The organism is Acinetobacter sp. G18 (assembly GCF_052660225.1).
The window spans coordinates 3229607-3287277 of the sequence record NZ_CP109658.1 but is presented as its reverse complement, the minus strand read 5'-3'; the positions used below and the strand labels follow the sequence as shown (position 1 = coordinate 3287277).

Here is a 57671-nt window from a genome sequence, read left to right as displayed (position 1 = left end):
AATTGCCCAAACTTAAAAGTTTTGTTTATGTTATGTAATAACGTATCTTTTTTCCAGTTTTTATTTCTGACTAAGAAAAAAGCCTAGTTAAAAGGGTGGCTGAAATCAGTGAAATTTAATTACTTGATATTATTCATTTTAAATAATTAATCAGAGCTTAAATTTGAATATTTTGAGCCGACATTTGCGAATATACTCAAAATCTAAGTCTCTGATTTAAAATGCCACATTTTCTTACAATTTAAGGGCGCTGAGCGCGCTTAAACCTGATGCTCTTTTACATATTCTTCAGTACGAATGATGGCAGCTTGCATGTTTCGAATTGCATTCTCTACATCAGCTAAAGTTTTCGCATTTCCACCGCTTAATGCCTGACGCCATTTACGTGCACCTGGTAAGTTTTGAAATAAACCTAAAATATGACGGGTAATGATAGAGAGTGGTGCACCCTCAGCCATACGTTGCTCAATATAAGGCAGCATTTGCTCCATAATATCGAAACGGTCTGGTGCTTCTAAGTTCCAGAGTTGGCCGAGCTCAGCAAGTAGGTAAGGGTTGTGATAGGCTTCACGACCAATCATCACGCCGTCAACATGCTGTAAATGAACTTGAGTTTCAGCAAAAGTTTTAATACCACCATTAATTTCAATAGTTAGATGTGGGCGTTCTTGCTTTAAACGGTAAACATCTTCATAGCGTAGAGGTGGTACTTCGCGGTTTTCTTTCGGAGACAAACCTTTCAATATGGCAATACGGGCATGGACGACAAAGTGTGTGCAGCCCGTTGCCGCAACAGTATCTACAAAGTGCAGCATTTCTTCATAAGACTGCATGTCATCAATACCAATACGGTGCTTTACCGTTACTGGAATATTCACCGCTTTTTGCATGCTATGAATACATTCAGCGACCAAGTCTGGTTCTGCCATTAAACATGCACCGATTTTATTATTCTGTACACGGTCACTTGGGCAGCCTACATTCAGGTTGACTTCGTCATACCCCCAGTCTTCAGCCATTTTTGTACAAGTGGCAAGTTCTTGTGGGTTTGAACCACCGAGTTGCAGTACGATTGGGTGTTCTTGAGCGTTATAGTCCAAGTGGCGTTTTGCATCGCCAAATAAGATCGCGCCTGTCGTTACCATTTCGGTATACAGCACAACGTTTGGGTTAAACAACCTTGCAAAGAATCGGTAATCCTTTGTAGTCCAGTCCATCATTGGAGCAACTGAAATACGAGGTTGTAACGATTGAAGTGATTGCATAATCAATAGACCCAAAAGCCGCTAAATTAAAGAAAGGGCAGCATTATACGGGGTTTAGCCTTGAATCGACAGAGGCTTTTAACCGTATAATTTATAACCGACCTTGAGGTGGGGATAGAAAGATGATTTTTAACAAGTTAGGTTATGACTGAGCCAACTGCTTTTTTTGTAAGAAAGCATCAAATCAGCTAATAGTTAATCGAAAGCCAAACTTATAGTATTAGTATGTAAGTTCAAAGAATAGAAATTATTTCTAAAAAATAGATTTTATATAAATAATCAATCGTTTATCTAAATATATACTCATTAGGATAATTTATATATTCAAAACTGAATCATAGGCTTCTAAAACAGTATTTAGACATTACTAGATGGGATAGGGTTTGTTTATATTTTAGTAATTAATTTCTCTAAACTTTAATTAAAAATCTAAAAAAATCCAAAGTTTTGATAAATGTACGCAGCATAAATTTAAGTAATTGTGTAATATAAAGACCTTTATGTCTATTTTCTAATTTAAATTTAAGAATTATATGGTTGAGATCGAGTTGCAGCATGGGGTTGTTAAGGTAAAAGATTGATTCAATTAATACAAATTTTAATGATTCATTTGGCTTATTGGATTAATAGAATTGAGTTAAACCAGACGAAATTATTTTATTCAATATAAATAAGGCTACTTATCTGCCATATAAATATGCTTGGAAGCGCACCACATTGTGCTAGGTCATGCAAATTATTGAGTAGATTAAAAAGATTCAGCTAAAAATATAAATTAAGACACGGGGAAATTCATGCAACAACTCATTACAGGTGCAAATCTCACTTTGAGCTGCCCGCAATTTGTTTTGAAAGTTAAAATAATATTACCTTCTGATATTGGTTTAGATATGACTGCATATCTATTAAATTCTCAAGGGAAAGTTCGTGGTGATGCAGATATGATCTTTTATGGTCAAAAGCAAACACTAAACAGGAGTATAGAATTAATTGAAACTACAAATGACAGATCTTATGTAAGCCAATTTAATATTAATACACAACTATTAGATCTTGATATTAATAAGTTTGCTGTATGTGCTACGGTCGATAGTCAAGGTGCACTTAATACAATTCAAGATATTGAAATTGAATTATGGGAAAAGGGGCAGCTCACTGCTACAGCGATTGTAAAAAGCGCTGAAAAAAAAGAAAAAGCACTCATTTTAGGCGAAGTTTATCGTTATAAAGATCAATGGAAATTCCGTTTTGTGAATCAAGGATTTAATGGTGGTCTAAAACCATTATCTGAATATTTTGGGGTTGAAATTAGCGATCAACCTATTAGTCCTGTTTTAGACACTCTGCCAAAAACTCCATCAGTCCCTCAGCCCAAAATTAATTTAAATAAAATTACGCTAGATAAGCGTAATAGCCAGATTAGTTTACAAAAACAAGATCAAGACTTTGGTGAAATTAAAATTAATCTCAATTGGAATCAACGTCCTCAGCAGACTCAATCGGGTGGATTCTTTAAAAAGTTACTTAACCAAAATCAGGGAATTGACTTAGATTTAGGCTGTTTATTTGAGATGAAAAATGGCCATAAATCAGTTATTCAAGCCTTGGGTAGTCAATTTGGTGATTTTGATAGTTTTCCATTTATTAAGTTATCTGCTGATGACCGTACTGGCGGATTAAAAGAAGGTGAGTGGCTCAGGATTAATGGTAAACAGTGGCAACAGATTCATCGCGTAGTGTTATTTGCTTTTATTTATGAAGGTGTGCCGAATTGGGCAGAAACAGATGCGGTAGTGACAATTTATGTACCTGATCAGCCTCCTATAGAAGTTCGTTTGTCAGAAGGGCAACCTTTAGGTATGTGCGGGATTGTTGAGTTAGTAAATAAAGGCGGAAGTATTCAAGTTCAGCGTCATGTCCGTTACGTGCGTGGACATCGAGAACTAGACCAAGCATTTGGTTTTGGAATGCGTTGGGTTGCTGGTAGTAAATAAAATTTATCTATTTGTAAGTTTTTAAACTATTGAATTTAAAGTGTTCAAACGAGGAGAAAAAATAAAATGGCAATTAGTTTAAATAAAGGTGGAAATTTATCCCTAAGTAAAACAGATCCTAATTTAGTTAGAGTTTTAATTGGATTGGGTTGGGATGAACGTGCAACTGATGGTGCTGCGTTTGATTTAGATGCGAGTGCATTTTTACTCACAGCTGGTGGTAAGGTTCGTGGTGACCATGATTTTATTTTCTATAATCAGCTTAAATCACAAGATGGTGCAGTAGAACATACAGGTGATAATCGTTCTGGACAGGGCGATGGTGATGATGAAACCTTACTGGTAAATCTTTCAAAAGTTGCACCTGAAGTTGAAAAAATAGCAATTACCGTAACGATTCATGATGCGAAAGCAAGAGGTCAAAATTTTGGTCAGATCGCAAATGCATACATACGAGTAGTAAATCAGGATACAAATGTAGAAGTTGTTCGTTTCGACTTGGCTGAAGATTATTCAACAGAAACCGCAATGGTATTTGGCGAAGTCTATCGTCATAACGGTGAGTGGAAATTTAAAGCGGTCGGTCAAGGTTACGCTGGGGGATTGGCTGCAATGTGTCAACAGTATGGTATTCAGGTTGGCTAAAATTATCATTTCAATAAATAAATGATGAATACCGTTAAATTTTTATAAAAGGTAAAAAATGAAACATTTTCGTTTCTCAATTTTTTTTAGCATGATCTGTTTAGGATTGGCAGCGTGGTGGGGCTTTACTCATGGGCCAAATGCAGGGTTTTCAATGATGCTTAAAGCATTATTGATTACTGGTGTATTGGCCGTTATGGAAGTCTCCTTATCTTTTGATAATGCAGTTGTAAATGCTTCAGTATTACGGAACTGGGATGAATTCTGGAAAAAGATTTTTCTTACAGTAGGGATTCTGGTCGCTGTATTTGGTATGCGTTTAATTTTCCCTTTATTAATTGTTGGCGTAACTGCAGACATGGGAATGATTGAAGTTGCTAAGTTAGCATTAAATGATCCTAAAGCATATTCCGAGAAACTGTTAGCTCACCATGCTGAGATTTCAGCTTTTGGTGGCATGTTCTTGCTTTTGGTATTTTTGAATTTCTTATTTGATGATGGCAAAGATACTCATTGGTTCCACTGGCTGGAGGTACACCTATCTAATCTAGCTAACATTCCTGCAATGTCTGTATTTGTATCGCTCATCGCTCTACTTATTATGGCGGCATTTGTACCTGTAGAACAAAAGTTAATCGTGATTGTGGCGGGTATTTGGGGCATTGTAGTTTACATCGGTGTTCAAGTAATTGGTCACTTACTGGAAAGTAGTGATGATGAAACAAGTGAAGAACAAGCATCAGGGAAGTCTACTAATCTTGTTAAAGCAGGTATTGGTGGTTTCCTTTATCTTGAAGTTTTAGATGCTTCATTCAGTTTTGATGGGGTTATTGGTGCATTCGCGATCACGAATGATGTCGTCATTATTATGCTTGGCTTAGCAATAGGTGCAATGTTTGTTCGTTCAATGACTATTTATTTGGTTGAACAAGGTACGCTAGAAGCCTTTATTTATTTAGAACATGGTGCACATTATGCCATAGGCGCGTTGGCAGCAATTATGTTGTACACAGGGACAGGTGGACATGTTCCTGAGGTTGTAACAGGTTTGATTGGTATCGCATTTATTGCGTGGGCGGTGTTGTCGTCAATTGCTTATAGTAGAAATCAAATACAAACTTCATAAGAATTTTTGAAAAGACCATTTATATGGCTTTTATCAAACAAATGAAACAAATAATCAGTCAAATTTTATAAGGAGTAACTCATATGGCGATTAGCTTAACTAAAGGCGGTAACGTTAGTTTAACAAAAGAAGCACCTGGTATTACCAAAACAACCGTAGGCCTAGGTTGGAACCCACGTGTGACTGATGGGGCTGCTTTTGATCTTGATGCAATTGCTTTTTTAGTCAATGAAAATGGTAGAGTTCGTTCGGATCATGATTTTATATTTTTCAATAACTTAAAGTCTTCTGATGGTTCTGTTGTTCATAATGGTGATAACCGTACAGGAGATGGTGCAGGTGATGATGAAACATTAAGCGTGGACTTAAGTAAGGTTCCTGCTGATGTAGCAAAAGTAATCTTCGCTGTCACAATTTATGAGGGACAGACTCGTAGTCAGAATTTTGGCCAAGTTGCTAATGCGTATATTCGTGTAAGTAACGATGCGGGCGGTAGCGAAATTGCACGCTATGATTTATCTGAAGACAGTAGCACGGAAACGGCTATGATCTTCGGTGAACTTTACAAACATGGCAGTGAATGGAAATTCCGTGCAATTGGTCAAGGTTTTGCTGGTGGTTTAGGACCTTTAGCTGCATCTTATGGCGTTGCGGTTTAATAGACGTCTGGAAGATAGTGCTTAGGCACTATCTTTTTTTTATATTTATAAGTTATGAAAATAGGCTACTCCTTCATATGTTAAGTCTAGTTCGCGGACAAAAAATAAAATTAATTGATCTCTTACAGGGGCAATCCTCTTTTTATATTCAGGTTCAATATCAAGCGGATTTTGATCTGGATATTGCTACTTTTGGACTTGATTCACAGTATCGTTTAAGTGATGAACGATACATGACATTTTATAATCAACCTGAAACACCATGTCGGGCTGTATGTTTGTTAGAAAATCATAATAAATCTAATGAATTTAGAGTTGATCTTCAAAAGATTCCATTATCCATAAATCATCTGGTTTTAACTGCTGCAATTGACGGTCCTGCCGTCATGTCTGAGGTGCAGAAAATAACTGTCAAAATAATGGATTTACAAAATCAGCCTATTGCTGAATTAGAGCTAAATCATCATTTATTTGAGCAGGAACGTGCCACAATGTTAGTTGAAATCTACCGTAAAGATGGATTTTGGCGACTGGCTGCGATTGGACAAGGTTTTAATGATGGTTTAGCTGCATTAATTCGCCATTTTGGTGGGGAGGTCGCAGATGAAGACGTTGTACAGAAAGAGTCTACAGTGCAACAATCGAGTGTTGAGCTAAAGAAAAAACTGTCACTGGAAAAAGCACAGAAAACAGGTAACGCTTCAATTATTGATCTAACTAAAAAATCTCTTGTTGAGTTAGAAAAAAAGAATTTGCTTGGTGTAACAGCAAGAGTTGCACTGGTGCTTGATGCTTCAGGATCAATGGATTGGCAATATCGCCGTGGGGATGTGCAAAAGGTGGTTGATCGTTTGATGCCATTGGCAATCCATTTTGATGATAACGGAAGTTTTGAATGCTGGGCATTCGCTGCAAAAACGACACAACTAGATGATGTTGTTTTAACGAATGTTAATAATTTTATTAATACAACTCATCAAGGCTGGAAAAATTGGTCGGTTGGAGCACGATACAATGAAGAAATTCCAGCAATTGAAGCTGTAATTAATTATTTTCAGAAGTTTAATGATCAAATTCCAACTTATGTTTTGTTTATTTCCGACGGTGGGGTTGGAAGTCGTCGGCAAATGAAAAAAATATTATCTCAAGCGGCTACGCTTCCAATTTTTTGGCAATTTGTTGGAATTGGAGGCCGTGATTACGGTGCACTTGAAAAGCTGGATGACATGTCTGGTCGTATTGTTGATAACTGCAATTTCTTCAATTTAGACCGAATTGATAGTGTGTCGGATGAGCACTTATATGAATTGTTATTGCAAGAATTTCCTCATTGGTTAAATGCTGCTAAGCATCATCGAATTGTTAGAAATTAATAAAGGTTAACAAAATGGCACACTTTAGTTTAGTGGGTTCACCCGAACCATTCTTACATGTTGCAATGCGTCGAGGAGATCGAATTTATTGTGAAAGTAATGCAATGGTTATGATGGAAGATGCTCTGGAGTTAAAGGGAAGATTACAAGGTGGCTTAATGCAATCCTTATTCCGTCGATTTGCTAATGATGAATCTTTATTCCAGCAACATATCGAAGCTGTACGTGGAGATGGGGACTGCTTATTGTCTGCTTCACTAGATGGTGATATGCAGATTCTTGATGTTGGCGCAACTCAATATATCTTAAGTGATGGTGCATTTGTTGCCGCACACGACTCAGTCGATATCAAAGCAAGATTAAATACTAGTCTTGGAGGAGCTTTCTTTGGCAATACTGGTGGTTTCCTTGTTATGGAAACCAGTGGGCAAGGTCAAGTTGTGGTTTCTGGTTGTGGAACCTTGTTTGAACTAGAAGTAGAGCCGAATAAAGAGGTTGTTATTGATAACGGGCACGTCGTCTGCTGGGATTCGCGTTTAAATTATCATTTATCTGTTTCAACTTCACAGAATAGTGGTTTTCTTGGCAACTTGGTGAATAGTGTAACTAGTGGTGAAGGCATGGTATTGCGTTTTTCCGGTGCTGGTAAAGTCGTAATTTGTTCAAGAAACCGGAACAATTTTTTACAGTGGTTGATGTCTAAATTAAACCGTCAACAGTCTCATTAAAAAATAAAAGTAATCATTTTTATAGTCCTCATTGGAAGATCCATAATATGGCAATTAATTTAGAAAAAGGTCAGAAAATCAATTTGCAAAAAGCAGATGGTAGTAGCCTTCAACAAGTTTTCTTAGGCGTTGGCTGGGATGTAGTAAAAAGTAAAGGTTTTTTTGGTTTTGGTGGTGGTGGTAATATTGACCTTGATGCTTCAGTCATTTTATTTGATGAAAATAAAAAAATGCTTGATGTTGTCTATTTTGGACAATTACAAAGTAAAGATGGGAGTATTCGTCATTCTGGAGACAATTTAACAGGCGCTGGAAGTGGTGATGATGAAGTGATTCGTGTCAACCTTAATCAAATTCCAGCGCAAGTAAAATCTTTGGTGTTTACTGTTAATAGCTTCCGCGGTCAAACTTTTGAGAAAGTGGAAAATGCATTCTGTCGTTTGGTTGATCAATCAAACAACCATGAAATTGCAAGTTATAAACTTTCCTCGCAAGGGGCGCATACAGGCCTGATTATTGCAAAAATTTATCGTCATAATGATGCATGGAAAATGCATGCAATTGGTGAAAATGTACATGGACGTACCTTTCAAGATATCGTTCCTTACGTTTTACCTCATATTTAATTTTGTATTTGACTAAGTAGCTTTTCCACCATTGTTCAAAGCAATGGTGGATTATAGAAAGATGATTTTTAACAAGTTAGGTTATGGCTGAGCTAGCTGCTTTTTTTGTAAGAAAGCATCAATCACGCTAAACAAAATGCAAAACACAACGAGTCCCACACCGGCAAGACATGTCATGCTCCACCCACCATGATTCCAAGCAAAAATTCCTAATGCTGAACCGGCTGCACCACCAATAAAGTAAGTGGTCATATAAATGGCATTAATACGAGATTTAGCATCTGGACGTAAACGGAAAATAATACTTTGGTTACTGGTGTGAACAAGTGCGAGTGCTAATTGAATTAAAGCAAATCCGATAACATAAGCGAAGAGTAGAGTTTGTCCGAAGTAGAAGCAGATCCAGCTGACTAAAAATAGCCCGCAGCCCATCCATGTAAGTAATTTTGTATAGCCTTGATCGGCATATTTACCAATATAGCGCGTTGATAATGCACCAAAAATACCAACTAGAGGAACGAGTCCGATAAATAGATCTGGCAAATGGTGTGCCGAGGTGAGTAGTAGTGCGATAGTGGAATACAAAATACTGACTGCTGCAAATGCGAAGGCACCAGTAAGCGCTCTTAATAATAGTCGCTTCTCTTGCTTTAAAAGCTGAGCCATAGAAACAAAGATTTGCCCATAGTTCATTTTCATACGCAATACATAAGGCAGGCGACTTTTTAAAGTAAATGCCAATAGCAGCATTAATATACCGCTTACTACATAAACGACTTTCCAATGAAAAAGATTGGAAAATAAACCAGCCAGACTGGTCGAGAGTAAAATTCCGACCAATAACCCGCTCATTAAAAAGCCAATAATCTCACCCGTTTTTTCAGGTTTGACTGTCATAGTTGCAAGTGGAATAAGAACTTGAGCTGCAACAGAAAACAGGCCTGCTAAAATTGTACCGATCCAGAGCATAGGTAAGTTAACAGCAAACGCAGAAGTAAATAAGCCAACTGCGCAAAGCACCATTAAAAACGGAATAGCCTTAGCTTTATTGACGATGTCACCCATCGGAACAATAAAGAGCAAACCGAGGGCATAAGACACCTGAGCAAATGTTACTGTTAAAGCGGCTTGTGCTTGAGTTACTGCAAACTCTTGCTGAATAGAGTGAATTAGTGGCTGACAGTAATAATTCACACCTGCACATAAGCCACATGCTGCTGCCATCAACCAAAGCAAAGGTTTATTTTGACTGATATCTTCAGGGGTAGACATGATGTTCTCTCAGTTCTATTAGGTATATGCCGTTGCTTCAACTTCAATAAGCATGCGTTCTAATGCAAGGCGTGGCACAGGAATGAGCGTGCAAGCTGGAAAAGGATGATTTTTCCATAGATTTTGCATGATTTTAATTAAAATTTGGTGTTTTTCATCCGAGTGGTCAACAATTAAAACTCTTAAAACCGCAATATCAGAAATTTTTGCATCTGCCGCAGTTAAAGCATGTTGAATGTTATTAAAAACTTGAGTGGCTTGTTCTTGAAAATTTGAGCTGAGCTCATCTTTTGAATCTTCACCACCTTGACCGGCAACATGAATAATATTGTTAAAATTTTGGACTACGGCAACATGACTGTAAGCATTTGGTGTTGGGTTATATAAAGTAGAGGGATTTATGATTTTAAAAGTTTCTTTATTCATTGGAACTCAACCGTTCAGTAAAATTTAGATGAGTATCCAACCTCAACTTAAGTTGAGGTCAAGCAGATTTAGTGTTTTAGTCTTTTCTTTCTAAGCGTAATCATCATGACACCTACAATATTGAGTAGGCAGCCGACCCATTGCCACATATTAAGATGTTCATTTAAGAAAAGAACGGCAAGTAAAATTGTTAAAACCGGTCCAATCGATGCGATCATTGCAGATTGTGATGCGCCCAGACGTTCAATGCTTTGTATGAGCATAACGGTGGGTAATACGGTGACTAAAAAGCCTAAGCCGACCCCATACCAAATGACGCTTGAGGGAAGTTGTAATATAAGCTGAATAGGGTGAGGTGTACTCAAAGCGTAATGCGTTAATGCACCAATACAGGCGATAGTGAGCGCTAAGCCTGTGAAATTCCAAGAACCAAATTTTTTAATTAGTGGTGGGGTTAGCAGTAAATAACCTGCAAAAGCTACAGCACTTGCAAATACAAAACTTGTTCCTAACCAAAAGTTGCCCTGAATTGGTGCATTGTTATGCTCTTGAAGCATCACCAATACGGTTCCACCATAACTAAGAAAAATGGCGAATAAACTTTTTACATCTAATTTTTGTTTATAGAGCAGGCTTGATGCGATCACGGTAAGTGTTGGATATAAAAATAAGATAATCCGCTCTAAAGAGGCGCTAATAAACATGAGACCCATGAAATCGAGCCAACTAGCGAAGTAGTAGCCTAATAGACCAGCAAAAATTAAAATTAGCCAATCCTTCTTTTTTATGCCCTGATTATGATGCCTATTGAACCAGCAAATGAGTAGAAAGAACGGTAAAGCGCTTAACATGCGTAAAGCCATCAGGACTGTACCGTCTACTAATGGAGAAAGGGCATAAGTCTGTTTAATAAAGATTGCTTTTGTGCTGAATAGAAAAGCAGAACAAAGCGCAAAAAAAGACCCAATTTGAAACGAAGATAAAGAAATTTTCATATACAGGACTGTATAAGAGAGACTATTGTCTGAAAAAAAGAAAAATCTTCCTATATTACACTCTAAGTCAAATATCGTGAATCATCAGTTCAAAATATGGGTATTTATTAAATAAATAGTGGGTGGTATTTTCAAAAAGTTCAATTAGAATCCAAATTCTGTACAAAGAATACACATGGGGGAAACATTGCAGTTTGCAATGTTTTTGACAATGAGAAATTAGCTTGAGGAACGCTCATGCAGATCGGAATCCCAACCGAAACTGTCGTCGGTGAAAATCGTGTAGCTGCTACGCCAGAGACAGTAAAGAAGTTGATTAGCGCTGGTCATAGCGTTGTGATTGAACGTGGTGCTGGTGTAAAGGCTGCGTACATTGACAGTGCTTATGAACAGGTCGGTGCAACCATTACGGATGATGCCTATACGGGTAGTCAAATTATTTTGAAAGTTCGTGCGCCACAAGGCGGGGAAATTCAAAAACTTGCAGCAAATACAGCTGTTGTAGCAATGTTTGATCCTTATCGTAATACCGAGCTAGATCAATTTGCCAATCAGCAAGTATCTGCTTTTGCTCTGGAATTGCTTCCTCGTACGCTTTCTCGTGCACAAAACATGGATGTGTTGTCTTCTCAGGCAAACTTGGCTGGTTATAAATCAGTTTTGCTTGCTGCTGCCGAATATCAACGCATGTTCCCAATGCTTATGACTGCTGCTGGTACTGTGAAACCTGCACGTGTTGTGATTATGGGAGTTGGGGTTGCAGGCCTTCAGGCGATTGCTACTGCAAAACGTTTGGGTGCAGTTGTTGAAGCAACAGACTTACGTCCTACAGCCAAAGATCAAGTTGAGTCTTTAGGCGGTAAATGGTTAGACGTACCAATGTCTGAAGAAGAGCAACAACGTGCGGCAGATGCAGCAAAAAATGGTTATGGCTGGATGCCGGGTGAGCAATACATTAAAGACCAAGCTGCGATTGTAGATAAAGCTGTTTCTAATGCCGATATTGTGATTACAACCGCATTGTTGCCAGGTCGTGATGCGCCGCGTCTGATCAAAGCTGAAACTGTTGCCAAGATGAAACCAGGTTCTGTCATTTTGGATATGGCAGTTGAAACTGGCGGTAATGTTGAAGGTTCTAAAGTGGGCGAGACTGTTTTTACAGAAAATGGTGTGAAAATTTTGGGTGTTCCAAATATTCCAGCAACTGTAGCAACAGAAGCTTCTGCTTTATATGCACGTAACGTTTTTAATTTCGTAGAAACTTTATTCGACAAAGAGAAAAACTTTGCGATTAATCAAGAAGACGAAATCCAAAAAGCCCTATTGGTCACTCATGGCGGTCAAGTGCTGCTTAAGCGTGGTTAAGGAGATTTCTCATGGTTGAAACTATTACAATTTTCGTCCTTGCCATCTTCGTAGGTTATTACGTTGTTTGGGGTGTTACACCAGCTTTGCATACGCCACTTATGGCAGTAACTAATGCATTGTCATCAATTATTGTTGTTGGTGCGATGTTGCAAACTGTAGGTCTACCTGTTTTAGGTGTAGATGCGAATGTTGCATTTCAAAGTGTGAATGTGGTGAGTGTACTCGGTGCAATTGCAGTATTTTTAGCAAGCATTAATATTTTCGGTGGTTTCGCAGTAACTGCGCGCATGCTGGAAATGTTCAAGCCTAAGCAAAAGAAATAAGAGGGCTTTGACATGGAATTTATTCAAGCAAATGCAAACTGGTTGTACCTTGTAGGCGCAATCCTCTTTATCTTGACGCTTCGTGGCTTGTCTGGCCCTAAAACAGCAATTCAAGGTAACCGTTACGGTATGATCGCAATGGCGATTGCAGTTGTGACAACCTTCTTTGTTGCCAACAACCCAGTCATCTGGATGATCGTTGGGGCGATGGTGTTAGGTGCAATCGTGGGTATTGCACGTGCACGTACAGTGCCAATGACACAAATGCCTGAAACTGTTGCGCTTATGCATTCTTTGGTTGGTTTAGCTGCTGTCCTTATTGCAATAGCTGCAATTTTACATAACAACCAATTAACTGCACTGTTTGCTCAAAATGAGGCGGCTTTGACTGCAGCTGGTGTACAACATGCACACATGAGCAAGGTTCATCTATTTGAATTGTTTGTGGGTTGTTTCGTTGGTGCGATTACCTTTACTGCATCTGTATTCGCATATGGTAAATTGGCTGCGAAAAAATGGGCTAAAACAATTTCTGGTGCATGGGTTAAACCTGTTCAAGCACTTATCTTTATTGCGATGTTGGCTTGTGGTTTCTACTTCTTCACAACTGGCAACATGACTGCTTTCTGGGCAATGACAGCACTTGCACTTGCATTTGGCTGGGTATGGATTGCACCTGTAGGTGGTGGTGATATGCCTGTAGTTGTATCGCTTCTTAACTCGTTCTCTGGTTGGGCAGCAGCAGGTATTGGTTTTACCCTTGAAAACAACATGTTGATCGTTGCTGGTTCGCTTGTAGGTTCATCTGGTGCGATTCTGTCGTACATCATGTGTAAAGCAATGAATCGTTCAATCATCAACGTATTGTTTGGTGGTGCGATGGGCGGTGCGGCAGTTTCTACAGCTGCTAAAGGTGAGCAAGTTCAGCGTAACTACCGTTCGGGTTCTGCTGATGATGCTGGCTTCTTGATGTCAAATGCAGACAGTGTTGTGATTGTACCGGGTTATGGTATGGCGCAAGGCCGTGCACAAAATGCTGTAAAAGAGTTGTGTGAAATTCTGAAAGAGCAGGGTGTTCGTGTTCGTTTCGCAATTCACCCGGTTGCAGGCCGTATGCCTGGTCATATGAACGTATTGCTTGCTGAGGCAGACGTAGCATATGAAGACATCTTGGAAATGGATGAGATCAACTCGGATTTCCCCGCAACTGACGTAGTACTTGTCATTGGTGCAAACGACGTTGTGAACCCTGCTGCAAAAGATGACCCTAGCTCACCAATTTATGGTATGCCGATTCTTGAAGCGCATAAAGCACGTACAATCATGGTGATTAAGCGCTCTATGGCAACAGGTTATGCTGGTCTAGACAACGATTTGTTCTATAACGAAAAAACAATGATGATCTTTGGTGATGCTAAGAAAGTTGTTGAAGATATGACTAAATCAATTAATGGTACAGGTCACTAAACTGGCCTAATCAGGATTTTAAAAGCCACCCTAGGGTGGCTTTTTTTATTAAAGGTATTGTAGTGCTGTAACGTTGAAACTATCAACGAATAAAATGAATTGATTTTGGTGACTAGAAGCAAGATTGGCGCTATTTGAAAAAATGAAAATATCTTATAGACTAAAAATACTGATAATAATGCACTCATGCATATCTTTAAATTATGATTGAAGTCACAGTTCAAGAAGCACATGAAGACTATCCAATAAAAAAGATTATATTAAATGATTTAGATGTTAGTATGGGGCGATCTATTTGGGTATCTTCCAAAATTACCTGTTTAGATAAAGATAATAATTTTATCTATGAAGAAATAACCATAATTAATCGTTTAAATCGTATAAGTATAATTGAAATCTATGCAGGAGAAAATTATAAACTGGTTGCCTATCAAGAAATTTTAAATGATAGAACAAAGAATATGTCTAGAGTAGATCATTATATTTTTATGGATGATAAATTCATACTGATGGCGAGTTGTATAACTGACTTTAATGAGGATTTATTAGGATCTAGAACCAATCACTTCGATAGAAATGGGAATTTATATTCTTATGAAATAAGTAATTATGAACTACATCATTCTCAAGAATGTGATAAGAATGGTAGGGAGTTGGGTTTCTGGAATCTGCATTTTATGGAGCATGAAGATATTTATAGAACTACAGCTAGTGTAACTCGTGAGTTAGAACAAGGTGTAATTGAAAAATATAGAATTAATGATTAAAACTCTAAATTAATTAATGGTACAGATCACTAAATTACTTTGAAATAAAAAACCACCTTCGGGTGGTTTTTTTGCTTTTTAGGATTTAAAGAAACTTTTCTATTAAGTCCATTGAGTGTTGATAGAGGTCACGTGCCAGTTGCTGGTTTTTGGCATGTGGCGATTTCCAGTCAGGCATATGTGCGCTGACATATTCGCCGTTGCGGTTTTGCCATGAGTCTCCAATTGCCATTTCCGTAATAAGTTTTGCAGGAACTGAAGTTGGAACTAAGCCTAATTTCATGGCCGCATAAACTGGTTTTGGTAAATCGCGATAAATATCTGAAGCGACACCACCAGGGTGTAATGCATTATTTGTAATTGTACTACCAGTAAGTTGTTCAGCTAGTGCATTGCTGAAGAGTAAGTTTGCAAGCTTGGATTGCCCATAATAGAACAGGGGGTTGTAAAAACCTTCTGCACGAAATTTATTAGGTTTAATTGAACCAGCCCAATGAGCAATAGATGCAAGATGAACAATACGGGCTTGATGGGAATGTTGTAAAACTGGGAGTAACTTTTGAGTAAGTAAGAAATGACCTAAATAATTAACGCCAAATTGTTGCTCAAAACCATCTGCTGTGAGCTGTTTTGTTCTTGCAAATAACCCAGCATTATTAATAAGTACATCAAGATTGCCATATTTATCTGCAATTTCATCTGCAGCTTTCTTGGTTAACTCAAGACTATTCAAATCAAGAGAAACGATATCGACTTGCCCTTGGTCAAGTGAGCGCAGTTTGTTTTGTGCTTCTTGAGCTTTTTGAGGATTTCGACACGCCAAAATGACATGTTGCCCTTGTTTTACAAGTTGTTCTGCTGTGGCAAAGCCAATTCCTGTGTTGGCGCCTGTAATGAGTATCTTCACTTTTTAGTGCTCCAGTTATGCTATTTATTGATGAGACTTTAAGAATGGTTATAGTGCTGTAATTTTGACAATTTGTCATGTCAAATTTAAAAATGGCTGATGACTAGCTCGTAAGTTAGGCTTATAAGAAAATGATAACTCTATTATTCTATAATTTTCTGGAAATATTAAAATCTAACTTTTTAATTTTATTGAATTAAGTTTAATATATTGATCTTTAAAATTTATAAATCAAATAAAATGAACATAGATGAGATTAGGGTAAAAATTAATCAACTTTATCTTTGGGATGGTTACCAGCGCGAAGCTGTACTCCGACAATTATCAGGATGTTTCGAGCCATCTTTATTTCCACATTTGCTACGTAAATTAAGTGATTATGTGCAAGTTAATAGGCATCTCGCAGCTCGTCATTTATTAGAGTGGGCAGAACGGTCAGATTGTGCGGATTTATGTATCACTTATTTTTTAGACATTGAAGCAATTAAGGGAAGAATTCGAATTGTAGGAGAGATTGAAGATATATTGATGGATAAAATTCATCAAAATTTAGATAAAGTAAAATTGGTTTTATTGTCTAGACAGGGGAAATTGAGTAGAGCTTTATTTAATTATATCCAATCTAACCAATTGATTATTGAATCAGAGTTGCTTGAGATTGGTAAAAATGCAAATGATCAGTGGATTAGGTACTATTGGATTAAGTTTGCTGTAAAGCAGAATCTAGACTTTTTAAGGTCGGAATTTCGACAATCAAAATATGTAGATGTAAAAAAAAGTTCTTTTGAATCGTTTGTTGGAATTAGATGCATTAGATAATGAAATTTTGCTGTTTGCTTTAAATAGTAAGTACTTATCTATTGTGGATTTTGCTATCTTTGTATTGAAAAATCGTAATTTTGATTTTAATAACTATTTTATGCAATTTCAAAATAATCAGCTTGAGAATACAAGTGTAAAAAAATGCTTATTACAAATGATAATTTTAGAATGGAATAAACAGGATTTTTATTTATATATAGATAAGTTAAATGATAAGTCTATTTTATTTATGATTTTATATAGAGCGCTTAAAATGAAGTATATTTCATTGGGCGAAGTAATTAATTTGTTCTATCGTAAAAAATTAAAGCTTCCATTTTATTTGCTTCAGAAAATTACTAAGTTGAGTACTGAGCTTAAAGAGGTAGACGAACTTTATTTACTAACTACAACACCAATTAGCTTTGTACAAAGATTAGAATTTTCTGAGAACTTATCTTTTTGGGGTAAAGTGGAGTGGTTGATTCATATCGAAAAATATTGTCAAACAGATGATGAAAAGGATGTGTTGAGGGATTCTATTAAAATGGTACTGAATTTGGCTAAATACCAATACTATGCCCCTTTATGGAAAAAAGAGGACAAGGAAATATATTGGATCTTGTTTCAAAATATGGGGAATATTTTAAATCTCATAGAAATATACCCACAAGAATATGAAAATTTAAAAAAACTAATAACCAAATGATATTAAAAAAGCGGCTCAAAAGAGCCGCTTTTTTTAAAAGCAAAAATTTTATGCGACTGACTCTGGGGCAGTACGCCATAAGCTTTCTAAATCATAGAATTTGCGGGCTGTCGGTAGCATCACGTGTACTACAACAAAGCCAAGATCAATTAAGATCCATTCGGCATCTCGTTCGCCTTCAACGCCAATCGGGCGGAAACCAGCTTTTCGAGCTTCTTCTGCAACATTATCAGCAAGTGCTTTGACGTGACGAGTAGAAGTACCACTCGCAATAACAATAGCATCAGCAACGTTGCTAATAGAGCTAACATCTAACTGTAGAATATCTTTTGCTTTTACATCAACTAAAGCGTCATGGACGACTTTGAGACAAGCTTGTACGTCTTTATTTGAGGTGTTCATTGCGAAATCGTGAGAATTAGACACGCTGGGCGATGGTTCTAAATTCATATAGGGTATATTTTCCTGACAATTACTCACTATCTAATATAGTGGTTTTCACTCAGAATTTCAAACGAAACTAGTAACAGTTTATATATTTACATCATCGGAAAAATATTTGTTTTTCCATGTAAATGACTGATTTGAGCCGTTTTTAGGTTTGTATTCTGCCGCAATGTAGCCCATATAAGCACTTTGTTTGATCCAAGAAAATATTTGTTCGTAAGGAATCTGGGCTGTATCGGGTTCATGGCGTCCCGGACAATCTGCGAACTGAATGTGACCAATTTGGTGAATATTTTCTTGTAACCCTTCAAGTACATCTTCACCCATCATCGCCATGTGGTAACAGTCATATTGCATTTTTAAAGCAGGGTGATTGACTGCTTCTAGCATTTCTTGAGCTTGAGCAATGTTCTGTACTAAAAAACGTGGCATATCTGTGCCATTAATCATCTCAAATACAGGTTCAATATCATGTTCTGTGAGTAAGTCACAGGCCAGCTTTAAGTTGCTTGCAAGAGTTTTAAGGCAAGGAAGTAAATCTGAATCTTGAGGTTGCTTACCTGCCAAAATATTGACACGTGGTACTTTTAAAGCGGTGGCATAACGAATAGCTAATTCTAATGCTTCACGAAATGCTTTTTCTTGGCCTGGTACACCTGCCAAACCATTTCCACCTTGCATAAGGTCTCCAGCAGGAACATTAATTAAGCATAAACTGAGGTTATAGCGTTCAAGTTGGTCTTGAATATCGGAAATGGTAAGTTCATATGGGAATTGGATTTCTACATGTTCAAAGCCCTCTGCATGGGCTAATGCAAAGCGTTCAATTAAAGAAACTTCGGTAAAAATCATGGATAAGTTAACGGCAAGACGACCCATATACAAACTCCGTTTATTATTGCTCTACTACTTGAATCATAGTAGCTAAATCTTTCTCGGCAAAGCCATTTTTTTGGTGAGTTTGTAGCTGTAATAGAGCTTTTTGTGCAACAGGGATGTCTAAATTAACATTCTTAGCTAATGTTACCGCGTTGTTAAGATCTTTAGATAATGTTTGAACTTTCCACTGAATAGGCTCGAATGTATGTGTTGCCATACGTGGCGCAAGTATTTGAAAAGGTTTTGAGTCGGCAAATCCACCAGCTAGCGCGGGAGCGAGTAATGTCGTGTCTACACCTGCGCGGTCTGCTAGTGCTACAGCTTCCGCGATAAGAGCGCTATTCGCTGCCACAATGAGCTGATTGCAAATTTTAGTGGCTTGGCCGGTACCAGTATCCCCCATTCGTGTTACTCGTTGGGAAAGTACATTATAAACCGGGCTTAAAGCTTCAATAGTTTGAGCATCTCCACCTGCAAAAATGACAAGTGTACCTTGTTCAGCACCAGCTGTACCGCCCGAAACAGGAGAGTCAATCCATGTCACGTGTTGTGAAGCAGTAGCTTGAGCGAGTGCTTTTGTTGCAGCAACAGACAGACTTGAGAAGTCCACAATAACTTGACCAGCTTTTAAGTGAGGTTGAATTTGTTTAAATACAGCTTGCACAGCTTTATCATCAGCTAAACAAGTTAAAACTACAGGGTATTGTCCGATGTTTGAAAGATCGAGAGCGTGTGCGCCGATATCGATAAGTTCTTCACAAGCAGATGCTGTTCTGTTCCAGACAGCAACTTGAAAACCTGCTTGAATAAGACGGCTAGCCATACGGCTTCCCATAAGCCCTATGCCTAAAAAGGCAATCGGTGTATTACGATCAAAATTCATCTTCAAAGCTCTTATCTATATTGGCGTGGTAAAAATTTAACTTCCGGATGTTTATCTTTTTTACGAGCGAGTTTGCTATTTTTACCAAGTAATAGTTTAAGTTGCCAGATTTTTTCTAGACGCAATGATTTTTCTGGTTGATGTTCCATTGCATCTAATACGCGTTTTGCAGCAGTCAATGCATCTGGTGAGCGTTGTAGCATTTCTGAGGCAATCGCATTCGATTTTTGTAATGGATTTTCGTTTAAGTGCGTTATAAGGCCAATATCTTTTGCATAATTTCCGTCAAACACACGCGCAGTTAAGGTGAGTTCTTTTGCAAGGTCTACACCAATCAAACCTTTAAGTGAGCGGGTAAGCCCCATGTCGGGTACTAATCCCCAGCGGCTTTCCATAATCGACATTTTGGTTTCTGGATGGGCAATACGGATATCGGCAGCCAACGCAAGTTGCATTCCCGCGCCAAAGCAATAACCTTCAATCGCTGCAATCACAGGTACAGGCAAGTTTTGCCAAATCAAAAATGCTTTTTGGAAAAGGCTTTGTCCTGGTTTTACAAGCTCCCAAATCGCAAATGCAGAATTTTTAGGATTGTTGAGGTCAGATAAATCAATTCCGGCACTAAATACTTGTGCTTCGCCAGTCAAAATTACACAGCGGATCTCTCGGTCTTTTTGTATGGCTTTAGCCGTTGAAACAAGTTCTTTGAGGAGAGCGAAACTCATGGCATTACGTTTATCCGGACGGTTTAGATAAACTGTCGCAATGCCATTATTCTTTTCAATACGTAAAAGTGCCATGAAATTCCCGCTTATTTTTTTATCGATAAGCGGAGCATAACATGGCTTGAAATTGGAAACATGACAGGTCAGTCATGCCTTTTTTATAGGTTCTTTTTAGTCTGGTATCACTAAAATTTGGTGAGCTGCACTCTCTACTTCTTTAATGACAAGTCCTAATTCATTGAAGCGCTGTGTAACTTCTTCAATAAATCCATCGTCAGCTCTACGGCGCTCTTTGCGTAACTTAGAAACAAACTGTTCAAAGTCACCTGTAACTTGTTGAAGTTTTGGTGTGCCAACATAGCGAGTTGCACCATAGAGGCGGTGTAATACATGCTCAAGTTGAGGGAAGTCTTCAAGTTCAATGAGCTGCTGCATTTCATCTAGCTCGGTTGGGAAACTGTCCACCAACATTTTAAGTAAGTCTTGGGCAAGATCTTCTTTGTTTGCTGCCAATTGCAGACTTTGCTGCCAGTTTAATATTTCTGGGTCTAGTGCCTCGGCAACAACATGATGATCTTTATCTAAGGCTTGTGCAGTGAAATTATTTTTAGTCCATTGCGTTAAAATCTGAATGATCTGCTCCATTTGAATTGGCTTGGTGACATAGTCATTCATACCAACTTTCAGAAGCTTTTGTTTTTCATCAGCAAGGGCATGGGCTGTTAATGCAATAATTGGAAGCTGCATTTCACCATCTAGCGTTGATTCTAAAGAGCGGATCGCGCGAGTAGTATCAATGCCTGACATAACCGGCATTTGAATGTCCATAAACACTAAATCAAACGGTTTGAGCTTTTGATCAATGCGTTCTTGGATGATATTCAACGCTTCTTGTCCACTTAAGGCTTTAGTGGTTTTAACATTTAACTCACCTAACAATGCTTCTAAAACAATTAAGTTTGGTAAATGGTCATCGACCGCTAAAATATGTAATCCCTGACCATTAAAGTCTTGTTGTTCTTCTTCAAAAATAGGTTGGTCACTTAATAATTGAATGAGTCCGCTGCGGCTTAATGGTTGATAAAGAGGGCGAGCACGATATTCGGTGAGCATGTTTGGCTCAAGTGTCATTTGGTAGCCGTAAACTGCTAGGTTACCTTGATAACGGCTACGAATTTCTTTAAGTAGAGCTTCTGTGTCACCGCTATGATCAACAACAAGCCATGTATTATCTTTCTGATCGAGGTGTTTTAAGCGGCTAAATAAGTCCAAAATCGATTGAGTTTCGATATGTGGAACTTGATAATTTTCAAGATAGTAACGTAAAACACTTGCCGTGGCTGGATGCGCTAAATAAGACACGACTTGTAAATGTTCGAAGTGAGGATGTTCTATCTCATGTTCTTCATCTACAGCAAACTGTGCAGTAAACCAGAATGTTGAACCTTTTTCTGTTGGCGCACGTTCTTGGTTATCTTCAAAACCAATTTGACCATGCATGAGGTGAACCAGTTGTTTGGAGATCGCGAGACCCAAGCCTGTACCACCAAATTGACGTGTAACAGATGCATCTCCTTGCGAAAACGACTCAAATAATTTTTTCCGGTCTGTGCCGCTTAAACCAATACCACTATCTTGAACGCTAAAATGAAGTAAGCATTGACCAATATCGTCATGTTCCATACGGACACGAACAATAATTTCGCCATCTGGGGTAAACTTAATTGCATTTGAAATTAGGTTGGTCAAAATTTGTTTAAAGCGTAAAGCATCTCCAATGACTTCTTGAGGAATGTTGTCTGCATAATAAAATGCCATGGCAATATGCTTTTGGGCAGCCAAAGGTGACAACATGTCCATGACATCGAAAATAGCTTCTTCTAAATCAAACGGTGCTGTTTCAAGTTCTAGTTTACCTGCATCAATTTTTGAGAAATCTAATACATCATTAATTAATGCTAATAAGTGGGCAGAAGATTTTCGAATAGTTTGTAGATAGAGATTTTGTTCGTTACTCAGGTTTTGTTGGCGAAGCAATAAATGAATAAAGCCATCAATACTGTTAAGCGGCGTACGAAGCTCATGACTAATATTGGCAAGGAAAACGGATTTTGCCTGATTTGATGAAATGGCTTGGTCACGTGCCTGACGGTAAGTAATGTTTTGAACTTCTAAAGTGTCTAATGTTCTGCGTAAGTCTTCTTCGGTTTGTTCTGTATGTTCTTTAAGCTCTAAAAAACTAAAATGTAAACGTTTTACTACGTTTGCAATATCACGTTGGAGTAATCGTAATTCGCCTGTACTGTTAATGATCATGTGCTGATCTAAAGTGTCTGCATTAAGTCGTTGTAATTGCATTCGAATTTCGTACATCGGTGCAACCCAGCGGCGAGAGAAAAAATTTAGGCAGAGCAAAAGCAAGAGTAGCGTCATTAAGCTGGTAATGACTAAAGCGATCAAAATACGATAGCGTGCTAGCTCTAATGGCTGATTGTCCATTTCAATCACAAGCCAAACAGGAGTTTTTCCTGTGGTATTAGTAACTCGAATACCATAGATATTGTTATGGTTGTAAGAGATAGGGCCGAAGAAACTACTGCTTTGGGTAAAGTTGGGCCAGTAACGATTATCTCGGTAACCCACACTTAAGTATGTTTGACCATTACTATCAATTAAAGCAGCACGTTTTAAATCTTTTTCACTGAACATGCTTTGCATAATGTTTTGTGCATGATCATATTCATCAGGTTTTAGCTCTACCAATGTGTAGAGGTCTTTGGCGATTTCATTATAACGAGCCAAAATAGCCGAAGCGTGATGGAGCTGCTGTTGCTTGGCCGAATGAGATGTTTCAGTTAAAACCAGAAATGCGCCAACCCCTGTTAAAATCATCATGGGCACAAAAATAAGAGCAATCAATTGCCCATATGCATGATTCAGACGTAAGCGTTTCGATAAGGTTTTATTGAAATTAGACATGGCTACATCAGATTGATCTCTCTGTAGGGCATATTATCACGCTTTATTTTAAAACAGACGGCATTTTATAACTGACCGTGCTTTAATCACTTTTATTAAAAAGCATAGTGAAATGGGTGCAGTACCGATCATTTTTTCATACAATAGTGCCACCCCGATTTAGGTGTTGATCATGAGTAATACACAACCTGATTTTTTAGCCGACGAATTTTTGTTAGATCACTATGTAGGTAAAACACCTCTAGTCCGTTTGCAGCGCTTGGCTTGTCATACGCAAGCAACGGTTTTAGCAAAATTGGAAGGTAATAATCCAGCAGGTTCTGTAAAAGATCGTCCTGCCTACAACATGATTATGCAGGCAGAAAAGCGTGGTCAAATTAAACCGGGCGATACGTTAATTGAGGCAACTAGCGGTAATACAGGTATTGCGCTGGCTATGGTTGCGGCAATGCGTGGCTATAAAATGAAACTTATTATGCCAAATAACATGAGCCAAGAACGCAAAGATGCGATGTTGGCCTATGGTGCAGAACTGATTGAAGTGACTCCCCAACAAGGTATGGAAGGCGCACGCGATTTAGCTTTGCAAATGGAAAAAGACGGCAAAGGTCATGTTCTAAATCAGTTTGGTAATCCTGATAATGTCGAGGCTCATTACCTTACGACAGGCCCTGAAATCTGGAAACAAACTGGTGGTAAAATTACTCACTTTGTAAGCTCAATGGGTACAACAGGTACCATTATGGGTGTTTCTAAATATTTAAAAGAACAAAATCCAGACATTCAGATTGTGGGTTTACAACCATCAGACGGATCAAGCATTGCGGGTATTCGCCGTTGGCCAAAAGAATATTTACCCACGATTTTTGATAGCAGTCGTGTAGACCGAATTATTGATATTCCTCAAATTGAAGCTGAAAAAACTATGCGTAAATTGGCACGTATGGAAGGTATTAGTGCTGGTACATCTTCAGGTGGTGCGGTTTGGGCATCAATTAAGATTGCAGAAGAAAATCCGGATGCTGTTATTGTTTGCATTATCTGTGACCGTGGCGACCGCTACTTATCTACAGGTTTGTTTTCAGTACAGGACGATAACTCATAATTGAGAGAAAGAATGCGTTTCCCAACTTTAGTTTTTGACATTGAAACTTTAACTGATTTAAAAGCGGGAGCGCATTTATATCATCTTGATTTGCCAGAGGCAGATGTTGAACAGGCACTCACAAAAATCCGCCGTCAAGAATCAGGCATGGATTTTCAGCGTTTACCATTGCACGAAATTGTTTGCATTTCTGGACTATGGATTGATGAATCGGGCTTTCGATTATTTTCATTTAGTCGAGAGCACTATTCAGAAGCTGAAATTTTACAGAAGTTTTTATCTATTTTTGATAAGCGCCACCCGACTTTAGTAAGTTGGAATGGCTCACAATTTGATTTGCCAGTTATTTTGTTCCGTGCCATGTATCATGGTCTTTCTGCGCCGGGCTTGTTTGATCAAGGTGAGCTTGATAGTCAAAAACGTTTTAATAATTACCAAAACCGTTATCACCATCGTCATATTGATTTAATGGATGTTATGGCAATGTTTAATGGTCGTAATTTCCAAAAGCTTGATGATATCGCCTGCATTTTAGGTTTGCCAGGTAAGCGTGGTGAATCGGGTTATCATGTTCCTGAATATGTTCGTAATCAACAGTGGTTAAAATTAACCAGTTATTGTGAAGGTGATGTACTCAATACATGGTTCATTTATTTGCGTTGGCTAGTACTAAAAGGCCAATTAAATGCAGATGAACATAATCACTGGATTAGTTCGAGTATTGAATATTTACAGACTATGCCTCAACAGGCCGATTTTCTTGAAGTGTGGCAACGTACTTCGAAATACACCGAATTTACGTCCCACTATTTTAATCCTTTAGATTTTTAGGTTCATTCTTTGAAACAGCAAGCCAAATCTCGCAAAGCTCAACAACCAGAATATATTTTTCAGGTTGAAACTCTTTCTCATGAGGGGCGAGGAATTGCGCACTATGGTTCTCATCCAGATCATCCGGCAGATAAGCATGGTAAAAAAGTGTTTATTCGTTATGCGTTGCCTGGAGAAATGGTAAAGGCTCAAATCACGCATGAAGCTAAACGTCTTGAAGAAGCTGAGATGATTGAGCTTTTAGCTGAACCTTCACCAAATCGTGTAGAGGCAGTTTGTCCTCATTATGGTATTTGTGGTGGTTGTAGCATGCAGCACATTCATCCAGATGAGCAAATTCGCTTAAAGCAAAATGTACTCCAGTCACATTTACAGCATTTTGCAGGTATTCAACCTGAACAGTGGTTAGAGCCAATTCGTTCTTTACAAAGTGATTATCGTCGTCGAGCGCGTATAGGTGTGCGTTATTTGCCAAAACCGGATCGTTTGATTCTAGGTTTCCGTGAGCATCATAGTAATCGTTTAACTTCTATCCATACTTGTAGTGTTTTGGATAAAAAGTTATCAGATAGTCTGCCAGAGTTGCGTAATTTACTCCAAAGTCTAAAGGGCAAAGCACATATTGGTCATGTAGAATTAGCAAAAGGTGATAATGAAACGTCTTTATTGGTTCGTCATGTAGAAAAATTAAATAATTCTGATGTCAACCAATTAAGACAATTTGCGTTACACAAAGGCTGGCAATTGTATTTACAACCCAAAGGCCCTGAAAGTCTTCGTCGTATTGATGAAGAGCAAGGTGCTATGCGCTTACATTATGCTTTAAATGCATTTGAGGTAAATTTTGCTTTTTCGCCATTGGATTTTACGCAGGTCAATGCGACAGTAAATGAACAAATGGTACAATTGGCATGTGAATTGCTTCAATTACAAGACGGTGAAAGGGTACTTGATCTGTTTTGTGGATTAGGTAATTTTTCGCTTCCACTTGCAAGATGTGTTGGTGCAAATGGTCAGGTTGTTGGTGTGGAAGCTAGTGAAGAAATGGTGCAGCGGGCAGCAGGCAATGCAAAATGCAATAATTTGGTGCAAGCAGCCTTCTTTTCACAAGATTTAACAAAAGATTTTTCGCATCATTCTTGGGCAAATCAAGGATTTGATGCATTATTGATTGATCCTCCTCGTGCCGGTGCATATGAAATTATGCAGTATGTACCAAACTTTGGAGCAAAAAGAATCGTTTATGTATCATGTAATCCAGCAACACTAGCAAGGGATGCCGGTGTTTTGGTTCAACATGGGTACCAGTTAAAAAAAGCAGCGGTTATGGACATGTTTACGCATACAGAACATGTTGAATCAATTGCTTTATTTGAAAAAATTCAAGAGATAAACGATTAAAAACATGAGTTACATATCTAGGAGAATGGTATGGTCACAGTACGTGAACAGTTACCTGAACAACTAACTGAGTTGTCAGAGGAAACGACTGTAGAGCATGCCGCCGAAACACAAGTCGGTTTAGCCTCATGGTTGGATCGGGTTCGTGAAATATTAGATGGGGCAGAGCTTAAACAACTCGAAGAGGTTGCGCATTTAACCCTGCAAAAAGAGTTAGATTCAACGGTTAATCATCGTTCCAATACATTTGCTACTGGTGTTGGAATGGCTGATATTCTGGCGCATTTACATGTAGATGAAGATACTTTATCTGCTGCGATGCTTTATCGTAGTGTTCGTGAGGACATTACTGATATAGAAGAAGTGAGGCGCAAATTTGGTGAGCAAGTCTATAACCTTGTCAAAGGCACTTTGGCAATGGGTAAGCTTTCAGAGCTCATTGAAAAAAATAAACGATTAGAAGACCATTTTAATAATAACCAGCGGGAACATTTAAGCGGCATTTATAAAATGCTGATTTCTGTGACCGAAGATGTTCGTGTTGTTTTAATTAAGTTAGCCGAGCGTACTTATTCTTTACGAGAGCTCGCAAACTCATCACGTGAGCGTCAAGAGCGGGTCGCACGTGAAATTCTAACTATTTATTCTCCATTAGCGCATCGTTTAGGTATTGCACAGCTTAAGTGGGAACTAGAAGATTTAGCTTTCCGCTATTTGGCACCAGACCGTTATAAAGAGATTGCTTCTTTACTCAATGAAAAGCGTTTGGAGCGTGAACATTATATTCAATTCGTGATTGATCGCTTAAAGAATGAGTTGGCGTCTTACGGTATTGAAGCTGAAATTACAGGTCGAGCAAAGCACATTTATTCGATTTATCGAAAAATGAAAAGTAAAAACCTGAGTTTCGATCAGCTTTATGATATTCGTGCCTTACGTGTGTTAGTGAATAGCGTACCAGAGTGTTATCACTCATTAGGTATTGTTCATCAAATTTGGCGTCATATTCCACACCAGTTTGATGACTATATTACCAACCCGAAAGCAAATGGTTATCGCTCATTACATACTGCTGTAATTGCTGAAAATAAATCTTTAGAAGTACAAATTCGTACTCATGAGATGCATGATGAAGCAGAATTAGGCGTATGTTCGCACTTTAACTATAAAGAAGGCTCAAAGAATACCGACCATTCTTTTAACCATCGTTTGCATTCGCTTCGTGCTGTTTTGGAACATTACCAAGAACGTAATGAAACCACAGTACATCAAAATGAAGACGAGACAGAAGGCTTTGATCAGCTTCAAGACTTTGAGGGTTTTGAAAAGATTTATGTCTTTAGTCGTGATGGTGATATTAAAGAATTACCACGTGGTTCAACTGTTTTAGACTTTGCTTATCATGTACACACAGAGGTAGGGAATAAATGTTATGCAGCGCGTGTTAACCAGCGCTACGTGCCATTAACCTATACGCTAAAAACAGGTGAGCAGGTTGAGATTTTAACCAAGAAAGACCGTGAACCAAACCGTGACTGGTTGGTGAATTCTTTAGGTTATATCAAGACATCTCGTGCACGTGACAAGCTACGTCACTGGTTCAGACAGCAAGATCGTAGTAAGAACCTTGAAGTTGGTCGTGAGTTACTGAACAAAGAATTGTCTCGATTGGCGATTCACCCTAAGAGTATCGATCTTAACGACTACTCATCACATTTTAATGTGAAAACAGGCGATGATATTTTGGTTAATCTGGTTAGCGGCGATATAAGTCTGCATGCCTTGATTAACCAGATTAATCGCCAAATGCATCTGGATCAGGATGAGCCTGAACTGGTACTTAAGCCAACATTAAACCCACGTGCCAGCCATACTTTGTCTGCACATGGTATTTTGATTGATGGTTTAGACAACGTAGAGCTACATATTGCACAGTGTTGCCAACCAGTCCATGGTGAATCAATTGCTGGCTATATCACATTGAACCGTGGCGTAAGTATTCACAAAGTCTTGTGTTCTGATTATCAGCGTATGATTAAGCAAGAGCCAGAACGTGCTGTTGAAGCCGATTGGGAAATGCAGCCAACTCGTGGTCAAAGTGTTCAAATTGTAGTTGAAGCTTATGATCGTCGTGGTTTGCTCAAAGACTTAACTCAAGTGATTTTCTCTGACCAAATTAATATCCGTCAGGTAAATACAATTTCTGAGGCTGATGGTATTGCCAATATGAAGTTGCTCATTGAGGTGAAAGGTTTGGCTCAGCTTTCACGTTTGTTGGCTCGTTTAGAGCAACAACCGGGGATTATCAGCGCACGACGTATGATTCAAGGTGTTTAAATAAACTAAGTAAAAAGGCCGTCAATTGACGGCCTTTTTTATAAGCTACTTTCTCGATAAATAAATATTAGTTAACCGATTTAAAAACTGTGGGCTTATTGTTGAGAGTTGATAAAGTAATTTGGTTTTTATACCAACTGGAGTGTGCGTAGGTGTCCAGAAATGAGCTTTTTTCTCGACAAGTGAAAGCACCTGTTGAGCAATATCGTTGGGTGTTAAATCGACTCCCATGTTTTGAATACTGCCAGCATCCATATTATTGACCATCGCAGTTTGTACAAATAACGGCATCACATCTAAAACACGAATACCGTATTTCTTCCATTCCACATCTAAACCTTCGGTAATTCCTCGAACTGCAAACTTACTGGCTGAATAAGAAATAAGGTCAGCTTGTCCGTAAATTGCAGAAGCTGATGAGAGGTTGATGACTCGTGCAAAAGAAGCTTGCTTTAAATAGGGCAGTGCAGCATGGCAGCCGTTGATTACGCCATTTACATTAATATTGATTGTTCTTTGATGTGAATTGATATCGATGTTTTCAAAGGCCCCAGAATATAAAATTCCTGCGTTATTCACCAAAATATTAAGCTCGCCAGCCCAGTCGGTAAATTGTTTTAATATATGTTGCCACTGGCTGTAATCACTAACATCTAAATAGCCAGCGCATGCATTAGGTCCTAACTCTGTTGCTAAGCTTTGAGCAAGTGATTCGTTAATATCATAAATGCCTACTTTATATCCTTGTTTATAAAATACTCGCGCAATTTCTGCGCCAATACCTTGAGCTGCGCCACTAATCAGAATGCTATGTTTCATCTTTTTTTCTCTTTATCGTTACAATATGACGAATGATTTGCCGCTTTAATTTTGATCATAGCAAATTAAGATTTTAAATTTACTGACCAACTTTTTAAACTTGAGGGTTACCATGGATAAATTGCTTAAAATTATGCAAGAGCTACGTGAAAAATGTCCGTGGGATCAACAACAAACCCCAATGTCACTGACAAAATATGCGATTGAAGAAGCATATGAAGTCGAAGCTGCCATTCGTCAGGGCGATATTGATGAGATTCGAAATGAGTTGGGTGATTTGCTACTACAAGTTGTATTTCAATCACAAATGTTTAGTGAGCAAGGGGCGTTCAATTTTCAAGATGTGGTTGAGGCAATTAGTGAAAAATTAATAAGACGTCATCCACATGTGTTTCAAGCTGATCAATTTAATAACTTAACACCCGAACAAGTCAGTGAGCTATGGAAACAAATTAAACAACAAGAAAAGCAAGGCAAGCCGCAATCAAGATTAGATGAAATTAAACATGGTCCTGCACTGTCTCAAGCACAGGAAATTCAAAAAAATGTTGCAAAAGTCGGTTTTGATTTCGAAACAGTAGAAGATGCTTATGCAAAACTAGAAGAAGAACTCGGTGAGTTCAAAGAGGCGCTCAAAAGTCAAAATATTGATGAAATTCAAGACGAATTTGGAGATTGTCTGTTTTCATTAGTCAATGTAGGACGTAAACTTAATATTTCAAGTGAAACTTCACTTTTATCAACCATACATAAATTTAGAAGTCGTTTTGCTTTTATTGAAGAGCAAGCCATAAAACAGCAAAGAACATTAGAAGACATGACTTTGTCCGAGATGGATGAATTGTGGAATCAAGCAAAACGACAATTACAAACAGGGGAAAAACGACATGCGATACAGCATGAGACATTGGAAAAATAATTGCTTTATTCTAATGATGTTGTACTTAGGGGGAATTTCACCTTCGGTTTTTGCTCAATCTTTTGATCAAAACTTTCAGGAATGGAAGGCTAAACAGCAGATGTATGACCAAAAGTTAAACATCTCTAAGCCTTCTCATTCTTATGGTTCTAAAAATTCTTATACTAAGAGTTCTAATGACTCTACAGGGCAAATTCACTTGAATCAGGCCACTGTAAATGAGTTTCAGCAGTTAAAAGGCGTAGGTGAGAAAAAGGCGCAAGCGATTGTAGAATATAGACAGAAGAACGGAAGTTTTAAAAATATTGACGAAATTAAAAATGTCAAAGGAATCGGGCCTGCTATTTTTGAAAAAAATAAATCGCGTTTAGCCTTATAAAAGTTCTGTTCGTCAATTATCATTTCCTGCGCAATCTAAAGAGAATCAAATTGCCCTTTGTGTGTGTTAGAGCTATGATTAGCGACAACTTGTTATTTACGTCCTGACGTAGGAGACAGCGTCTTTTGCAAACCTTGCGAGCGTCAAAATGTGGTTTGTCCACAGCCCAACTTCCTTCTTCGATTTTAGATGTGATCGATAGTCTGAACAAAGCAGGCTATGAGGCTTATATTGTTGGGGGTGGTGTCCGTGATTTAATGCTAGGACTCAATCCTAAAGATTTCGATGCAGTCACCAATGCAACACCTTCTCAAATTAAAGAAGTTTTTGGTCGTCGATGCCGAATTATTGGTCGTCGATTTGAATTGGCACATGTCTATTCAGGGCGTGAGCTAATCGAAGTTGCTACTTTCCGTGCTCCTCCTAAAAAAGCAGTCACCAATGCTTCAGGCATGATTTTGCGTGACAATAACTGGGGAACAATAGAGCAGGACTTTGCTCGACGCGATTTTTCTATCAATACGCTTTACTACCAACCACGTAAGGGTATTGTGCTCGATTTTTGTAAAGCAATTGATGATGTCAAAAATAAGACTTTACGTTTATTGGGTGATCCTGCACAACGTTTTGAAGAAGATCCGGTGCGTATGCTACGGACATTACGTTTTGCAGCGAAGCTAAATTTCAAGATTGATTCAAATATTCTCGATATTTTTGATGTTGAGATGACACAATTGCTTCGTGATGTTTCTCCGCACCGTTTATACGATGAGTCTCAGAAGCTTTTCACAATGGGTCATTTGGCACGTGTATTACCAATGCTAATTGAATTTGGCGTGTGGAAGCAGCTTTTTGCTGATATTCGTCCAGATCTGACGCCATTTATTCAACGCGCTGCAAAAAATACAGATCAACGTATTCAAATTGGTAAAACCATTAACCCAGCATTTTTCTATGCGGTTTTATTGTGGCAGCCATTTTTAGAACGCTGTGATTTTTATTTAACAAAAGGTGTGGTTCCAGCAGAAGCTCGTGCGCAGGCCGGTTTAGATGTTTTAAAACGTCAAGCCACACGTACAGTCATTCCTCGTTTTGCTGAAACTTTTATTCGTGAAGTTTGGGAAATGCAAACCCGATTGCTTAATCCAAAGCCACAGCAAATTGAAGCATTGGCAAGCCATGCGCGTTTCCGTGCAGGTTTTGACTTCTTATTACTTCGTGAAAAGTCAGGTGATGACACAACGCAAGGAATGGGGAGTTGGTGGGATGCTTACCAAGAAATGTCAAATGACGAAAAAGAAGCTGCGATTAGCCAATATAATCGTCAAAAAGCGAAAAGTCGTCGTAAGGTTGCTGCTGAACCGATTGAAAGCAATAGAGTTGATGTAGAAATTGAGCCTTTGGTAGACGTTCCAGAACCTCGAAGCCGTCGTGGTAAGAAAGAACGCTCACGACAAGAGCAGTCTGTTGATCGCTTTATGGAAAAATCTTCTGCATCACAAGCTAACATGACGAGTGATCACCCCATTTTAAAGCGCAAGCGGGTACAACGTGATTTGAGCCAAGTTATTTTTGGGCCTACACAATGACAGTAACCACGTATATTGGCTTAGGAAGTAACCTAGGTGACTCACGCCAGATTTTGTCTGAAGCAATAGCTAAGCTTAAATCTATTGGTGAAGTGAAGGTCTCCAAACTGTATCAAAGCCCACCCATGGGTCCTCAAGATCAACCTAACTATCTAAATGCAGTCGCTCAGCTAAAAACCGAGTTACTTCCTCTTGACTTACTTGACCAGCTCCAGCGCTTTGAACGGGAAGCTGGGCGTGTGCGACTACGTCATTGGGGTGAGCGAACTTTAGATCTTGATCTACTGATTTATGGCAATGAAAAAATACAAAATGAGCGCTTAACTGTGCCGCACGTAGGAATACTGCAAAGAGATTTTGTTGTGATTCCTTTATTAGATTTAGATGCTGATTTACATATTAATGATCAGCCACTTAAAAATTTAGAACTCTTACAGCAGCCGACGCTGACTGTACTTGCTGATGAGTCTTGGGCTTAAGCCTGACTTATACGTTCTGCAAACTCCTGTAGAGGATACCATCATGATTAGTCTTAGTGACTTAAGAAAATTTAAAGCCGAAGGACGTAAGTTCTCTTGTCTAACTTGTTACGATGCAAGTATGGCAAAAGCAATGGAACTTGCTGAAATTGATACTATCTTAATTGGTGATTCTCTTGGAATGGCAATTCAAGGTCGTGATTCAACGTTACCTGTAACTGTTGAAGACATGGCTTATCATACGGCGGCGGTGCGCCGTGGTAACCAGCATGCATTGATTATGACTGATTTACCATTTATGAGTTATGCCACTTTAAACGATGCTTTGCAGAATGCGAAAACAGTTATGCAAGCTGGTGCCCAGATGATCAAAATCGAAGGCGGTGCATGGCTAAGTGAAACGGTACAAGTGTTAACGCGTAATGGTGTACCTGTATGCGTTCATTTAGGTTTAACACCTCAATCTGTGCATGTATTTGGTGGTTATAAGTTACAAGCTAGAACACGTGAAGCTGCGGATCAACTGATTGCTGACTGTACGGCTGTGGTTGAAGCTGGAGCGGCGGTACTATTGCTTGAATGCGTTCCAGCACAACTAGGCCAAGAAATTGCTGAGCTGTTCCCAAATACTCCAGTGATTGGTATTGGGGCAGGTAATGCGACTGACGGTCAGGTATTGGTTGTACAAGACATGTTAGGTTTGACGTTTGGCAAGGTTGCACGTTTTGTGCGTAACTTCATGAAAGAACAGTCTGGTGAAACAGCTATTTTAGATGCTTTTAAATCTTTTCATGCTGCTGTACAAGATCAGTCGTTCCCTGCCAAAGAACATACTTTCAATGTTGAGCTGTAATTCATGAAAACAGAAACCACTATACAAGGCTTAGCTGCTTCTTTAAATCCTGCTAGAGCTGCACGTAAAATCATTGGTTTTGTCCCAACTATGGGAAATCTACATGAAGGCCATCTCACACTTGTTCGTGAAGCGAAGAAGTTATGTGATGTTGTGGTTGTAAGTATCTTTGTGAATCCGACCCAATTTGGTCCGGGTGAAGATTTTGACAACTATCCACGTACTTTGGAGCAAGATAGCCGTCTACTTGCAGATGTTGGCTGTGACATCGTTTTCGCACCTTCAGTCGAGCAAATGTATGGTACACAGCCTCGTTTAACTAACATTAGTGTTAGTCAAATTACGGATGACTTGTGTGGTAGTTCACGCCCAGGACATTTTGATGGTGTAGCGCTGGTTGTCACAAAACTCTTTAATATTGTGCAGCCAAACTATGCTTTCTTTGGTCAAAAAGATTATCAACAGTTAGCTGTAATTCGCCAGTTTGTTCAAGACTTAAATATTCCGTTGGAAGTTATTGGTGTGCCTATTGTTCGTGCCGCAGATGGTCTGGCATTGAGTTCGCGTAATGGTTATTTGACGCCTGAACAGCGTCAAACGGCACCAGTCATCTATCAAGGTCTAAAGCAAGCTGAAGAACAATTACATCAAGGTAAGGATTTGCAACAAGTCTTGGCAGATTTAAAAACGTTGTTGACAGACAATGGTTTTGTTGTGGATTATGTGGAAGCTCGTCAGTCAAATCTGTTACCTGTTACTCAATTTGATCGTAATATTGTGTTGTTTGTTGCGGCTAAGTTGGGTGGGACACGTTTAATTGATAATTTACAAGTTGCCTTTACACCTCAATAATACATAAAAGGACAGCCATGCCATGAAGCGTATACTTATCGTGACAGGACAGTCTGGTTCAGGAAAATCTTCAGCTCTTCAAGTGTTGGAAGATTTGGGCTATTACTGTATTGATAATTTACCTTTGGCATTGCTGCCTGAAATTGTGGCAAAGCTAGATCATGAAAATAATCTTGAACAACTCGCTTTAGGTGTAGATGTCCGAAGTACACGGGCAGATATGCAAGAGTTCGATCATGTTTTTGAGCAACTACAAAAGCATGGTACGGTTGATGTGATTTACCTGACGACACAAGATCAAGATTTAATTGCTCGATTTAGTGCTTCACGTCGCCCGCATCCGTTGGCGAACCGTTTCAAAAGCCTTTTACAGTGTATTCATGAAGAAAAGCAGTTGCTGATTCCAATTCAGTTCCGTGCCACTGTTCATATTGATACCACAGATAAAAGTGTTCATGATTTAAAACATATCTTGCTGTCAAAATTAGGGCAGTCGGATAACCTGATTGTTATATTGCAGTCATTTGGTTATAAACATGGCATTCCTTTAGATGCTGACTATGTTTTTGACGTACGGCATTTACCAAATCCACATTGGGATTTAGAATTACGCCGTTTTTCTGGTTTAGATGAGCCAGTAAGACAGTTTTTAGAAGCAAGTCCGCAAGCAAATGAAATGTTTGAGGACATACACCACTTCTTAAAAAAATGGTTGCCTGCATTTGCTGAAGGGCATCGTCACTATATGACGATTTCAATAGGTTGCACAGGCGGCCAGCATCGTTCAGTTTATATGGTAGATAGACTAAAACAAGCACTTGAGGCAGAATGGACTGTTCAGGTCTTACACAGAGAAATGAAGCACTGGTCATGATAGACACAACTGTTGATGTAATTAATAAACTCGGTTTACATGCACGTGCATCAGGAAAACTGATAGAGGTCACTACGAAGTTTCGTTCGTCAATTCAGATTGGTAAGGGCGATCATTTGGTAGATGCAAAGAATATTATGTCGTTACTGATGTTAGGTGCAGGTAAAGGGACCACTTTACGTTTGGTCATTGATGGCGCTGACGAAGAACAGGCATTAAATGAAGTACAGGCGTTATTCGCCGCAAAATTTTATGAGGCAGATTAATCGTGGCACGTCGTCCCCAGCGTTATACTGAAGAAGATTTTGATTCTTTAGAAGGACGTGCAAGTAAAACCGAACAGAAAAAAGCAGTTCAACGTATGGCTGCTTTAGGTGAGCAGTTAGCACAACTTTCTATCAAACAGATTCAAAAACTTCCGGTTGATGAGCGTTTAATTGATGCTCTTTTAGAAGTCCAGAATATTAGTTCGTTTGAAGCACGCCGTCGCCAGTTTCAGCGTGTTGGTAAACTCTTGCGTAATGAAGATGAGACAGTCATTTTGTCTTATTTGACACCTCAACAAGGTGCGAAAAAGCAAGCTCAACTTATGCGTTGGGTAGACCGTATGATTGAACAGGGTGATCCTGCAATCAATGAGTTTAGCAAAATTTATAATGCATCAGAGCGTCATACTTTGCGTCAGCATGTGTTAAGAATTAACCGTGATAAAACTCAGCAAGTTGCAGAAGCAGATCTTGAAGCATCTAAAAAGAAGTTTATTAACTACGTGCAACAAATTGCTTTATTGTCAGATCAAGGCTAATACCTTTCAAATAAAAAAGCGACGTTCAATACGTCGCTTTTTTATTTGAAAATATTTAAACGCGCTCCTTTGCCCATTCACGCAAGATAAATTTTTGTAATTTGCCTGTTGATGTCTTTGGAATTTCGGTAATGACCACATCCTTAGGAACTTTAAAGCGAGCAAGCTCTTTTTGGCAGTGTGCAATAATTTCTTCAGGAGTTGCTGTAGCACCTGTTTTTAATTCAATAAATGCACATGGTACTTCTTGCCAACGTTCATCGGGTTTTGCCACAACAGCAGCTGTTAAAACTGCGGGATGCTTATATAAGACATCCTCAACTTCTAAAGATGAAATATTCTCTCCACCGGAAATAATAATATCTTTGGAACGATCCGTAATTTTTGCATAACCATCTGGATGACAAACCGCTAAATCTCCAGTGTGGAACCAACCACCTGCAAATGCCTCTTCAGTTGCTTTTGGATTTTTTAAATATCCCTTCATCACAATATTGCCACGGAACATAATTTCTCCCATGGTTTCACCGTCATTTGGTACAGGTTGCATCGTTTCAGGGTCTAGCACTCGCATACTGTCCTGAAGTGGGTAAGGCACGCCCTGACGTGAATGTAGTTGTGCTTGTTCTGTAATAGAAAGATCGCTCCATCCTGCTTGAGAGGCACAAAGGGCAGATGGTCCATAGGTTTCAGTTAAACCATAAACGTGGTTGACATTGATTCCAATATTTCGCATACCTTCAATTACAGCGACAGGTGGAGCAGCACCTGCCACCATAACTTCAACATGATGTTCTATGCTTGGCTGCTTTTCTTTCGGTAGATTAATAATCATGGACAAGACGATTGGAGCGCCACAGAAGTAATCAACTTTATGTTTAGCAATAAGCTGCATCACCAGTTCGGGGTCAACTTTGCGTAAACAAATATTGGTTCCGCCACTTGCTGCAATACTCCACGCAAAGCACCAGCCATTACAATGGAACAGAGGAAGCGTCCATAAATAAACGGCTCGAGGTTTCATGCCACAGGCTAGAATATTGCTCGCTGCATTTAAGTAAGCCCCACGGTGGTGATAAACCACGCCCTTAGGGTTGCCTGTTGTCCCAGAGGTGTAATTTAAGCTAATCGCATCCCACTCATCTTGCGGCAAATGCCATTCGAAATTGGCATCACCTTGAGCAATCCATTCTTCATATTCAAATGAACCAAGAAATTGATTTTCACCCTCATATTCTTCATCAGCCACATCAATCACAATAATACGTTGGTTAGGAATCAGTGAGAGAGCTTCTCTGGCTAAATTAACAAACTCTGGGTCAACTAAAAGTACTTTAGTTTCAGCATGCTCTAGCATAAAGGCGATGGTTTTAGCATCTAAACGAGTATTTAATGTATTAAGAACAGCACCAGCCATAGGTACAGCAAAATGCGCTTCGATCATTGCGGGTATATTGGGCAATAATACAGAAACAGTATCATTTTTAGTAATACCTAATTGTTGAAGCTGAGAGGCAAATTGCCGACAACGCTGGTAAGTTTCTTTCCACGAAATATAGCGAATGCCATGAATAATCGAAGCCTGATCTGGATATATATAAGCTGCCCGTTCTAAATACCGCAAAGGGGATAACGCAACAAAGTTTGCTTGTGTACGTGGTAATTCATCGTATGCACTAACCATGTGAAACAACTCCATGTTCTATTTTTTAATTCATTCTTTGAAAATATGACTTAATATTAATCAAAGCATTAATGCTTTAGTCTTAAACAGAAATACCCCTCAGTCAGAAAATGAGCACAAATGCTATTTCCATCATGTTAAATCAGTTCTGATGAATAATTATCCTATTTATGTATTTCTTAAAATTTATGAGAAACACTTACGAAAGTCACTTATTGCTGTTTACCGTATAACCAACATCTATTTATGATTTTATGGGCACAAAGGTTTTCACTTGGCGTGAACAAGTGTAAAATCTTTCTGGTTTTTAATTTTGATTTACACCGTTTTTATATTTTGAGGTTCGCCTCGATCATAATCTCGCGGTGAAATGCTCCTTCGTATAGGGCATCACTCCTTAAGGATTTTTTTTATGCCAATTATCACATTGCCAAATGGCGATCAAAAAAGTTTTGATCACCCTGTATCTGTTATGGAAGTCGCTCAAAGTATTGGGCCTGGTTTAGCAAAAAACACCGTTGCTGGACGAGTAAATGATCGCCTAGTTGATGCATGTGACTTAATTACCGAAGACTCGACCTTACAAATTATCACTCCAAAAGATGAAGAAGGTCTTGAGATCATTCGCCATTCTTGTGCACACCTTGTAGGGCATGCTGTAAAGCAGCTTTTCCCTGAAGCTAAAATGGTGATTGGTCCAGTCATCGAAGAAGGTTTTTATTACGATATCTGGATGCCACGTCCTTTCACATTAGATGACATGGCAGCGATCGAAGAGCGTATGAAAAAGCTCATCGACCAAGATTACGATGTTGTTAAAAAAATGACGCCACGTGATGAAGTCATTGCTGAATTTACTGCACGCGGTGAAGAATATAAATTACGCTTGATTGCAGACATGCCTGAAGAAACACAAATGGGCTTGTACTACCATCAAGATTATTTAGATATGTGTCGTGGTCCGCACGTACCAAATACTAAATTTTTAAAATCATTCAAACTTACAAAAATCTCTGGCGCTTACTGGCGTGGTGATGCGAAGAATGAACAGCTTCAACGTATTTATGGTACTGCTTGGGCTGATAAAAAACAGTTAGCAGCTTATATCAAGCGTATTGAAGAAGCTGAAAAGCGTGACCATCGTAAAATTGGTAAAGCGTTAGACTTGTTCCATATGCAAGAAGAAGCACCGGGTATGGTGTTCTGGCATGCAAACGGTTGGACTATTTATCAAGTACTAGAGCAGTACATGCGTAAAGTTCAGCAAGATAATGGTTACCAAGAAATTAAAACTCCACAAATCGTAGACTTTACGCTTTGGGAGAAATCTGGCCATGCAGCAAACTATGCAGAAAATATGTTTACGACTCATTCAGAAAGTCGTAACTATGCTGTAAAACCAATGAACTGTCCTTGTCACGTTCAAGTGTTCAACCAAGGCTTGAAATCTTACCGTGATTTACCAATTCGTTTAGCTGAGTTTGGTTCTTGTCACCGTAATGAACCATCTGGTTCTTTACACGGTATTATGCGTGTTCGTGGCTTTACCCAAGATGATGCACATATCTTCTGTACTAAAGAACAGATCGGAAAAGAGGTTGCAGACTTTATTAAACTCACTTTAGATGTTTATAAAGACTTTGGCTTTGAAGAAGTTCAAATGAAGTTGTCTACTCGTCCGGAAAAGCGTGTAGGTGATGACGCACTTTGGGATTTAGCTGAAAAATCTTTAGCAGATGCTTTAGATGAAGCTGGTCTTAAATGGGAGTTGCAGCCGGGTGAAGGCGCATTCTATGGTCCAAAGATTGAGTTCTCTTTAAAAGACTGTCTTGGTCGTGTATGGCAATGTGGTACCATTCAGTGTGACTTCAACTTGCCAGTTCGTTTAGACGCTTCTTATGTAACTGAAGAAAACGAACGTGATCAGCCTGTAATGTTGCACCGTGCAATTCTTGGTAGTTTTGAGCGTTTTATTGGTATACTAATTGAACACTACGCTGGTTTTATGCCGCCTTGGTTGTCACCTGTACAAGCATGTGTCATGAACATTACCGACGCTCAAGCTGAAGCAAGTGAGCAAGTTGTGGCAAAACTCAAGGAAAATGGCCTTCGCGCTATTTCTGACTTGAGAAATGAAAAAATCGGATTTAAGATTCGTGAGCGTACTCTAGAGCGCATTCCTTACCTGTTAGTTCTTGGTGATCGAGAAGTTGAAGAAGGTACAGTGAATGTACGTACTCGCTCAGGAAAAAATTTAGGTACTATGTCAGTGGATGCTTTCATTGACTTAGTGAAATCTGCCGTCGCCGAACGTGGCCGGTATATTGTGGAGTAAGAAAGATTAAACAGCCTGACCGTAACCAACAACAAGGTGCAAAGAGTAACCGTCCAGCAATTAACGATGAGATCCGTGCAAAAGAAGTACGCCTCGTCGCTGCTGATGGTGAGCAAAAAGGAATTGTTTCATTAAATGAAGCACTGCGTGCTGCTGAGGATGCAGATCTTGACCTTGTTGAGATTGTCGCAAACGCTGAGCCGCCTGTTTGTAAAATCATGGATTACAACAAGCACTTGTTTGACCTGAAACAGAAGCAAAAAGATGCCAAGAAAAAACAGCATCAAGTGCAAGTGAAGGAAATCAAACTACGCCCAGCAACTGATGTAGGTGATTATCAAGTTAAGCTTCGTGCTATTTTGAAGTTCCTTGAAGAAGGCAACAAAGTCAAAATCACCTTACGTTTCCGTGGTCGTGAAATGGCTCACCAACAACTTGGTTTAGCTCAATTACAAAAAATTGAAGCAGATGTAGCTGAGTTTGGGGTTGTAGAGCAAGCTCCGAAAATGGAAGGTCGACAAATGGGTATGTTACTTGGACCTAAAAAGAAAAAGTAATACTCAAAAAAAGCACTGCAAAAGCAGTGCTTTTTTTTGCTTGTCATTTTCTAGTTTAGTTCCTTTAAAGTGCGATTTAATAACTTTTTGAACCAAAGTTATTCTCAAATTTTATGTGTTTTTTGGTGTTGGAAATATTATTGTATTACCCAAAACATGATATAACGCAAGACGCAGTCATGATAACGATGAATAGGAAAATAGAATGATTGATCTATATTATTGGGGTACACCCAATGGACATAAAATCACAATTGCCTTAGAAGAAATGGGACTGGATTACACTCTTTATCCAATTAATATTTTAGAAAATGATCAATTTCAACCCGACTTCCTGAGAATCTCTCCAAATAATAAAATTCCTGCAATTGTCGATCAGGATGGTCCACGTGGTGAGCCAATTTCAGTATTTGAATCAGGCGCAATCTTACAATATTTAGGTCGAAAAACTGGCTTGTTCTATCCAACCGACGAGCAAGAGCGAGTTGAAGTAGAACAATGGCTCATGTGGCAAATGGGTGGTTTAGGCCCGATGTTAGGACAAAATCATCACTTCAATCGCTTTGCACCAGAGAAAATTCCTTACGCCATAGAGCGTTATTTGAATGAAACTAAACGTCTATATGGTGTATTAAACAAACAGCTTATAGGGCAAAAGTTTGTTGCAGGCGAATACTCAATTGCGGATATGGCAATTTTACCTTGGATTTTGCGCTATGAATGGCAGGGTATTCAATTAGAGGATTACCCATATGTACAAGAATACATTGTTCGCTTAACAGCACGTCCAGCTGTACAAAAAGCATTATCAATTAAAGTTATCTAATTTTACTTGATAGGTAATGAATAAAGTGAAAGGTAGTTTGGTTTTAATTTAATATGCTAAGTTACTTTTTACTTTTTTTGAGTGCTTTTGGGGCTGCTACATTATTACCGCTACAATCAGAAGCTGTACTCGCTTCTTTATTATTAAAAAATCAACATTCCGCTTTTCTTCTCATTTCGATTGCTACTTTCGGAAATGTACTTGGTTCATGCGTGAACTGGTGGTTAGGTTTAAAAATAGAACAGTTTAAACATAAAAAATGGTTCCCAGTTTCTGAAAAACGTTTAGAACAAGCTCAACGTTTTTATTATAAGTATGGCTTTTATTCGCTGCTTTTAAGTTGGACACCTGTGATTGGTGACCCTATTACTCTGGTTGCTGGCTTATTCAAAGAAAATTTTTGGCGCTTTTTATTTATGGTTCTTATTGCTAAGGCTGGGCGTTATATTTTCATTTATTGGGTAATTACAGACTTTATTTAAAGTAAAAGCATCCGAAGATGCTTTTATTAAAAGGATTTAATTAGTCTTCTGAGCTTTTGGTAATGTCGACTTTAAATAGGTCGTTGGTTTTTAACCAACAGAACGTGACCACTGCAAGTGTCATACAACCACCAAAAATAGTCGCGGCAATCGTTCCCAAATATTTAGCTGCTAGGCCTGATTCAAATGCACCCAATTCATTACTAGATGAAACGAACATTCCATTTACAGCCGCAACGCGACCACGCATATTTTCTGGCGGGAAAATTTGCAAAATGGTTTGTCTAACCACAACTGAAATACTGTCACAAGCACCTGTCATCGCCAGTGCAAATAGTGATAACCACATATTGTTTGAGAAAGCGAAAAGAATCGTAAATATACCAAACCCAGCAACTGCGAGTAGCATATTACGCCATGCGTGCTGAGTTGGAGGAAAACGAGTCAAAGCAATCATGGTAATGAGTGCACCAATAGATGGTGCTGCACGCAGATAACCTAAGCCTTCTGGTCCCACTTTTAAAATATCTTCTGCAAAGATAGGCAGTAGGGCAATCACGCCTCCAAATAAAACAGAGGCAAGGTCTAGAGAAATAGCCCAGAGAACTATTTTGGTTTTCCATATAAAGCGGAAACCATCACCTAAGCTTTCTAATACATTGGTAGTTTCAATTTTAGGAAAGCTTCGTTTTTGTAATAAATTAATGAGAATAAAACAGATGCTAAGTAGGGCTGCAACACTAAAAAGACTGGTTTCTCTGCCTAAGTAAGCAAGCATAAACCCACCTAGCATAGGCCCAATAATCACGCCACTTTGCCAACCAATCGTTGTCCATGTTGCGCCATTGGCATAAAGCCCGCGTGGAATTAAGAATGGTTTCAATGATGTGGCAGAGGGATTGTAAAACCCACGTATGGTACCTAAGCCAAAAATCACTGCATAAATACCCCAAGAAAGGAAATTTACGCTGATATGGCCTAAACCATGTAAATGAAACAGTAGCCACAAAACTAAAGGTAGAGGCACTGAGAAAAATAAACAGATTTTCATAATGACCTGTTTATTAAATTTATCAGCAAAATAGCCACCCCAAAGCGATAGGGCAATAAATGGAATGGCTTCTGCTAATCCAATTAAGCCTAAAGTTAGAGGATCTTTGGTAATTTGATAAAGTGAATAAGCAACAATAATTTCTTGAATCAAAATTGCTAACGTTAAGCAAAATTGATTAATGGTAACAATAGAGAAATCTCTATAGCGCAGTGCAGCGAATGCATCATGTTTCTGCATTTGAAATATCGTATGTTGATAATTTGAACATATTATAGAGTGAAATAAGCCACGATGCTGAATTTATTAGCAATGACTACCTTCTAAAAAATGATATGAATTTTTTAGTTTGTTAAGTTGGTAATCCAAAAAAATGCTAAGAGTAGTTTTAATTTTAGTCAGCATGCTATAAAATACGCGCTTCCTTACCTGCAGGTCGATTTTGCAATGGTGCGATCGCGCCGAACAGGTGCCTAAAAGAGGTTACTATGGCTAAGTTAAAAACTCGCCGTGGTGCAGCTAAACGCTTCAAAGCGACTGCAAACGGTTTTAAGCGTAAACAAGCGTTCAAGCGCCACATCTTGACCAAAAAATCTGCTAAACGTATCCGTCAATTACGCGGCTGTGTAATGGTTCATGTTTCTGACATGAATTCAGTTCGTCGTATGTGCCCATACATCTAAGGAGATTATAAATGGCTCGTGTAAAACGTGGTGTAGTGGCTCATCGTCGTCACAAAAAAATTCTTGCTCGCGCTAAAGGTTACTATGGTGCTCGTTCACGCGTTTACCGCGTAGCGTTCCAAGCGGTAATCAAAGCTGGTCAATACGCTTACCGTGACCGCCGTCAAAAGAAACGTCAATTCCGTGCTTTATGGATTGCGCGTATCAATGCTGGTGCTCGTCAAAACGGTTTGTCTTACAGCCGTATGATCGATGGCTTGAAAAAAGCTCAAGTGATCATCGACCGTCGCGTATTAGCTGACATCGCTATGCATGATGCAGTAGCATTTGCTGCTTTAGCTGAAAAAGCTAAAGGCGCATTAGCTGCATAAGCTTAGAGATTCAAAGAAAGACCGCTTTTTAGCGGTCTTTTTTATTTTTAGCGGTTCTATTTTAAAAAGAGAAAATAATCAGAGATAAATGATGAAAGACGAAAAATTTTTAAATGATTTAATTCAAAAAGTGCAGCAAGGTCACCAGTATAAATACTTATATTTCTGGGGACATACTCCTAAACAAGCTGATCTTGTTGATAAAAGCTGTTTTAGCCAGTGGTTCCCAGCGCAATTTAAGGTAGAAGGTGTTGAATACTTTACTGCTGAGCACTATATGATGGCGCAAAAAGCAAAATTATTTAATGATGAAGAAATTTTTGCACGAATTTTGCAGGTTAAACATCCGAATGAAGCGAAGCAGCTAGGCCGTAAAGTGCGTAATTATGATGAACAGATATGGCAAGAAAATCGTTTTGACATCGTGGTGCAGGCGAATTTTGCTAAATTTTCACAGCATCCTGAATTGAAAAAATTCTTATTGGCAACGAAAGACCGTATTTTGGTTGAAGCATCTCCTGTCGATAAAATTTGGGGTATTGGTATGGCCCAAGACCATCCACACATCCAAGATCCATCTCTATGGCAAGGTCTAAATTTGTTGGGATTTGCTTTAATGCATGTTCGAGAGCAGTTTTTAACTGAATAGGTTGGTGTGTTATCAATGCTTCACTTTAAAAAGTACTAACGTGAGGGGAGTGAATTGAAACCATTAAATGACACAGATATTCGTATAGCCTCATTTAAGGATGCATTATCTATTGCAGAAGTACATGTGCAAGCTTGGAAAGAAATCTATGCTGGTATGGTTAAGCAAGAAATATTAGATGAGCTTAACGTACTAGATAAAGAACAGTTATGGAAAGAGATAAGCAGAAGTCCTGATCATCAGTTATTTATCTATACTGAAAATGGGGTAGTGAAAGGCTTTCTTGATGGTTATTTAAACCCAGAAAGTAATATTGCTGAAATTCTTGCTTTTTATCTTTTAAAAGAAGTTCAAAAACAAGGTGTAGGCCGTGAGTTATTCCAAAAGTTCTATCAATGCGCTTTAAATCAAGGTTATGCTTTTATTCGTTTAGAGGTTTTTAATAAAAATCCGAGTCGCTTCTTCTATGAAAAAATGGGAGCAAAGTTAATTGGTGAAGCCGAACTACCAGAGTTCGGCTTCGGAATAACAGAGTTGCTTTATCAATGGGAACTTTAATCTTGATTAAAGACCAAAATAATAAGCTAAGGCACAAATAATGATGGTTAGAACAATAAGCTTGATTACACCTGTTCCACCAGCTTTATGATGAGGTGCTTTTAAATGAGTTGCGGACTCATTCGTTGCATCAAAAGGAGAGGGTTTCTCAACAGGTTTTAATTGAGCTGTTTGATAGTGATTTGCTGCTTTCACAATCAGCTTTGCAAATAGGTCGTCAGTTTTGTGGGTAAAATTTCTTAAGTTAATAATTTGTTCTTGGTCTAAGTCTTCCCTTAAAGGATCATTTGCGGTGCGTTTCTTCTGCTCTAAATAATCTGATAAAGCCTGAGTGCGGTAGAGGAGTTGATGTGCACAATCAGCTGGGTAGTTTTCAGGAATAAGAGCAAGAGTCGGTTGATGATCTACCGAAATTTGATGTGTTGACCCATCAAAATATTTTTTCTCAAATTTAGGTTCTTCAAAACCTGCTGCATACTTACTTCGAAATAACTCAGTTTCCATAAAGTCAGCAATTTCATCCCATTGAGGTGCTTTTAAGTCAGCATCAACTTTCTTAGATAATTTTTCGTTCAGTTCAAAACGCCAAAAAGTTTCTAAGCGTAAATCACTACGCTGATTTAAAGGTGGTTCAAACTCGTTATCGCTGCTATACCATTCGGCAAGCTCATGGCCAAAAATCCATGCGATTTTTTTATTGTTTTGATGGCTCACAATAAAATGGGTATAAGGTAAAAGTTCTACATTATTATTTGGATTCTGCTCTTCATTTAAGATGGTTGATAAGTGAAGAGAGATTTGGGTTGTTCCCTGTTTTTTGAGTGCTTCTAGCCAAACTTGGAAATGTTGAGCAAGTAAATGCTGTGAAATTAAGTCACGAAACTGAAAACTATGTTGGTCAAAAATATGATGTTGTCGCCATTGGTTGAAGCTTGAATTCTGGCGAAGGTATTCATTACCGTAGGTCACAAGTGTAAGTTGTTGTTTCCAAATCTGATTGAGCGCCATAATAATTGATCTCATTGACGATAGTATTATTTTATACGTTTTATCTTTTTGTTGCCTAATACATTTTTCATGATGGATAAACTTCATCAATACGGTGAAAAACTGTTAGAATGCAGTGTTTTATTATATTTTTAAATTTGTTGCTTTGAGAGTTAATATGTCACTGGAAGCCCTGACCACAGAAGCGCTTGCTGCCATTGCAGCAGCTCAAGACCTTGTTGCACTTGATCAGGTGCGTGTGCAATTTACAGGGAAAAAAAGCCAGCTTGCAGAACAATCGAAAGCATTAGGGAAAATGGACCCTGAAGAACGCAAAGTACAAGGTGCTGCGATTCATGCTGTTCGAGAAACAATTAATAGCGCTTTAACTGAGCGTCAAACGGCACTACAACAAGCTGCGCTAGCGCAAAAACTAGCAAATGAGACCATTGATATTACTTTACCAGGTCGTGGACAGCGCATTGGTACAGTTCATCCTGTTACTCAAGTACAAGAACGTATTTGCCAGTTCTTTACTAAAGCTGGTTTTACAGTTGCAACAGGACCGGAAGTTGAAGATGACTATCATAACTTTGAAGCATTAAATATTCCTGGGCATCACCCTGCACGTGCCATGCACGATACTTTCTATTTCGATGCAAACCATTTGTTGCGTACGCATACTTCTGGTGTGCAAATTCGTACTATGGAAACAAGCCAGCCGCCAATTCGTATTGTATGTCCGGGCCGTGTATATCGCTGTGACTCAGACCAAACGCATTCGCCAATGTTCCATCAAATCGAAGGCTTGTACGTTGCTGAGAACACCAGTTTTGCTGAATTAAAAGGTTTATTAATTAACCTACTGAATGAATTTTTTGAGAAAGATTTAAAAGTACGTTTCCGCCCATCATATTTCCCATTTACAGAGCCTAGTGCAGAAGTGGATATCATGGATGAGCGTGGACGTTGGTTAGAAGTATTGGGCTGTGGCATGGTACATCCAAATGTATTGCGTGCTGCGGGTATTGATCCTGATAAATACAAAGGCTTTGCTTTTGGTTTAGGTGTAGAGCGTTTTGCAATGTTGCGTTATGGCATTAATGACTTGCGTATGTTCTATCAAAATGATGTGCGTTTCTTACGCCAATTTGCCTAACATTTTTTCAGGATTAAATAAGGTTTATAAAGATGAAGATTAGCGAAAATTGGTTACGCACATGGGTTAACCCAGCCATTGATAGTGATACATTATCTGATCAGTTGACTATGCTTGGTCTTGAGGTAGATGAACTAGCGCCTGTTGCTAAGCCATTTACTGGAGTGGTGGTTGGTGAAGTTCTAACAGTTGAACAACATCCAGATGCAGACCGTCTACGCGTCACAACAGTGAATATTGGTTCAGGTGAGCCTCTGCAAATTGTATGTGGTGCTCCTAACGTTCGTGCTGGTATGAAAGCACCTGTCGCAACTATTGGCGCAGTATTACCAGGCGATTTTAAAATCAAAAAAGGTAAGCTTCGTGGTGTCGAGTCACAAGGTATGTTGTGCGGTGCTTCTGAAATCGACCTTGAAGATAAAATCGATGGTTTGCTTGAGCTACCTGCCGATGCTCCAGTAGGGGTAAACATCCGTGAATACTTAAAACTTGATGATAACGTCATCGATATCAGTATTACGCCAAACCGTGGTGACTGTTTTAGTATCCGTGGTATCGCACGTGAGATTGCGGTAATCAACCAACTGCAAATGAATGAGCCTGAAATCAAGTCAGTTGATGCGACAATCACTGATGAGAAAAAAGTAGTGATCAGCACGGATGGTGCTCCACGCTATTTAGGACGTGTAGTTAAAAATGTGAATGTGAAAGCTGCTACTCCAGAGTGGATGGAACAAGCTTTAGCACGTTCAGGAATTCGTACTCACAGTATTTTGGTTGATGTAACGAACTACGTCCTTATGGAATTGGGTCAGCCAATGCATGCTTTCGATTTAGCTAAAATCGAAGGTACTGTGCACGTTCGCCAAGCTCAGCCACAAGAAAAGTTGCAACTTTTGAATGATCAAGAAGTTGAGTTGCAAGAAGATATAATGGTTATTGCAGATGACCAGAAAGCTTTAGCAATCGCAGGTATCATGGGTGGTCTAGCATCAAGTGTAACTGATGATACAGCTGATATCTTCTTGGAGAGCGCATTCTTCGCTCCACTTGCGATTGCTGGGCGTGCTCGCCGTTTTGGTTTACATACAGATTCTTCGCAACGTTATGAACGCGGTGTAGATTTTGAATTGCCATTAATTGCGATGAATCGTGCTTCTCAGCTCATTAAAGAATTAGCGGGTGGTGAGTTTGGTCCTATCACTGTAGCTGAAAAAACGGATTTACTTCCAAAACGTGAAGCTATTGAACTTAAGCAAGCTCAAGTAGACCAATTATTGGGATATCAAGTTGCTGCTGATTTCATTACAGATGCTTTAACTCGACTAGGTTGTAAAGTAACTGTTAAAGCTGAAGGTGAGTGGAGCGTTATTCCTCCATCACATCGTTACGATATGGCAATTTATCAAGATTTGATTGAGGAAGTTGCACGTATTGATGGTTATGACAATATCCAGATTAGTCTACCAAGCATGGATGTTCAGCTTGCTAAGTACCAAGATCGTTTTGAAATTGCACAGTTACGCCAAACAGTAGTTACTTTGGGCTACCAAGAAGCAATTAGTTTTAGCTTTGCTGATGCAAAACTTGAAAAGCAATTGAACCCACAAGTAAATCCATTAATGCTCGCAAATCCAATCTCAAGTGATTTGGCAGCAATGCGTAGCACTTTGCTTTCTAGCTTAATTCCTTGTGTACAATATAATTTAAACCGTCAGCAAAGCCGTGTGCGTTTCTTTGAGCTTGGTTTGCGTTTTGATTATCAAAATGCTACGTCTATTCAAGACTTAAAGCAAATCCCGACATTAGCTTTAATTGCTGTAGGTTCTCGTGAACCAGAATCATGGCATGCTAAGCCACAGCCAATGGATTTCTTCGACTTCAAAGGTGAAGTAGAAGAAGTTTTAGCTGCTGGACGTGTCAAAGTTGAATATGTACGCTCAGAGCGTGCTTGGTTACATCCGGGACAGTCAGCTGAAATTTTAGTTGATGGTAAATCAATTGGTTACCTAGGCCGTTTGCACCCATCTTTAGAAAATGAGCTCGATTTGAGCACAACTTGGGTTGCTGAGCTTGATCAGGCAGCAGTTTTGCAATCTTATGTATCTAATTTTACAGAATTATCACGTTTTCCTTCGGTTAGACGTGATATTGCGCTTTTAATCTCTGATAATATAAATGTTAGAGATATTCAGCAGTTAATCGAAAAAACTGGTGGAGAGCTTTTAGACTCTACTTGGTTATTCGATGTGTATACGGGGCAGGGTGTCGAAGAAGGTAAACGCTCATTAGCGTTTGCACTACTATGGCAACATCCTTCACGTACGCTTGAAGATGCTGAAATTAAATCTGGTATGGACAATATAATCCAAGTGTTAGAAAACACTTATCAAGCGACATTGAGGGCCTCATGACAGCACTAACTAAAGCAGACATGGCTGATCATTTAAGTGAGTTAACCAGCTTAAATCGCCGTGAAGCAAAACAAATGGTCGAGTTGTTCTTTGACGAAATTAGCCAAGCGCTGATTGCGGGTGAACAGGTTAAGCTTTCTGGTTTTGGTAATTTCGAACTTAGAGATAAACGCGAGCGTCCAGGACGCAATCCTAAAACAGGCGAAGAAATTCCAATTTCTGCTCGCCGAGTAGTGACCTTTAGAGCAGGTCAGAAATTTAGACAACGCGTTGGAAATGAGCAGATCGATTGATCTGCTTTTTTTTTATTTATAATTTTTAAGGGCTTAAAATAAGATATATTCTATAGGTGAAAAATATTATTTAAATAATATATAACGTACTTATTGTTTAAATTATAAAATTTAAGCATAAAAAAAGAGGACATAAAGTCCTCTTTTTTATCTAATCTAGAGTATAGATTAGTGTGCAGCAGAAGCAGCAGGTGCAGAAGCAGCAGCTTCAGAAGAAGCAGCAGCAGCGTCAACAGCTGAAGCAGCAGCAGTAGCAGCTTCAGAAGCAGCAACAGTAGCTTCAGAAGCAGCAGCTACAGCTTCAGAAGCAGCAGCAGCAGCAGGAGCTTCTTCTTTCTTAGAACAACCAACGAAAGCTAAAGTAGCAGCAACAGCAGCAGCAACAGCGAATTTTTTGAATAACATGGCATCACTCTCACAAAAAAAATTTGAGATTAAAAAAACCTAAGTTAGGCTGTTTGGCTTTTATTATTCCTAAACGTAGCTAGGTAACAACGCATGGAGCAGTCTAACTGGTCTGCCGCTATGCTATCACTGCGCATGTTGAAATACTACTGCCACCTGTCAAAAAAGCGCAGAAAAAATCAAAAAACAGGCTGTTTTTTAACAGAAAAAAACAATCAATTAGTTTGAATATATTGGAAAAGGTGTGAATAAGCTATTAAAAAACCTAATTTTTTTAAATTAAAAATATTTGTTTTCAAAAGCTTAAATATATTCTTACATAGAAAATAACAAAATGTATTTTTGTGTAAAGCTTGTCAACCAAATAAAAAAGCTACTCAATAGAGTAGCTTTTTTGAATGATAATAAAATTAATTAAGTTGAAGCTTTACGTTTCATTTGATCAAAGAAATCATCATTTGTTTTCGTTTCTTTCATACGATCAAGTAAGAATTCCATAGCAGCCAACTCATCCATAGGGTGAAGAAGTTTGCGGAGAATCCAGACTTTACGTAATTTATCTTCATCCATTAAACGTTCTTCGCGACGTGTGCCAGACTTTTTGATATTCATGGCAGGGAAGACACGCTTTTCAGCAATACGGCGATCAAGTGTAATTTCTTGGTTACCAGTACCTTTGAATTCTTCGTAAATTACATCGTCCATTTTACTGCCAGTTTCAATAAGCGCAGTAGAAATGATCGTTAAAGAACCACCTTCTTCGATGTTACGTGCAGCACCAAAGAAACGTTTAGGACGTTCTAATGCGTGAGCATCTACACCACCTGTTAGTACCTTGCCAGATGAAGGAATTACAGTGTTGTATGCACGAGCTAAACGTGTAATAGAGTCAAGCAAAATCACAACATCTTTTTTATGTTCAACAAGACGTTTTGCTTTTTCAATCACCATTTCTGCAACTTGTACGTGACGGGCAGGTGCTTCATCAAATGTTGAGGCAACAACTTCACCGCGTACAGTACGCTCCATTTCAGTTACTTCTTCTGGACGCTCATCAATAAGTAAAACAATAAGGAACACTTCCGGATTGTTTCTAACAATAGATTGCGCAATGTTTTGAAGTAACATTGTTTTACCCGCTTTAGGCGGTGCAACAATAATTGAACGTTGACCTTTACCAATTGGGGCAACTAAGTCGACAACACGAGCAGTTAAGTCTTCTGTCGTACCATTACCTAGTTCCATAACCAATTGTTCGGTTGGGAAAAGAGGAGTTAAGTTTTCAAATAAAATTTTATTTCGAGAATTTTCTGGCGTGTCATAGTTAATTTGATTAACTTTGAGCAACGCAAAATAACGCTCACCTTCTTTTGGAGGGCGAATAGTACCTGTGATGGTATCACCTGTACGCAAGTTAAAGCGTCGGATTTGTGAAGGACTCACATAAATATCATCCGGACCTGCTAAATACGAACCTGCGGCAGAGCGCAAAAAACCAAAACCATCAGAGAGAATTTCAAGAACGCCGTCACCAAAAATTTCTTCGCCATTCATTGCATGGCGTTTCAAGATCGCAAAGATAATATCTTGCTTTCGGTTACGAGCCATACCTTCAAGGCCCATAAATTCAGCAATTTTAATTAGTTCGCCGATTGGTTTTTTCTTGAGTTCAGTTAAATTCATAAGGGTCAGAATTAGGAAAGAGTAGAGTGTGGTTTAAAAGAAGAAAAATCGCTCGCATACAAAAAAGAGTATCGCAATTGTATTTACACAATAACAATTCAGAAGTCTGATTAACTGTTTCGAAGAGAAATGTGAAAAAACAATTTCTGTTGCCGAGTGGCGATCTTTATGTTTGTGTCTTGTAAGAAGCCGGACAGAAGACGATTCCCTTCAGTGCCTCTTGAGCATGCAATATAAGTGAGATCAGCTAATTTGTCAATTTATAGCCGAAAAAAATACGCTATATAGGTATAGCGTATTTTCATCTATAACGTTTCGTTTTAAACGTTTTCGTCAATAAAGCTAACGAGTTTAGAACGAGGTACAGCACCGATTTGTTGAGCTACTACTTCACCATTTTTGAAAAGTAATAGAGCGGGAATATTACGGATATTGTATTTTACTGCAGTATCTTCACAAGAAGTCACGTCAACTTTAACGATTTTTACTTTACCAGCATATTCACTTGATAAATCTTCAAGAACAGGTGCAATGGCTTTACAAGGCGCACACCAACCTGCCCAGAAGTCAACAAGTACAGGTGTTTCAGCATCAAGAACATCTGCTTGGAAGTTATCATCAGTTGTATTTACAATAGTCGCAGACATGGTACGGCTCCAATTTTTAGAAAAAAGTGCTATCACTGTGTGAGGATATAATCTCTATAAGTATTACATAGCTACTTAGTTCAATGTAAGGGTTTGATGCTATTATTCAAGGCTTAACTAAATTTGTCTAATGGATGCTCACGATATTCATCATCGGCTTGTACAATCGTTTAACAAATAGAAAAATATCGATGGCTAATAAATGTTGATGAAAATGGCTTTTCAATTGCATTCTTGTGAATTACTCTAGGCGTGAATTGTTATGGGTTTAGTTCAATAATGTCTGACTTTCTGATTGATGAAGAATTACTTGCTGCCATAGATATGGGGTCGAACAGTTTTCACCTTGCGATTGCACGGGTAGATCACGGTGAAGTTAAAAAAGTGGCTTCAATGTCAGAGAAAGTACAGCTTGCAGCTGGTCTGGATGAAAATAAAAACCTAACAGAAGCAGCGCAACAACGTGGATTAGCATGTTTAGCTCGTTTCGTTGGACGTTTAAGTTCGGTTCAACCCAATCGTTTAAGAATTGTGGCAACCAACGCTTTACGTCAGGCTAAAAATGGTCATGAATTTATTCAAAAAGCGGCCGAAATTTTACCTAAACCTATTGAAATTATTGCGGGTCGTGAAGAGGCTCGTTTGATTTATCTTGGTGTATCTCACACGATGGCTAATGGTGGACGTCGTTTGGTTGTAGATATTGGTGGGGGATCTACCGAGTTTATCATTGGCGAAGAGTTTGAGCCAATTTATACCGAATCATTACAAATGGGATGTGTAGCTTATACAAAAGCTTATTTCGCTGATGGCGAAATCACACAAAAAGCCTTTGATAAAGCTGTAGTTGCTGCCCGTAAAGAACTTTCAGCAATCGCAACGACTTATAAGATGGAAGGTTGGGATACTGTTGTTGGCTCAAGTGGAACGATTAAAGCTTGCCGTCAAATTATGGTGAATATGGGGTTAAGTGACGAACAAGAAAATGTCACTCGAGAAGGCCTATATAAACTCAAAGATAAACTACTTAAGTTCAAAAATATTTCTGAAATTGATTTTGAAGGTTTACGAGAAGATCGACGAGCAGTTTTGCCAGCCGGATTGGCAATTTTGTACGCAGTTTTTGAAGTTTTAGAAATTGAACGTTTGGCATATTCTGATGGTGCATTACGTGAAGGAGTCATGTATGACCTGTTAGGTCGTTTTAAGCATGAAGATATTCGTGATCGTAGTGTACAGGCCTTAATGGGGCGCTATAACGCCGATCCTAAACAAGCAGAACGTGTCGTAAATACAGCCCAACATTTATTTGATGGTGTTGCAAAATCACTTAATTTAACTAGTGAAGACAGTGACTTACTACGTAGAGCTGCCTATTTGCATGAAATTGGTTTAGCAATTAGTCACGGTGGATATCATCGTCATGGTGCTTATTTATTACAGCATTCTGATATTCCTGGTTTCTCACAAATTGATCAAAATCATCTTTCACATTTAGTTGCTCACCATCGACGTAAATTACGTAATGATGTAAAAAATGAAGTTTTGAAGGCTGGCGGTAATAAATTACTTTACTTAAGTTTATTACTTCGCCTTGCAGTTTTACTCAATCATAGTCGCAGTGATCAGATGCTTCCTGCCATTGAATTAACCATCATAAATGATCAACAATGGCAGCTTAGTGTTTCTGGTGATGCCAAACAATGGCCATTGTTAGTTGCCGACTTGCATGATGAGCAAGAGCAGTTTAAGCATTGGGACATTGAATTGAATATTCAGTCGGAAAAATTTATCGATTAAAGGGATAATATTCGACCTATGAAAAAAGCTACTCAGTCCAAAGCGTGGACAACGGTTCAAATTGCACGTCATCCTGATCGTCCGCAATTTCTAGATTATGTCGGTGAAATCTTTACAGAGTTTGATGCCTTGCATGGTGATCGTTTGTTTGGTGACGATGGTGCGATGGTAGGTGGTCTTGCTCGTTTTGACGGTCAACCTGTGATGGTCATTGGACAACACCGTGGTCGTAGTACCCGTGAAAAATTAAAGCACAACTTTGGTATGGCGAACCCAGAAGGTTACCGTAAATCTCAGCGTTTATTAGATATGGCTGAGCGTTTTAATCTTCCAGTCTTTACATTTATTGATACTATGGGCGCTTACCCAGGTGTTGGTGCTGAAGAGCGTGGACAAGCTGAAGCAATTGCAACGAGTCTTGCTCAACTTTCAAGTTTGAAAGTTCCTGTAGTTGCAACAGTACTCGGTGAAGGCGGTTCTGGTGGTGCTTTAGGTATTGGTGTTGCTGACCGAGTAATTATGCTATCTCATAGTATTTATTCTGTTATTTCACCAGAAGGCTGTGCATCTATTTTGTGGAAGACTGCTGAAAAAGCTGCTCAAGCAAGTGAAGCTTTAGGTTTGACAGCAGATAAGCTGCAATCTTTAGGTATTGTTGAATATGTAGTAGATGAAGGCGAAGGGGCTCATTTAGACCCTGAGCGTGTTATGCAAAATCTAAAAGTAGTTTTGAAGCAAGCTTTAGATGAATTGCTACCAATGGATGCAAATGAACGATGCGAAGCACGTTATCAACGTTTAATGAAGTTTGGCAGCGAAAATTTAGGCATAGCGTCTTAAAGCAGTCTCAAGAGTTTTCAGAGAATAGCTCTTTTCTTATTGGATGTAGTGGCGGCATGGATTCAATGCTGCTGCTACATTTGATGTCTCAAATTTTCCCTCAAAAGATCCGAGTAATTCACATTGATCATCAACTGCAAGAACAAAGTGCAGAATGGTCGAAACTAGTTGCCAATCAAGCAATAAGTTTAAATATCCCTTATATTATTCAAAAAGTCCAAGTTACTGATGGTAATTTGGAAGCTCAAGCACGTCAGGCACGTTATCAAGCTTATCTACAGCATTTACAACCTAATGAAACTTTAGTGCTTGCACACCATCAACAAGATCAAGCCGAAACAGTTATATTAAGATTGTTGTCAGGAGCTGGTGTTGATGGACTTGCTGCTATGCAGTCTATTGACTATCGTGTGGATATGGCGATTTGGCGTCCTTTTTTAGATTTAACTCGTGAACAAATTGCTGCTTGGACCGCTCAACTTGAAATTGAGTATATAAATGATCCTACAAATTATGATATTCATTATGATCGGGCATGGTCACGTGAAGAGCTTTGGCCACTCTTACAAAGCCGATTTCCAAAAATGCAGCAGGCTTTAAGCCGAACCAGTTACCTGATGCAAGACGCTTCTGAAATTTTAGAAGAAGTTTTAAAAGTTGATTTAGAGCATTGTGGCACGGCTGAGTGTTTAGATTTAACTAAATTACTAGAGTTGACATCTGCACGTCAGCGTCAATTACTTTCTGTTTGGATGAAAGGTGATGGACAATATCGGCCTGCATTTGAAATGGTTGAGCGGTTAAAGAGTGAAGTAATTAATTCAAAGTCTGATGCACAAGCCGCTTTGCACTGGAATCAGTTTTACTATGTCCGTTATCAAAATTACCTTTATAGATTAAGTAAGCAAGATTTTCTTGCTGAAACATTAAATCCGGTTGAAGCTGAACTCGAGCATATATTTAAATTAGAAGAAAAATGGCAGGGGGCTTCTGGACTTTTTCATATTCTGTCTAAAGAAATTGGTTTGAGTCATTCTTTATTAAATAAAGAATTGAAAATAATTCGACGTCAAGGCGGTGAAAAAGTCCATTTATACGGTCGTATTGGGCAATGGCCGTTAAAAAAAGCAATTCAAGAAGCACATATTTTGCCTTGGCTTCGTCATACAATTCAAATATTAGTCATAGATAATGTTATGCTTGGGGTTTTTACACCGAAAGGATTTTGGTTGGCTCAGTCTCCGTATTGTGAGCAAGGAGGATGGCAACCAGATTTAATTTCTCATTCTTGTGATCTGGTAAATGGCGAATATGGTTATGACAAGTGCAGTAAATAGTAATATCTGTTTTATTGGTGGTGGTAATATGGCCCAAGCGTTGATTGGTGGCCTGATTTCAAGAGGTTTACCGCCAACACGTATTACCGTTTCAGATCCAGTTGAACAAATCCGCCATTTATTACAAGAAAAAGAAGTTCATGTAACACAAGATAATGTGGCTGCAATTAAAAATGCTGATGTCGTTGTATTGGCAGTAAAACCACAAGTTTTGGCAACTGTTTTGCGTCCTCTAAAAGGGCTTTTAGCAGATAAATTGGTTATATCAATTATTGCTGGTGCTGAAATTCAAACGATATCAAA

General features: G+C 38.7%; 59 protein-coding genes and 1 pseudogene (1 of these 60 cut by a window edge). 43 read left to right on the top strand and 17 right to left on the bottom strand.

Features of this window, described 5'->3' with window-relative positions; all coding sequences use genetic code 11:
• Window positions 1–260 precede the first annotated feature (260 nt).
• Window positions 261–1265, bottom strand: coding sequence for a tRNA dihydrouridine(20/20a) synthase DusA (dusA, locus tag NE363_RS15550; protein ID WP_134262262.1), 1005 nt, complete (start codon window positions 1263–1265; stop codon window positions 261–263).
• Window positions 1266–2059: 794 nt separating this feature from the next.
• On the opposite strand from dusA, the gene NE363_RS15545 reads away from it, so the two are divergent.
• The 7 genes from NE363_RS15545 (at window position 2060) to NE363_RS15515 (ending at window position 8416) form a co-directional block, all read left to right on the top strand.
• The gene (locus NE363_RS15545; protein ID WP_445535414.1) at window positions 2060–3259 is read left to right on the top strand and encodes a TerD family protein; all 1200 of its coding nucleotides are present in this window, start codon (window positions 2060–2062) and stop codon (window positions 3257–3259) included.
• Window positions 3260–3325: 66 nt separating this feature from the next.
• The gene (locus tag NE363_RS15540; protein ID WP_445535413.1) at window positions 3326–3904 is read left to right on the top strand and encodes a TerD family protein; all 579 of its coding nucleotides are present in this window, start codon (window positions 3326–3328) and stop codon (window positions 3902–3904) included.
• Between the two features lie 58 nt (window positions 3905–3962).
• Window positions 3963–5030 (top strand): DUF475 domain-containing protein, encoded by a 1068-nt coding sequence (locus NE363_RS15535; RefSeq protein ID WP_445535412.1) that lies wholly within the window; start codon window positions 3963–3965, stop codon window positions 5028–5030.
• Window positions 5031–5113: 83 nt separating this feature from the next.
• Window positions 5114–5689 (top strand): TerD family protein, encoded by a 576-nt coding sequence (locus tag NE363_RS15530; protein ID WP_445535411.1) that lies wholly within the window; start codon window positions 5114–5116, stop codon window positions 5687–5689.
• Window positions 5690–5766: 77 nt separating this feature from the next.
• Entirely contained in the window at window positions 5767–7062 is a 1296-nt protein-coding gene (locus NE363_RS15525; protein WP_445535410.1) for a VWA domain-containing protein, read from the top strand.
• A 14-nt stretch (window positions 7063–7076) separates the two neighbouring features.
• Window positions 7077–7790 (top strand): TIGR00266 family protein, encoded by a 714-nt coding sequence (locus tag NE363_RS15520; protein ID WP_019458112.1) that lies wholly within the window; start codon window positions 7077–7079, stop codon window positions 7788–7790.
• Between the two features lie 47 nt (window positions 7791–7837).
• Window positions 7838–8416 (top strand): TerD family protein, encoded by a 579-nt coding sequence (locus NE363_RS15515; protein ID WP_151761241.1) that lies wholly within the window; start codon window positions 7838–7840, stop codon window positions 8414–8416.
• 81 nt (window positions 8417–8497) lie between these two features.
• On the opposite strand, the gene NE363_RS15510 is transcribed toward NE363_RS15515, so the two are convergent.
• From NE363_RS15510 to NE363_RS15500, 3 genes are all read right to left on the bottom strand, one after another.
• On the bottom strand, window positions 8498–9688 hold the full coding sequence (locus NE363_RS15510; protein WP_100191988.1) for an MFS transporter: 1191 nt from the start codon (window positions 9686–9688) through the stop codon (window positions 8498–8500).
• An 18-nt stretch (window positions 9689–9706) separates the two neighbouring features.
• Entirely contained in the window at window positions 9707–10114 is a 408-nt protein-coding gene (locus tag NE363_RS15505) for a RidA family protein (protein WP_445535409.1), read from the bottom strand.
• A gap of 68 nt (window positions 10115–10182) precedes the next feature.
• Window positions 10183–11109, bottom strand: a complete 927-nt coding sequence (locus NE363_RS15500) for a DMT family transporter (protein WP_100290527.1) — start codon at window positions 11107–11109, stop codon at window positions 10183–10185.
• Between the two features lie 237 nt (window positions 11110–11346).
• Between NE363_RS15500 and NE363_RS15495 the strand changes: the two genes are divergently transcribed.
• The 4 genes from NE363_RS15495 (at window position 11347) to NE363_RS15480 (ending at window position 15034) form a co-directional block, all read left to right on the top strand.
• Window positions 11347–12474 carry a Re/Si-specific NAD(P)(+) transhydrogenase subunit alpha gene (locus NE363_RS15495; protein WP_004698636.1) on the top strand — a complete coding sequence of 376 codons (1128 nt, stop codon included), beginning with the start codon at window positions 11347–11349 and terminating at the stop codon, window positions 12472–12474.
• Between the two features lie 11 nt (window positions 12475–12485).
• On the top strand, window positions 12486–12800 hold the full coding sequence (locus tag NE363_RS15490) for a proton-translocating transhydrogenase family protein (protein WP_000230434.1): 315 nt from the start codon (window positions 12486–12488) through the stop codon (window positions 12798–12800).
• 12 nt (window positions 12801–12812) lie between these two features.
• Window positions 12813–14267, top strand: coding sequence for an NAD(P)(+) transhydrogenase (Re/Si-specific) subunit beta (locus NE363_RS15485; RefSeq protein WP_174735587.1), 1455 nt, complete (start codon window positions 12813–12815; stop codon window positions 14265–14267).
• Window positions 14268–14470: 203 nt separating this feature from the next.
• Window positions 14471–15034, top strand: coding sequence for a hypothetical protein (locus tag NE363_RS15480; protein WP_445535408.1), 564 nt, complete (start codon window positions 14471–14473; stop codon window positions 15032–15034).
• Window positions 15035–15119: 85 nt separating this feature from the next.
• Here NE363_RS15480 and NE363_RS15475 read toward each other — a convergent pair whose 3' ends face one another.
• Entirely contained in the window at window positions 15120–15941 is an 822-nt protein-coding gene (locus NE363_RS15475; RefSeq protein ID WP_445535407.1) for an SDR family NAD(P)-dependent oxidoreductase, read from the bottom strand.
• 240 nt (window positions 15942–16181) lie between these two features.
• On the opposite strand from NE363_RS15475, the gene NE363_RS15470 reads away from it, so the two are divergent.
• Together NE363_RS15470 and NE363_RS15465 are read left to right on the top strand one after the other, a co-directional pair.
• Window positions 16182–16760: a hypothetical protein gene (locus NE363_RS15470; protein WP_445535406.1), complete on the top strand. Its 579-nt coding sequence runs from the start codon at window positions 16182–16184 to the stop codon at window positions 16758–16760.
• The gene (locus NE363_RS15465) at window positions 16738–17451 is read left to right on the top strand and encodes a hypothetical protein (protein WP_445535405.1); all 714 of its coding nucleotides are present in this window, start codon (window positions 16738–16740) and stop codon (window positions 17449–17451) included. The genes NE363_RS15470 and NE363_RS15465 overlap by 23 nt, the downstream gene beginning before the upstream one ends.
• Before the next feature lie 48 nt (window positions 17452–17499).
• Here the strand turns inward: NE363_RS15465 and rsfS are convergent, their stop codons facing one another.
• From rsfS to NE363_RS15440, 5 genes are all read right to left on the bottom strand, one after another.
• The gene (gene rsfS, locus NE363_RS15460) at window positions 17500–17901 is read right to left on the bottom strand and encodes a ribosome silencing factor (protein WP_001047580.1); all 402 of its coding nucleotides are present in this window, start codon (window positions 17899–17901) and stop codon (window positions 17500–17502) included.
• Between the two features lie 81 nt (window positions 17902–17982).
• The gene (locus NE363_RS15455) at window positions 17983–18777 is read right to left on the bottom strand and encodes a hydroxypyruvate isomerase family protein (RefSeq protein ID WP_019458119.1); all 795 of its coding nucleotides are present in this window, start codon (window positions 18775–18777) and stop codon (window positions 17983–17985) included.
• A 16-nt stretch (window positions 18778–18793) separates the two neighbouring features.
• Entirely contained in the window at window positions 18794–19660 is an 867-nt protein-coding gene (locus NE363_RS15450; protein WP_445535404.1) for an NAD(P)-dependent oxidoreductase, read from the bottom strand.
• An 11-nt stretch (window positions 19661–19671) separates the two neighbouring features.
• Window positions 19672–20460 (bottom strand): crotonase/enoyl-CoA hydratase family protein, encoded by a 789-nt coding sequence (locus NE363_RS15445; protein WP_445535403.1) that lies wholly within the window; start codon window positions 20458–20460, stop codon window positions 19672–19674.
• Window positions 20461–20556: 96 nt separating this feature from the next.
• Entirely contained in the window at window positions 20557–23364 is a 2808-nt protein-coding gene (locus tag NE363_RS15440; protein WP_346791043.1) for a GacS-like sensor histidine kinase, read from the bottom strand.
• Window positions 23365–23536: 172 nt separating this feature from the next.
• On the opposite strand from NE363_RS15440, the gene cysM reads away from it, so the two are divergent.
• From cysM to NE363_RS15420, 4 genes are read left to right on the top strand one after another with little or no spacing between them, the layout of a single operon-like run.
• Entirely contained in the window at window positions 23537–24469 is a 933-nt protein-coding gene (gene cysM / locus NE363_RS15435) for a cysteine synthase CysM (RefSeq protein ID WP_068932614.1), read from the top strand.
• 12 nt (window positions 24470–24481) lie between these two features.
• Entirely contained in the window at window positions 24482–25300 is an 819-nt protein-coding gene (locus NE363_RS15430; RefSeq protein ID WP_039251128.1) for a 3'-5' exonuclease, read from the top strand.
• Window positions 25301–25309: 9 nt separating this feature from the next.
• Window positions 25310–26701 carry a 23S rRNA (uracil(1939)-C(5))-methyltransferase RlmD gene (rlmD, locus tag NE363_RS15425; protein WP_445535402.1) on the top strand — a complete coding sequence of 464 codons (1392 nt, stop codon included), beginning with the start codon at window positions 25310–25312 and terminating at the stop codon, window positions 26699–26701.
• Window positions 26702–26731: 30 nt separating this feature from the next.
• Window positions 26732–29038, top strand: coding sequence for a RelA/SpoT family protein (locus NE363_RS15420; protein WP_004698623.1), 2307 nt, complete (start codon window positions 26732–26734; stop codon window positions 29036–29038).
• 45 nt (window positions 29039–29083) lie between these two features.
• Here NE363_RS15420 and NE363_RS15415 read toward each other — a convergent pair whose 3' ends face one another.
• Window positions 29084–29857, bottom strand: coding sequence for an SDR family oxidoreductase (locus NE363_RS15415; RefSeq protein WP_445535401.1), 774 nt, complete (start codon window positions 29855–29857; stop codon window positions 29084–29086).
• Between the two features lie 112 nt (window positions 29858–29969).
• On the opposite strand from NE363_RS15415, the gene mazG reads away from it, so the two are divergent.
• From mazG to yjgA, 9 genes are all read left to right on the top strand, one after another.
• A complete protein-coding gene (gene mazG, locus NE363_RS15410) occupies window positions 29970–30776 on the top strand; it encodes a nucleoside triphosphate pyrophosphohydrolase (RefSeq protein WP_445535400.1) in 807 nt (268 codons plus the stop codon).
• Complete coding sequence (locus NE363_RS15405) at window positions 30745–31155, top strand: ComEA family DNA-binding protein (RefSeq protein WP_445535399.1); 411 nt, start codon at window positions 30745–30747, stop codon at window positions 31153–31155. Before mazG ends, NE363_RS15405 begins: the two co-directional genes overlap by 32 nt.
• A 125-nt stretch (window positions 31156–31280) precedes the next feature.
• Entirely contained in the window at window positions 31281–32744 is a 1464-nt protein-coding gene (pcnB, locus tag NE363_RS15400; protein ID WP_068934874.1) for a polynucleotide adenylyltransferase PcnB, read from the top strand.
• A complete protein-coding gene (gene folK, locus NE363_RS15395; protein WP_445535398.1) occupies window positions 32741–33223 on the top strand; it encodes a 2-amino-4-hydroxy-6-hydroxymethyldihydropteridine diphosphokinase in 483 nt (160 codons plus the stop codon). Before pcnB ends, folK begins: the two co-directional genes overlap by 4 nt.
• A 43-nt stretch (window positions 33224–33266) precedes the next feature.
• Window positions 33267–34076 (top strand): 3-methyl-2-oxobutanoate hydroxymethyltransferase, encoded by an 810-nt coding sequence (panB, locus tag NE363_RS15390; RefSeq protein WP_004698602.1) that lies wholly within the window; start codon window positions 33267–33269, stop codon window positions 34074–34076.
• A 3-nt stretch (window positions 34077–34079) separates the two neighbouring features.
• Window positions 34080–34928, top strand: a complete 849-nt coding sequence (gene panC / locus NE363_RS15385; RefSeq protein WP_077162710.1) for a pantoate--beta-alanine ligase — start codon at window positions 34080–34082, stop codon at window positions 34926–34928.
• A gap of 22 nt (window positions 34929–34950) precedes the next feature.
• A complete protein-coding gene (gene rapZ / locus NE363_RS15380; protein ID WP_019458134.1) occupies window positions 34951–35802 on the top strand; it encodes an RNase adapter RapZ in 852 nt (283 codons plus the stop codon).
• Window positions 35799–36068, top strand: a complete 270-nt coding sequence (locus NE363_RS15375; RefSeq protein ID WP_019458135.1) for an HPr family phosphocarrier protein — start codon at window positions 35799–35801, stop codon at window positions 36066–36068. Before rapZ ends, NE363_RS15375 begins: the two co-directional genes overlap by 4 nt.
• Window positions 36069–36070: 2 nt before the next feature.
• Entirely contained in the window at window positions 36071–36607 is a 537-nt protein-coding gene (gene yjgA / locus NE363_RS15370; protein ID WP_004698595.1) for a ribosome biogenesis factor YjgA, read from the top strand.
• A gap of 55 nt (window positions 36608–36662) precedes the next feature.
• Here the strand turns inward: yjgA and NE363_RS15365 are convergent, their stop codons facing one another.
• Entirely contained in the window at window positions 36663–38291 is a 1629-nt protein-coding gene (locus NE363_RS15365; RefSeq protein ID WP_445535397.1) for an acyl-CoA synthetase, read from the bottom strand.
• A 412-nt stretch (window positions 38292–38703) separates the two neighbouring features.
• Here NE363_RS15365 and thrS point away from each other — a divergent pair, with 412 nt between their 5' ends.
• The 4 genes from thrS to NE363_RS15345 all read left to right on the top strand — a co-directional run bounded on the left by thrS (window position 38704) and on the right by NE363_RS15345 (window position 42491).
• Window positions 38704–40626 (top strand): threonine--tRNA ligase, encoded by a 1923-nt coding sequence (gene thrS / locus NE363_RS15360; protein ID WP_019456642.1) that lies wholly within the window; start codon window positions 38704–38706, stop codon window positions 40624–40626.
• Between the two features lie 5 nt (window positions 40627–40631).
• Window positions 40632–41183 carry a translation initiation factor IF-3 gene (gene infC, locus NE363_RS15355; protein WP_077162708.1) on the top strand — a complete coding sequence of 184 codons (552 nt, stop codon included), beginning with the start codon at window positions 40632–40634 and terminating at the stop codon, window positions 41181–41183.
• Window positions 41184–41388: 205 nt separating this feature from the next.
• Window positions 41389–42009 (top strand): glutathione S-transferase N-terminal domain-containing protein, encoded by a 621-nt coding sequence (locus NE363_RS15350; protein WP_019456643.1) that lies wholly within the window; start codon window positions 41389–41391, stop codon window positions 42007–42009.
• A gap of 53 nt (window positions 42010–42062) precedes the next feature.
• Entirely contained in the window at window positions 42063–42491 is a 429-nt protein-coding gene (locus NE363_RS15345) for a YqaA family protein (RefSeq protein WP_445535396.1), read from the top strand.
• 40 nt (window positions 42492–42531) lie between these two features.
• Here NE363_RS15345 and nreB read toward each other — a convergent pair whose 3' ends face one another.
• Window positions 42532–43782, bottom strand: a complete 1251-nt coding sequence (gene nreB / locus NE363_RS15340) for a nickel resistance MFS transporter NreB (protein ID WP_445535395.1) — start codon at window positions 43780–43782, stop codon at window positions 42532–42534.
• 138 nt (window positions 43783–43920) lie between these two features.
• Between nreB and NE363_RS15335 the strand changes: the two are divergent.
• The 5 genes and pseudogenes from NE363_RS15335 to NE363_RS15315 form a co-directional block, all read left to right on the top strand.
• Window positions 43921–44019, top strand: a pseudogene (locus NE363_RS15335) (hypothetical protein); the annotation flags it as partial.
• Window positions 44020–44030: 11 nt separating this feature from the next.
• Window positions 44031–44225, top strand: coding sequence for a 50S ribosomal protein L35 (gene rpmI, locus NE363_RS15330; RefSeq protein WP_002054552.1), 195 nt, complete (start codon window positions 44031–44033; stop codon window positions 44223–44225).
• A gap of 11 nt (window positions 44226–44236) precedes the next feature.
• Complete coding sequence (gene rplT / locus NE363_RS15325) at window positions 44237–44596, top strand: 50S ribosomal protein L20 (protein ID WP_000124858.1); 360 nt, start codon at window positions 44237–44239, stop codon at window positions 44594–44596.
• Between the two features lie 91 nt (window positions 44597–44687).
• Window positions 44688–45245, top strand: coding sequence for an NADAR family protein (locus NE363_RS15320; protein ID WP_107973744.1), 558 nt, complete (start codon window positions 44688–44690; stop codon window positions 45243–45245).
• A 54-nt stretch (window positions 45246–45299) separates the two neighbouring features.
• Window positions 45300–45803: a GNAT family N-acetyltransferase gene (locus NE363_RS15315; protein ID WP_445535394.1), complete on the top strand. Its 504-nt coding sequence runs from the start codon at window positions 45300–45302 to the stop codon at window positions 45801–45803.
• A gap of 6 nt (window positions 45804–45809) precedes the next feature.
• On the opposite strand, the gene NE363_RS15310 is transcribed toward NE363_RS15315, so the two are convergent.
• Window positions 45810–46811 (bottom strand): hypothetical protein, encoded by a 1002-nt coding sequence (locus tag NE363_RS15310; protein ID WP_445535393.1) that lies wholly within the window; start codon window positions 46809–46811, stop codon window positions 45810–45812.
• A gap of 157 nt (window positions 46812–46968) precedes the next feature.
• On the opposite strand from NE363_RS15310, the gene pheS reads away from it, so the two are divergent.
• The 3 genes from pheS to NE363_RS15295 are packed head-to-tail and all read left to right on the top strand — an operon-like array spanning window position 46969 to window position 50656.
• Entirely contained in the window at window positions 46969–47949 is a 981-nt protein-coding gene (pheS, locus tag NE363_RS15305) for a phenylalanine--tRNA ligase subunit alpha (RefSeq protein WP_002054514.1), read from the top strand.
• Window positions 47950–47981: 32 nt separating this feature from the next.
• Window positions 47982–50363 carry a phenylalanine--tRNA ligase subunit beta gene (gene pheT, locus NE363_RS15300; RefSeq protein WP_019456648.1) on the top strand — a complete coding sequence of 794 codons (2382 nt, stop codon included), beginning with the start codon at window positions 47982–47984 and terminating at the stop codon, window positions 50361–50363.
• Window positions 50360–50656, top strand: a complete 297-nt coding sequence (locus tag NE363_RS15295) for an integration host factor subunit alpha (protein ID WP_000126166.1) — start codon at window positions 50360–50362, stop codon at window positions 50654–50656. The genes pheT and NE363_RS15295 overlap by 4 nt, the downstream gene beginning before the upstream one ends.
• A 168-nt stretch (window positions 50657–50824) precedes the next feature.
• Here NE363_RS15295 and NE363_RS15290 read toward each other — a convergent pair whose 3' ends face one another.
• Window positions 50825–51061 (bottom strand): hypothetical protein, encoded by a 237-nt coding sequence (locus NE363_RS15290; RefSeq protein WP_019456649.1) that lies wholly within the window; start codon window positions 51059–51061, stop codon window positions 50825–50827.
• A gap of 93 nt (window positions 51062–51154) precedes the next feature.
• On the opposite strand from NE363_RS15290, the gene NE363_RS15285 reads away from it, so the two are divergent.
• On the top strand, window positions 51155–51289 hold the full coding sequence (locus tag NE363_RS15285) for a hypothetical protein (RefSeq protein ID WP_081400256.1): 135 nt from the start codon (window positions 51155–51157) through the stop codon (window positions 51287–51289).
• 186 nt (window positions 51290–51475) lie between these two features.
• Here NE363_RS15285 and rho read toward each other — a convergent pair whose 3' ends face one another.
• Together rho and trxA are read right to left on the bottom strand one after the other, a co-directional pair.
• Window positions 51476–52744 (bottom strand): transcription termination factor Rho, encoded by a 1269-nt coding sequence (rho, locus tag NE363_RS15280; RefSeq protein ID WP_001054522.1) that lies wholly within the window; start codon window positions 52742–52744, stop codon window positions 51476–51478.
• Window positions 52745–53064: 320 nt separating this feature from the next.
• Window positions 53065–53391, bottom strand: a complete 327-nt coding sequence (gene trxA / locus NE363_RS15275) for a thioredoxin (protein WP_002054512.1) — start codon at window positions 53389–53391, stop codon at window positions 53065–53067.
• Window positions 53392–53670: 279 nt separating this feature from the next.
• Here trxA and ppx point away from each other — a divergent pair, with 279 nt between their 5' ends.
• The 4 genes in view from ppx to proC are tightly spaced (at most 18 nt apart) and all read left to right on the top strand, a layout consistent with a single transcriptional unit that may run on beyond the window.
• Entirely contained in the window at window positions 53671–55191 is a 1521-nt protein-coding gene (ppx, locus tag NE363_RS15270) for an exopolyphosphatase (RefSeq protein WP_004698565.1), read from the top strand.
• 18 nt (window positions 55192–55209) lie between these two features.
• Complete coding sequence (locus NE363_RS15265; RefSeq protein ID WP_004698563.1) at window positions 55210–56031, top strand: acetyl-CoA carboxylase carboxyltransferase subunit alpha; 822 nt, start codon at window positions 55210–55212, stop codon at window positions 56029–56031.
• Window positions 55968–57368, top strand: coding sequence for a tRNA lysidine(34) synthetase TilS (gene tilS / locus NE363_RS15260; RefSeq protein ID WP_445535392.1), 1401 nt, complete (start codon window positions 55968–55970; stop codon window positions 57366–57368). Before NE363_RS15265 ends, tilS begins: the two co-directional genes overlap by 64 nt.
• Window positions 57343–57671, top strand: the 5' portion of a protein-coding gene (proC, locus tag NE363_RS15255; protein ID WP_191108061.1) for a pyrroline-5-carboxylate reductase. 508 nt of this gene lie beyond the right edge of the window; the window shows 329 of its 837 coding nt (coding positions 1–329); the start codon lies at window positions 57343–57345; the stop codon falls past the right edge of the window. The genes tilS and proC overlap by 26 nt, the downstream gene beginning before the upstream one ends.

What these genes read in the sequence shown, in the direction of transcription:
- rplT (WP_000124858.1), top strand. Translation starts at nt 44,237, where the DNA reads ATGGCTCGTGTAAAACGTGGTGTAGTGGCTCATCGTCGTCACAAAAAA.
- rapZ (WP_019458134.1), top strand. Translation starts at nt 34,951, where the DNA reads ATGAAGCGTATACTTATCGTGACAGGACAGTCTGGTTCAGGAAAATCT.
- NE363_RS15265 (WP_004698563.1), top strand. Translation starts at nt 55,210, where the DNA reads ATGAAAAAAGCTACTCAGTCCAAAGCGTGGACAACGGTTCAAATTGCA.
- ppx (WP_004698565.1), top strand. Translation starts at nt 53,671, where the DNA reads ATGTCTGACTTTCTGATTGATGAAGAATTACTTGCTGCCATAGATATG.
- NE363_RS15505 (WP_445535409.1), bottom strand. Translation starts at nt 10,114, where the DNA reads ATGAATAAAGAAACTTTTAAAATCATAAATCCCTCTACTTTATATAAC.
- NE363_RS15510 (WP_100191988.1), bottom strand. Translation starts at nt 9,688, where the DNA reads ATGTCTACCCCTGAAGATATCAGTCAAAATAAACCTTTGCTTTGGTTG.
- dusA (WP_134262262.1), bottom strand. Translation starts at nt 1,265, where the DNA reads ATGCAATCACTTCAATCGTTACAACCTCGTATTTCAGTTGCTCCAATG.
- NE363_RS15440 (WP_346791043.1), bottom strand. Translation starts at nt 23,364, where the DNA reads ATGTCTAATTTCAATAAAACCTTATCGAAACGCTTACGTCTGAATCAT.
- thrS (WP_019456642.1), top strand. Translation starts at nt 38,704, where the DNA reads ATGCCAATTATCACATTGCCAAATGGCGATCAAAAAAGTTTTGATCAC.
- NE363_RS15540 (WP_445535413.1), top strand. Translation starts at nt 3,326, where the DNA reads ATGGCAATTAGTTTAAATAAAGGTGGAAATTTATCCCTAAGTAAAACA.
- cysM (WP_068932614.1), top strand. Translation starts at nt 23,537, where the DNA reads ATGAGTAATACACAACCTGATTTTTTAGCCGACGAATTTTTGTTAGAT.
- pheT (WP_019456648.1), top strand. Translation starts at nt 47,982, where the DNA reads ATGAAGATTAGCGAAAATTGGTTACGCACATGGGTTAACCCAGCCATT.
- rpmI (WP_002054552.1), top strand. Translation starts at nt 44,031, where the DNA reads ATGGCTAAGTTAAAAACTCGCCGTGGTGCAGCTAAACGCTTCAAAGCG.
- NE363_RS15310 (WP_445535393.1), bottom strand. Translation starts at nt 46,811, where the DNA reads ATGGCGCTCAATCAGATTTGGAAACAACAACTTACACTTGTGACCTAC.
- nreB (WP_445535395.1), bottom strand. Translation starts at nt 43,782, where the DNA reads ATGCAGAAACATGATGCATTCGCTGCACTGCGCTATAGAGATTTCTCT.
- folK (WP_445535398.1), top strand. Translation starts at nt 32,741, where the DNA reads ATGACAGTAACCACGTATATTGGCTTAGGAAGTAACCTAGGTGACTCA.
- NE363_RS15520 (WP_019458112.1), top strand. Translation starts at nt 7,077, where the DNA reads ATGGCACACTTTAGTTTAGTGGGTTCACCCGAACCATTCTTACATGTT.
- NE363_RS15450 (WP_445535404.1), bottom strand. Translation starts at nt 19,660, where the DNA reads ATGAATTTTGATCGTAATACACCGATTGCCTTTTTAGGCATAGGGCTT.
- NE363_RS15480 (WP_445535408.1), top strand. Translation starts at nt 14,471, where the DNA reads ATGATTGAAGTCACAGTTCAAGAAGCACATGAAGACTATCCAATAAAA.
- pheS (WP_002054514.1), top strand. Translation starts at nt 46,969, where the DNA reads ATGTCACTGGAAGCCCTGACCACAGAAGCGCTTGCTGCCATTGCAGCA.
- rho (WP_001054522.1), bottom strand. Translation starts at nt 52,744, where the DNA reads ATGAATTTAACTGAACTCAAGAAAAAACCAATCGGCGAACTAATTAAA.
- NE363_RS15470 (WP_445535406.1), top strand. Translation starts at nt 16,182, where the DNA reads ATGAACATAGATGAGATTAGGGTAAAAATTAATCAACTTTATCTTTGG.
- NE363_RS15530 (WP_445535411.1), top strand. Translation starts at nt 5,114, where the DNA reads ATGGCGATTAGCTTAACTAAAGGCGGTAACGTTAGTTTAACAAAAGAA.
- NE363_RS15295 (WP_000126166.1), top strand. Translation starts at nt 50,360, where the DNA reads ATGACAGCACTAACTAAAGCAGACATGGCTGATCATTTAAGTGAGTTA.
- NE363_RS15375 (WP_019458135.1), top strand. Translation starts at nt 35,799, where the DNA reads ATGATAGACACAACTGTTGATGTAATTAATAAACTCGGTTTACATGCA.
- NE363_RS15405 (WP_445535399.1), top strand. Translation starts at nt 30,745, where the DNA reads ATGCGATACAGCATGAGACATTGGAAAAATAATTGCTTTATTCTAATG.
- NE363_RS15535 (WP_445535412.1), top strand. Translation starts at nt 3,963, where the DNA reads ATGAAACATTTTCGTTTCTCAATTTTTTTTAGCATGATCTGTTTAGGA.
- NE363_RS15490 (WP_000230434.1), top strand. Translation starts at nt 12,486, where the DNA reads ATGGTTGAAACTATTACAATTTTCGTCCTTGCCATCTTCGTAGGTTAT.
- NE363_RS15515 (WP_151761241.1), top strand. Translation starts at nt 7,838, where the DNA reads ATGGCAATTAATTTAGAAAAAGGTCAGAAAATCAATTTGCAAAAAGCA.
- NE363_RS15430 (WP_039251128.1), top strand. Translation starts at nt 24,482, where the DNA reads ATGCGTTTCCCAACTTTAGTTTTTGACATTGAAACTTTAACTGATTTA.
- NE363_RS15495 (WP_004698636.1), top strand. Translation starts at nt 11,347, where the DNA reads ATGCAGATCGGAATCCCAACCGAAACTGTCGTCGGTGAAAATCGTGTA.
- NE363_RS15445 (WP_445535403.1), bottom strand. Translation starts at nt 20,460, where the DNA reads ATGGCACTTTTACGTATTGAAAAGAATAATGGCATTGCGACAGTTTAT.
- NE363_RS15485 (WP_174735587.1), top strand. Translation starts at nt 12,813, where the DNA reads ATGGAATTTATTCAAGCAAATGCAAACTGGTTGTACCTTGTAGGCGCA.
- NE363_RS15365 (WP_445535397.1), bottom strand. Translation starts at nt 38,291, where the DNA reads ATGGTTAGTGCATACGATGAATTACCACGTACACAAGCAAACTTTGTT.
- NE363_RS15350 (WP_019456643.1), top strand. Translation starts at nt 41,389, where the DNA reads ATGATTGATCTATATTATTGGGGTACACCCAATGGACATAAAATCACA.
- tilS (WP_445535392.1), top strand. Translation starts at nt 55,968, where the DNA reads ATGCGAAGCACGTTATCAACGTTTAATGAAGTTTGGCAGCGAAAATTT.
- NE363_RS15420 (WP_004698623.1), top strand. Translation starts at nt 26,732, where the DNA reads ATGGTCACAGTACGTGAACAGTTACCTGAACAACTAACTGAGTTGTCA.
- mazG (WP_445535400.1), top strand. Translation starts at nt 29,970, where the DNA reads ATGGATAAATTGCTTAAAATTATGCAAGAGCTACGTGAAAAATGTCCG.
- panC (WP_077162710.1), top strand. Translation starts at nt 34,080, where the DNA reads ATGAAAACAGAAACCACTATACAAGGCTTAGCTGCTTCTTTAAATCCT.
- panB (WP_004698602.1), top strand. Translation starts at nt 33,267, where the DNA reads ATGATTAGTCTTAGTGACTTAAGAAAATTTAAAGCCGAAGGACGTAAG.
- NE363_RS15455 (WP_019458119.1), bottom strand. Translation starts at nt 18,777, where the DNA reads ATGGGTCGTCTTGCCGTTAACTTATCCATGATTTTTACCGAAGTTTCT.
- NE363_RS15525 (WP_445535410.1), top strand. Translation starts at nt 5,767, where the DNA reads ATGTTAAGTCTAGTTCGCGGACAAAAAATAAAATTAATTGATCTCTTA.
- NE363_RS15320 (WP_107973744.1), top strand. Translation starts at nt 44,688, where the DNA reads ATGAAAGACGAAAAATTTTTAAATGATTTAATTCAAAAAGTGCAGCAA.
- NE363_RS15290 (WP_019456649.1), bottom strand. Translation starts at nt 51,061, where the DNA reads ATGTTATTCAAAAAATTCGCTGTTGCTGCTGCTGTTGCTGCTACTTTA.
- NE363_RS15285 (WP_081400256.1), top strand. Translation starts at nt 51,155, where the DNA reads ATGGAGCAGTCTAACTGGTCTGCCGCTATGCTATCACTGCGCATGTTG.
- trxA (WP_002054512.1), bottom strand. Translation starts at nt 53,391, where the DNA reads ATGTCTGCGACTATTGTAAATACAACTGATGATAACTTCCAAGCAGAT.
- NE363_RS15345 (WP_445535396.1), top strand. Translation starts at nt 42,063, where the DNA reads ATGCTAAGTTACTTTTTACTTTTTTTGAGTGCTTTTGGGGCTGCTACA.
- NE363_RS15500 (WP_100290527.1), bottom strand. Translation starts at nt 11,109, where the DNA reads ATGAAAATTTCTTTATCTTCGTTTCAAATTGGGTCTTTTTTTGCGCTT.
- NE363_RS15415 (WP_445535401.1), bottom strand. Translation starts at nt 29,857, where the DNA reads ATGAAACATAGCATTCTGATTAGTGGCGCAGCTCAAGGTATTGGCGCA.
- NE363_RS15545 (WP_445535414.1), top strand. Translation starts at nt 2,060, where the DNA reads ATGCAACAACTCATTACAGGTGCAAATCTCACTTTGAGCTGCCCGCAA.
- rsfS (WP_001047580.1), bottom strand. Translation starts at nt 17,901, where the DNA reads ATGAATTTAGAACCATCGCCCAGCGTGTCTAATTCTCACGATTTCGCA.